The organism is Desulfosalsimonas propionicica, from assembly GCF_013761005.1.
Taxonomy (GTDB): Bacteria; Desulfobacterota; Desulfobacteria; order Desulfobacterales; family Desulfosalsimonadaceae; genus Desulfosalsimonas; species Desulfosalsimonas propionicica.
Window position 1 is genome coordinate 56,085 of the sequence record NZ_JACDUS010000006.1, and the last position, 57,671, is coordinate 113,755.

The 57,671-nt window shown below is 54.0% G+C and carries 47 protein-coding genes and 1 tRNA gene (1 of these 48 only partly in view); 15 read left to right on the top strand and 33 right to left on the bottom strand.

Annotated elements, in window-relative coordinates; translation table 11 throughout:
* A protein-coding gene (locus HNR65_RS11335; protein ID WP_181551622.1) for a DUF362 domain-containing protein crosses the window boundary here: on the bottom strand, positions 1 to 100 show its beginning. Its footprint begins 668 nt before the window's first position; the window shows 100 of its 768 coding nt (coding positions 1–100); it begins with the start codon at positions 98 to 100; its stop codon lies off the left edge, out of view.
* On the bottom strand, positions 100 to 3,021 hold the full coding sequence (locus HNR65_RS11340; RefSeq protein ID WP_181551623.1) for a M16 family metallopeptidase: 2,922 nt from the start codon (positions 3,019 to 3,021) through the stop codon (positions 100 to 102). Before HNR65_RS11340 ends, HNR65_RS11335 begins: the two co-directional genes overlap by 1 nt.
* 300 nt (positions 3,022 to 3,321) lie before the next feature.
* Here HNR65_RS11340 and HNR65_RS11345 point away from each other — a divergent pair, with 300 nt between their 5' ends.
* A complete protein-coding gene (locus HNR65_RS11345) occupies positions 3,322 to 4,545 on the top strand; it encodes an inorganic phosphate transporter (RefSeq protein WP_181551624.1) in 1,224 nt (407 codons plus the stop codon).
* A gap of 24 nt (positions 4,546 to 4,569) precedes the next feature.
* Positions 4,570 to 5,238, top strand: a complete 669-nt coding sequence (locus HNR65_RS11350) for a TIGR00153 family protein (protein ID WP_181551625.1) — start codon at positions 4,570 to 4,572, stop codon at positions 5,236 to 5,238.
* 65 nt (positions 5,239 to 5,303) lie between these two features.
* On the opposite strand, the gene HNR65_RS11355 is transcribed toward HNR65_RS11350, so the two are convergent.
* Together HNR65_RS11355 and HNR65_RS11360 are read right to left on the bottom strand one after the other, a co-directional pair.
* The gene (locus tag HNR65_RS11355; RefSeq protein ID WP_181551626.1) at positions 5,304 to 5,540 is read right to left on the bottom strand and encodes a hypothetical protein; all 237 of its coding nucleotides are present in this window, start codon (positions 5,538 to 5,540) and stop codon (positions 5,304 to 5,306) included.
* Positions 5,541 to 5,629: 89 nt separating this feature from the next.
* Positions 5,630 to 7,522, bottom strand: a complete 1,893-nt coding sequence (locus HNR65_RS11360; protein WP_181551627.1) for a peptidylprolyl isomerase — start codon at positions 7,520 to 7,522, stop codon at positions 5,630 to 5,632.
* A 476-nt stretch (positions 7,523 to 7,998) separates the two neighbouring features.
* Between HNR65_RS11360 and HNR65_RS11365 the strand changes: the two genes are divergently transcribed.
* Positions 7,999 to 9,933 carry a DUF294 nucleotidyltransferase-like domain-containing protein gene (locus HNR65_RS11365; protein WP_181551628.1) on the top strand — a complete coding sequence of 645 codons (1,935 nt, stop codon included), beginning with the start codon at positions 7,999 to 8,001 and terminating at the stop codon, positions 9,931 to 9,933.
* Positions 9,934 to 9,950: 17 nt separating this feature from the next.
* Here the strand turns inward: HNR65_RS11365 and HNR65_RS11370 are convergent, their stop codons facing one another.
* From HNR65_RS11370 to hypA, 14 genes are all read right to left on the bottom strand, one after another.
* Positions 9,951 to 11,630, bottom strand: a complete 1,680-nt coding sequence (locus HNR65_RS11370) for an HD domain-containing phosphohydrolase (RefSeq protein ID WP_181551629.1) — start codon at positions 11,628 to 11,630, stop codon at positions 9,951 to 9,953.
* Between the two features lie 3 nt (positions 11,631 to 11,633).
* Positions 11,634 to 12,191 carry a hypothetical protein gene (locus HNR65_RS11375; RefSeq protein ID WP_181551630.1) on the bottom strand — a complete coding sequence of 186 codons (558 nt, stop codon included), beginning with the start codon at positions 12,189 to 12,191 and terminating at the stop codon, positions 11,634 to 11,636.
* Between the two features lie 239 nt (positions 12,192 to 12,430).
* Positions 12,431 to 14,059, bottom strand: a complete 1,629-nt coding sequence (locus tag HNR65_RS11380) for a solute symporter family protein (protein WP_181551631.1) — start codon at positions 14,057 to 14,059, stop codon at positions 12,431 to 12,433.
* An 18-nt stretch (positions 14,060 to 14,077) separates the two neighbouring features.
* Complete coding sequence (locus HNR65_RS11385) at positions 14,078 to 14,359, bottom strand: hypothetical protein (RefSeq protein WP_181551632.1); 282 nt, start codon at positions 14,357 to 14,359, stop codon at positions 14,078 to 14,080.
* A 21-nt stretch (positions 14,360 to 14,380) separates the two neighbouring features.
* Complete coding sequence (locus HNR65_RS11390) at positions 14,381 to 16,150, bottom strand: AMP-binding protein (RefSeq protein WP_181551633.1); 1,770 nt, start codon at positions 16,148 to 16,150, stop codon at positions 14,381 to 14,383.
* 183 nt (positions 16,151 to 16,333) lie between these two features.
* Entirely contained in the window at positions 16,334 to 17,110 is a 777-nt protein-coding gene (locus tag HNR65_RS11395; protein WP_181551634.1) for an enoyl-CoA hydratase/isomerase family protein, read from the bottom strand.
* 62 nt (positions 17,111 to 17,172) lie between these two features.
* Positions 17,173 to 18,024 (bottom strand): 3-hydroxybutyryl-CoA dehydrogenase, encoded by an 852-nt coding sequence (locus tag HNR65_RS11400; protein WP_181551635.1) that lies wholly within the window; start codon positions 18,022 to 18,024, stop codon positions 17,173 to 17,175.
* A 70-nt stretch (positions 18,025 to 18,094) separates the two neighbouring features.
* Positions 18,095 to 21,373 carry a fused isobutyryl-CoA mutase/GTPase IcmF gene (gene icmF, locus HNR65_RS11405; protein ID WP_181551636.1) on the bottom strand — a complete coding sequence of 1,093 codons (3,279 nt, stop codon included), beginning with the start codon at positions 21,371 to 21,373 and terminating at the stop codon, positions 18,095 to 18,097.
* 460 nt (positions 21,374 to 21,833) lie between these two features.
* Positions 21,834 to 21,909: transfer RNA gene (locus HNR65_RS11410), tRNA-Ala, on the bottom strand.
* Positions 21,910 to 21,962: 53 nt separating this feature from the next.
* Positions 21,963 to 24,320 carry an Lcl C-terminal domain-containing protein gene (locus HNR65_RS11415; RefSeq protein WP_181551637.1) on the bottom strand — a complete coding sequence of 786 codons (2,358 nt, stop codon included), beginning with the start codon at positions 24,318 to 24,320 and terminating at the stop codon, positions 21,963 to 21,965.
* A gap of 60 nt (positions 24,321 to 24,380) precedes the next feature.
* Complete coding sequence (locus HNR65_RS11420) at positions 24,381 to 26,063, bottom strand: Hsp70 family protein (RefSeq protein ID WP_220128372.1); 1,683 nt, start codon at positions 26,061 to 26,063, stop codon at positions 24,381 to 24,383.
* The gene (gene grpE, locus HNR65_RS11425; RefSeq protein ID WP_181551638.1) at positions 26,060 to 26,728 is read right to left on the bottom strand and encodes a nucleotide exchange factor GrpE; all 669 of its coding nucleotides are present in this window, start codon (positions 26,726 to 26,728) and stop codon (positions 26,060 to 26,062) included. Before grpE ends, HNR65_RS11420 begins: the two co-directional genes overlap by 4 nt.
* A gap of 127 nt (positions 26,729 to 26,855) precedes the next feature.
* Positions 26,856 to 27,521 carry a hydrogenase nickel incorporation protein HypB gene (gene hypB / locus HNR65_RS11430; RefSeq protein WP_181551639.1) on the bottom strand — a complete coding sequence of 222 codons (666 nt, stop codon included), beginning with the start codon at positions 27,519 to 27,521 and terminating at the stop codon, positions 26,856 to 26,858.
* Positions 27,522 to 27,875, bottom strand: coding sequence for a hydrogenase maturation nickel metallochaperone HypA (hypA, locus tag HNR65_RS11435; RefSeq protein ID WP_181551640.1), 354 nt, complete (start codon positions 27,873 to 27,875; stop codon positions 27,522 to 27,524).
* Between the two features lie 352 nt (positions 27,876 to 28,227).
* On the opposite strand from hypA, the gene HNR65_RS11440 reads away from it, so the two are divergent.
* A complete protein-coding gene (locus HNR65_RS11440) occupies positions 28,228 to 28,668 on the top strand; it encodes a hypothetical protein (RefSeq protein WP_181551641.1) in 441 nt (146 codons plus the stop codon).
* Between the two features lie 98 nt (positions 28,669 to 28,766).
* Here HNR65_RS11440 and HNR65_RS11445 read toward each other — a convergent pair whose 3' ends face one another.
* Entirely contained in the window at positions 28,767 to 29,675 is a 909-nt protein-coding gene (locus HNR65_RS11445; RefSeq protein ID WP_181551642.1) for a substrate-binding domain-containing protein, read from the bottom strand.
* Between the two features lie 448 nt (positions 29,676 to 30,123).
* Here HNR65_RS11445 and HNR65_RS11450 point away from each other — a divergent pair, with 448 nt between their 5' ends.
* Positions 30,124 to 30,888 (top strand): response regulator, encoded by a 765-nt coding sequence (locus HNR65_RS11450; protein WP_181551643.1) that lies wholly within the window; start codon positions 30,124 to 30,126, stop codon positions 30,886 to 30,888.
* 187 nt (positions 30,889 to 31,075) lie between these two features.
* Positions 31,076 to 32,887, top strand: coding sequence for an SLC13 family permease (locus tag HNR65_RS11455; RefSeq protein ID WP_181551644.1), 1,812 nt, complete (start codon positions 31,076 to 31,078; stop codon positions 32,885 to 32,887).
* Positions 32,888 to 33,117: 230 nt separating this feature from the next.
* On the opposite strand, the gene HNR65_RS11460 is transcribed toward HNR65_RS11455, so the two are convergent.
* From HNR65_RS11460 to HNR65_RS11520, 13 genes are all read right to left on the bottom strand, one after another.
* Positions 33,118 to 33,561, bottom strand: a complete 444-nt coding sequence (locus HNR65_RS11460; RefSeq protein ID WP_181551645.1) for a sigma-54-dependent transcriptional regulator — start codon at positions 33,559 to 33,561, stop codon at positions 33,118 to 33,120.
* Between the two features lie 144 nt (positions 33,562 to 33,705).
* Entirely contained in the window at positions 33,706 to 34,155 is a 450-nt protein-coding gene (locus HNR65_RS11465) for a response regulator (RefSeq protein ID WP_181551646.1), read from the bottom strand.
* Positions 34,156 to 34,171: 16 nt separating this feature from the next.
* A complete protein-coding gene (locus HNR65_RS11470) occupies positions 34,172 to 34,834 on the bottom strand; it encodes a HAMP domain-containing histidine kinase (protein WP_181551647.1) in 663 nt (220 codons plus the stop codon).
* Between the two features lie 26 nt (positions 34,835 to 34,860).
* Positions 34,861 to 35,238: a response regulator gene (locus HNR65_RS11475; RefSeq protein ID WP_181551648.1), complete on the bottom strand. Its 378-nt coding sequence runs from the start codon at positions 35,236 to 35,238 to the stop codon at positions 34,861 to 34,863.
* The gene (locus HNR65_RS11480) at positions 35,231 to 36,964 is read right to left on the bottom strand and encodes a sensor histidine kinase (protein WP_220128373.1); all 1,734 of its coding nucleotides are present in this window, start codon (positions 36,962 to 36,964) and stop codon (positions 35,231 to 35,233) included. Before HNR65_RS11480 ends, HNR65_RS11475 begins: the two co-directional genes overlap by 8 nt.
* 4 nt (positions 36,965 to 36,968) lie before the next feature.
* Positions 36,969 to 37,313, bottom strand: a complete 345-nt coding sequence (locus HNR65_RS11485) for a NifB/NifX family molybdenum-iron cluster-binding protein (RefSeq protein WP_181551649.1) — start codon at positions 37,311 to 37,313, stop codon at positions 36,969 to 36,971.
* 107 nt (positions 37,314 to 37,420) lie between these two features.
* Positions 37,421 to 38,842 carry a sigma-54 interaction domain-containing protein gene (locus tag HNR65_RS11490; RefSeq protein WP_181551650.1) on the bottom strand — a complete coding sequence of 474 codons (1,422 nt, stop codon included), beginning with the start codon at positions 38,840 to 38,842 and terminating at the stop codon, positions 37,421 to 37,423.
* Positions 38,843 to 38,862: 20 nt separating this feature from the next.
* Positions 38,863 to 39,528, bottom strand: a complete 666-nt coding sequence (locus HNR65_RS11495; protein ID WP_181551651.1) for a class I SAM-dependent methyltransferase — start codon at positions 39,526 to 39,528, stop codon at positions 38,863 to 38,865.
* A 179-nt stretch (positions 39,529 to 39,707) separates the two neighbouring features.
* The gene (locus HNR65_RS11500) at positions 39,708 to 40,133 is read right to left on the bottom strand and encodes a hypothetical protein (RefSeq protein ID WP_181551652.1); all 426 of its coding nucleotides are present in this window, start codon (positions 40,131 to 40,133) and stop codon (positions 39,708 to 39,710) included.
* A gap of 40 nt (positions 40,134 to 40,173) precedes the next feature.
* Complete coding sequence (locus tag HNR65_RS11505; RefSeq protein WP_181551653.1) at positions 40,174 to 43,650, bottom strand: efflux RND transporter permease subunit; 3,477 nt, start codon at positions 43,648 to 43,650, stop codon at positions 40,174 to 40,176.
* Between the two features lie 12 nt (positions 43,651 to 43,662).
* A complete protein-coding gene (locus tag HNR65_RS11510) occupies positions 43,663 to 45,180 on the bottom strand; it encodes an efflux RND transporter periplasmic adaptor subunit (RefSeq protein WP_232364753.1) in 1,518 nt (505 codons plus the stop codon).
* Between the two features lie 33 nt (positions 45,181 to 45,213).
* Entirely contained in the window at positions 45,214 to 46,527 is a 1,314-nt protein-coding gene (locus tag HNR65_RS11515; protein WP_181551655.1) for a TolC family protein, read from the bottom strand.
* A 381-nt stretch (positions 46,528 to 46,908) separates the two neighbouring features.
* Positions 46,909 to 47,598, bottom strand: a complete 690-nt coding sequence (locus tag HNR65_RS11520; protein WP_181551656.1) for a Crp/Fnr family transcriptional regulator — start codon at positions 47,596 to 47,598, stop codon at positions 46,909 to 46,911.
* Between the two features lie 293 nt (positions 47,599 to 47,891).
* Between HNR65_RS11520 and HNR65_RS11525 the strand changes: the two genes are divergently transcribed.
* The 9 genes from HNR65_RS11525 to HNR65_RS11565 all read left to right on the top strand — a co-directional run bounded on the left by HNR65_RS11525 (position 47,892) and on the right by HNR65_RS11565 (position 56,681).
* The gene (locus HNR65_RS11525; protein WP_181551657.1) at positions 47,892 to 48,713 is read left to right on the top strand and encodes a 4Fe-4S dicluster domain-containing protein; all 822 of its coding nucleotides are present in this window, start codon (positions 47,892 to 47,894) and stop codon (positions 48,711 to 48,713) included.
* Between the two features lie 4 nt (positions 48,714 to 48,717).
* Positions 48,718 to 49,746, top strand: a complete 1,029-nt coding sequence (locus HNR65_RS11530; RefSeq protein ID WP_181551658.1) for a uroporphyrinogen decarboxylase/cobalamine-independent methonine synthase family protein — start codon at positions 48,718 to 48,720, stop codon at positions 49,744 to 49,746.
* A gap of 77 nt (positions 49,747 to 49,823) precedes the next feature.
* On the top strand, positions 49,824 to 50,600 hold the full coding sequence (locus HNR65_RS11535) for a LamB/YcsF family protein (RefSeq protein ID WP_181551659.1): 777 nt from the start codon (positions 49,824 to 49,826) through the stop codon (positions 50,598 to 50,600).
* 21 nt (positions 50,601 to 50,621) lie between these two features.
* Positions 50,622 to 51,338, top strand: coding sequence for a 5-oxoprolinase subunit PxpB (pxpB, locus tag HNR65_RS11540; protein ID WP_181551660.1), 717 nt, complete (start codon positions 50,622 to 50,624; stop codon positions 51,336 to 51,338).
* Positions 51,328 to 52,284 (top strand): 5-oxoprolinase subunit C family protein, encoded by a 957-nt coding sequence (locus tag HNR65_RS11545; protein ID WP_181551661.1) that lies wholly within the window; start codon positions 51,328 to 51,330, stop codon positions 52,282 to 52,284. Before pxpB ends, HNR65_RS11545 begins: the two co-directional genes overlap by 11 nt.
* A 144-nt stretch (positions 52,285 to 52,428) precedes the next feature.
* The gene (locus HNR65_RS11550) at positions 52,429 to 53,406 is read left to right on the top strand and encodes a TRAP transporter substrate-binding protein (RefSeq protein WP_181551662.1); all 978 of its coding nucleotides are present in this window, start codon (positions 52,429 to 52,431) and stop codon (positions 53,404 to 53,406) included.
* Between the two features lie 3 nt (positions 53,407 to 53,409).
* Entirely contained in the window at positions 53,410 to 53,889 is a 480-nt protein-coding gene (locus HNR65_RS11555) for a TRAP transporter small permease subunit (RefSeq protein ID WP_181551663.1), read from the top strand.
* Complete coding sequence (locus tag HNR65_RS11560) at positions 53,886 to 55,214, top strand: TRAP transporter large permease (RefSeq protein ID WP_181551664.1); 1,329 nt, start codon at positions 53,886 to 53,888, stop codon at positions 55,212 to 55,214. The genes HNR65_RS11555 and HNR65_RS11560 overlap by 4 nt, the downstream gene beginning before the upstream one ends.
* 207 nt (positions 55,215 to 55,421) lie before the next feature.
* Positions 55,422 to 56,681, top strand: a complete 1,260-nt coding sequence (locus HNR65_RS11565) for an MFS transporter (RefSeq protein WP_181551665.1) — start codon at positions 55,422 to 55,424, stop codon at positions 56,679 to 56,681.
* Between the two features lie 29 nt (positions 56,682 to 56,710).
* Here the strand turns inward: HNR65_RS11565 and HNR65_RS11570 are convergent, their stop codons facing one another.
* Positions 56,711 to 57,454 carry a methyltransferase family protein gene (locus tag HNR65_RS11570; RefSeq protein WP_181551666.1) on the bottom strand — a complete coding sequence of 248 codons (744 nt, stop codon included), beginning with the start codon at positions 57,452 to 57,454 and terminating at the stop codon, positions 56,711 to 56,713.
* Between the last annotated feature and the right edge of the window lie 217 nt (positions 57,455 to 57,671).

The following is a 57,671-nucleotide window of genomic DNA, read 5'->3' on the forward strand; positions in this document are numbered from 1 at the left end:
TCCGGTCCCGGCCGGCCAGTACAGGGTTTGCCCCAACCCGGGCAAGGGCTTCGGGCACGGATTTGTCATATGTGGTAAAATCCACAATTGCCGTTGTCATTATTGATCTTCCGGTTCGGGCGGCCCGTTGTCTGCATCCCCGGGTTCCGGAAGGATGCGGATATCGGCTGCATGCGCCGGTTTTAGCCATTTTCGGGCCGTCTGATTGATTTCCTCGACGGTGATACAGGTATAATCCTCCAGCAGGGTGCGGCTCCATTGAAGCTGCTCCGGATGGCGTCCTGCGCCCTTGAGTACCGTGTGCAGCCAGTACTCATTGGTTTTGACCTGTTCGCGGATCTGGGTGAAAGTCGGTTCCAGGGCACGCTTTAATTCATCTTTCGTGGCGCCGTTTGCCTGAAGCTCGGCGCCAATGTCGGCCATGGCCTTCTCAACGGCATTGATTTTATCCGGATCAATGACCGCATAGCCGGTGAGCAGTCCGTAATCCGTATATGCCCGGCTCGGGGAATGGCTGGCGCCCTGGGCATAAGAAGCCCCGAGGTTTTCCCGGATCCGTATCCGCATGCGGTCGGAAAAAATGTCAGCAAGAACAGATAGCCGCCGGGCCTGATGAATATCCCAGATATGGGTGGTGGGATAGGCCCTTACCAGCAGGCCTTTGGAAATGCGCGTGGGCACGGAAATTTCAATCTCCCGGTTTTTGGGGAAATCGGGGACGTTTACGGGCTCAGACTCCCGGAAATCCCTTCTTTGGGGCAGGGCGCCGAAAAAATTGCCTGCGGCATCAATGACAGCATCTTCGTCAATGTCGCCCACCACGGCGATCTCGAGGGGGCCCTGGCTCAGGGCAGGGGTGATCCAGTTGCGGATATCATTTATGCGCACCCGGGAAATGGCCTCCGGGCCCGGAAAGCCGAACCGGCCATCGCCGCCGGCCAGGAATTTTTGGCCTTTGATGGCCATGGCGCCCTGGACCGAATGAGACAAAGACCGGTATTTCTGCGTCAGCTGCCGGGCGCTCCGCCGCAGGGCCGTCTGACGATATCCCGGGTCCTGGATGTAATGATATAACAGTTGAAACATCAGCTCGGTTTCATTCGGCACCGATCTGGCGGAAAACACGAACTTGTCTTCTTCCACGTCAAAGGAAACCCGGGTGGTGGTGCCGGCAAGGACCCGGCTGAGTTCGTCATCTGAGAGTTTTCCCAGTCCGCCGGAATTGATGACCCGGTCGGTCATCTCCGAAAGCGCGGGCATGTTCTGTGGCTCCGAGGACTGGCCATGGCCGAAGCTCACGGCCGCCAGGACCTGGTTGGCGGTAAAATCGGTTTCTTTGACCAGCAGGGTCACCTTGTTTTCAAACCTGACACGGGTCACCCCGGTTTCATCCATTTTCGTCCGGTCCTCGATCACCGGTGATCCGGACGGTGCCGGCAGATAGGGAAAGGCAAGGGCGTCTTTCGCATCCGGTCCCTGTACTTCAGTCTGCCGGCTTTGCCGGTAGGCCGCAGCGATTTTCTTTTTCCCGGTTTCAGCCTCTTGTGCCAGATCCGCATTTCCGGTCACCAGCACCAGCCGGTGGGATGGGGCCCATTGGTTTTTAAACATTTCGTGCAGTTTTTCCGGCGTGGCGCTCTCGATCACCGGCTGGAGCAGGTTTCGGCGCTGAGTCGGGGACTGGAAAACACGTTTGGCATTCAAATGGTGAAGGAGTTGGCCGGCAATCTGCCCGTTTTCACGGGTGGGAGCGTTTTTGACCGCCTGTTGCAGGTCATTGGCAAATTCCTTTTTTGCACGGTTGACCTCGGCCTCTGTAAATCCGTGCTCCAGGGCCCGGCGCAGGGTTTGCTCGATCAGGGAAAGGCTTTCCTCCCAGTTTTCAGGATCGCATTTGGCACTGATTTCCGCGGCTTTGACAAATTTGAGATAATGGCCGGAGTATATGTCGGCCCGGGTAAACGGCGCGTCCTGCTCGTTGCGCAGCCGATCCAGGCGGTGGCCGACAATGCTGTCAGCCATTTCCGACAGCAGTTGTTTTTGCTGATACTCCCTGCTGTCCGCCGGTTGCGGGGTGCGGGTGAGGGTTTCAATGGCCACATTCGTGCGGCCGGCTTCGGGTTCGTGATGGTAAAAAGTCTTCAGGCCGTCATGATCAAAGTGGTCAAATTCCGGTTCCGGTTTTTCCGGAGCTTTCGCGGCAAGGCCGGAAAAGCGTTTTTCAATCAGGTTTTCCATGATCCCCGGGTCAAAATCGCCAACGGCAACCAATGTGAGCCGGCCCGGGCGGTACCAGGTATGGTAAAAGGTTTCCAGCATTTGCCGGTCGATGTTTTCAATGGTCTGGCGGGTACCGATGGGCATGCGCCCCGCAATTCGGGTTTCGGGCAGCTCAAATCGGAAGGTTTCTTTAAAGGTCCGGTAATCCGGGGTGTCCCGGGTCCGTTTTTCAGCCAGAATAACGGATCGCTCCTTTTCGATTTCCCCGGGTTCCAGCAGGGCTTCTGATGCGAAATCGCGCATGACCAAAAGCCCTTCATCGATATCTTTTTTATCGCCCCGGGGCAGGTCCAGATCATAGGTGGTGTTGTAAAAACCCGTGCGGCCGTTGACATCCGGGCCGAATTTCATGCCGATGCGCTGGAAGTACTTCACCAGCTCGCCGGATGGAAAGTTGCGGGTCCCGGCAAAAAGCATGTGTTCGAGAAAATGGGCGATCCCGCGCTCCTCCGGGGATTCGTGAAATGAGCCGGCATCCGCGTTCAAGTGCATTTTCACCCGGCCTTCGGGCTTTTGGTTTTCCATGAGCACATAGGAAAACCCGTTGTCCAGTTTTCCGAATATAAGCTCGGGATCAGGGGATAGATTGCTTTGTTCGTGAGCCCAGTGCCCGGTATGGTTCTGCTGGTTTTCGGGTTGCCCCGGGCCGGAAGGCAGGCCACGGCAGCCGGCGGCTGTCAGCATGGCGGCCAGTAAGCTGAAAAGAAGAATTTTCCACGCAGGTTTCATTGTTTTTTTCACGGCAGCTTTCCTGTATTGTGAATGGAGCAAAAATATGAACAACTAAATTAATACGCAGGGCCGCGCCCGTCAAGTCGATCCGTTCAGACCGGGCTGCCGGCTGCAAAAGAGAATGAAGCCCGGGCCATGAACGAAAACGGAACATCTGTTTGCCGACACGGGACGGAAATGATTTTTGCGGCTTGAACCCGGTGGCCGGGTGTGTTATGGGAGCACTACACAAAAAAACAGGATACCTCGATTTTTTGCGGTGCCATCAATTTTCCTGATAATAAAAATAGTTATAGGTAGAACAGGCCCATGGAATATGTCATTCTGGTTTTAGGGTTTACCATCGGTTTTTACATGGCCTGGAACATCGGGGCAAATGATGTGGCCAATTCCATGGCCTCGGCCGTGGGTGCAAAGGCGATTACCCTCCGGCAGGCCATTTTCATTGCCGGCATTTTGAATATTGTGGGTGCGGCTTTTATTGGGTCTCATGTAACCGATACCATCCGCAAGGGCATTGTTTCACCGGATGTGCTAAATGACCCGCATGTTGCCCTGGTTGGAGCCTTATCCGCCCTGCTGGCCGCAGCTCTCTGGGTGTCGTTTGCCACCTGGAAATCTTTGCCGGTTTCCACCACCCATTCCATCGTGGGGGCCATGGTGGGATTCGGCATTGTCACGGGCGGATTTTCCGTAATCAACTGGGCCGGTCTGGGCGCGGTGGTGGCCAGCTGGGTGATCTCGCCGGTGTTTAGCATGGTGATTGCCTTTGTGATGTTTAAGATTATTGTTCGGATTATTTTGTCCCGGCCCGATCCCGTGGGCACGGCGTTCCGGCTTTCGCCCCTTTTTATCGGCATGGCTGTTTTTGTGGTCATCATGTCCTTTGTGTTCAAGACCCCGTTGGGTAAAAACCTGGCTCTGAGCACGCCCGTGGCCTTTTCGACCGCACTGGTGTGTTCCGTTCTGCTCGGTTTTCTGGGAAAACGCCTGTTGCTTTGGTTCAGAAACGTACGCACCGGCGAAGAGGGTGCAGAGGGCGTTTTCCGGCGTATTCAGATCGGGACTTCCTGCTACGTTGCACTGGCCCAGGGCGCCAACGATGTGGCCAACGCCATCGGACCGCTGGCCCTGATTTACTTCCTGGTGACAACCGGGGAGGCCGGGCAGACAGTTCCGGTTCCATACGTGCTTTTGGTGTTTGGCGGCCTGGGTATTGCCGCAGGTATCGCCATGGGCGGCGCCCGTGTGATCCGCACAGTTGGCGAGCGGATCACCACCCTGAGCAATACCAGGGGGTTTTCCGTGGACTTTGCCGCTGCCACAACGGTTTTGCTGGCCTCCAAAATGGGGCTGCCGGTTTCAACCACGCATGCGGCCGTGGGCGGGGTCCTGGGTGTCGGTCTGGCCAGGGGGCTGGAAGCCGTGAATTTTGGCGTTATTTTTCGGATTATGCTATACTGGGTATTAACCGTGCCCATGGCCGCTTTCACCAGCATGGTGTTGTTTAAAATTCTTTCCATGATTTTGTAATCATCCTTCGAAGGAGGCGTTTTCATGCGTATTCCGTTTTTTTCCTTGTTTATTACATCCCCCTTTGACGCTTTGCAGGATCATGCTGAAAAGGTCAAAGAATGTGCCTGGGCTTTCCAGCAGGCCATGGAGTGTTATGCCTCCTCGAAATGCGAAGTGTTCGAGGATCACCGGCAGGAAGTCATTCGCATCGAACATGACGCCGATGCCATCAAGCGAAGAATTCGCGGGCACCTGCCAAAGGGCGTCATGCTTCCGGTGGAGAAGTTTCAGTTGTTCCAGTATCTGCGGGAGCAGGACAATGTTCTCGACAGTGTCCAGGAGGCTTTAAACTGGCTGTCCCACCGGATGGACAAGGGGATTCCGGAAGTTCTGGAACGCGATTTTTTCCTGCTGGTGGATGCTGCCATTGAACCTACCGAGGAGTTGAGCCGCATGGTGGGGGAGGCCCAGATCTACTTTAAAAATTTTTCCGAAAAACAGCGCAAAAAAGTCAAGGATATCATTTCCAATATCCGCCAGATGGAACATGACGCCGACCAGCGTGAATATGCCCTGATCCGGAAGGTGTTTCAAACCGAAACGGATCCCATCACCGTGTTTCACTTGGTGAGGCTGGCCGAAATTATCGGCAATATCGCAGATCACTCTGAAAACTCAGGGGATATGATGCGGGCTATGGTGGCCAAATAATATCGTTGTCCATGTTTTGCGAAAAGACCTGCAGCATGGGCGGCAGACCCCGGAAGGGGTTGCCGCTAAAAAAAAGCCCATTTGATATATAAGATCAGAGCCAGCCAGGAAAGAATACAGGTGATGTAAGAATACCAGTTGATCGGGCGTTTGGCCTTGCCGTGGCTGTCCACCTTGCCCACCCGGGCTTTGCAGGAAAAACAATGGGTGGCGTCAATCGGCAGGCTTGCAAAACATTCCGGGCAGCGTTTGATCAGATAGCTATCCGGATTGCCCTTTGTCTTTTTTTTTCGTATGCCCATGATCCCCCCTTTTGGTTGATCGGGCGCAGAATCGGCTTTTAAAACCGTATCTGACCTGATCTGCGGTTTTAAAGCCGTTTTTGTTCAAATTAGTCGGAGAACCGGTCAGATACTTCGATGTCACTGTTTTGCCGCAGTGCAGCAATCCATTTGTTCAATGCCTGCCGACGTTTCTGTTCCTTGAGTTGCGCTGCAGCGGTTTTTTGCTGTGATTCAAAATCCTTTTCTTCCGGAACCTTCTGTTCGCTCAGGTGAAGAACGTAAAAACGCCCGCTTTCCTTGATGACAGATTCGGAAACCGGGTTTTCCGGGCTCAGGGAAAATGCGGCCGCTGATACCGGCCGGCTGCTGCCAATATCAGGCACCGGTTGGCTGCGCTTGAAAAAATCCGTGGTCTGGATTTCAACGCCTGCTTCCCGGGCGGCAACATCAAAGCTGTCTGCGGAGCGGGCTTGTTCCAGAAACTTTTCTGCTGCCGATTCTGCGGCATCACGCTGCTTTTGCCGCACCAGGTCGTTTTCCACCCTGTCTTTAATGTCAGCGAGATCCGGGACTTCCGGTTCTTTTCGTTCAATGGGTTGGATCAGAAAATAGGCATCACCGATTTCCTTGACTTCGCTGATTTCCATCAGCGGAAGGCCAAAGGCGGTTTCAGCGAATTTTTCCGGGGCATCAATGCGTGCCGGCCCCTTTTCTCGGGTGAAAAAATCCGTGGTTTCAATATCCAGATTCAGGTCCCGGGCATTGTCAATCAGGTCATCGCCTTCAAATGATATTTCATAAAGCGACCAGGCCTTATCGTAAGCAATGGTCCTTGCCTGCTGCTCGGCGAGCCGGGTCCTGATTTTTTTATGGACTTTTTCCAGGGGCTCGACTTCGGCCTCCTGCCGCTGTTCCACCTTGATCACGTGCCAGCCGAACCGGGTGCGAACCGGTTTGCTGATATCGCCGGGCTTGAGGGAAAAGGCGGCTTCTGCAAAGGCTTCGACCATGTCGTCGCGTTTAAATGATCCCAGATATCCGCCGTCTTTTGCCGTTGGGCCGTCGGAATGCTTTTGCGCCAGTATGGCAAAATCTTCCCCGCTACGGGCTTGTTCCATGATTTCCAAGGCCCGGTCCCGGATTTCAGCATCCTGGTCTTTCCCTGCGTCCTCCGGGACCTGCAGCAGGATGTGGCGGGCGGTAACCGTTTCAGGGGTGCCGAATTCCTCCTGATGGGCCTGGTAGTAATCCCGGATTTCCGATTTCGGGATTTCTACTTCATCAATGAAGTCGGCTGGGTCAAAGCGCAAAAAGCGCGCTTGGACCAAGGGTCGCGTTCTGTATTTTTCCTTGTTGGCCGCAAAGTATTGCCGAATTTCTTCTTCAGAAACTTCAATATTTGAAAAGTTGCTGCCGATGAACTCCGCATAGTCAATTTTGATTTCTGTATTCTGCCAGTTGTACCATGCACGGGTTTCCGCCTCTGTAACCGGGACGGCACCCGATACCAGTTCCCGGATCATAACGGTCTGGAGGGTTTGCTTGTGCAGGTTTTCAAAGTCTTCCGGCGAAAGGCGGTTTTGTTCCAGCAACTGGCGGTAGCGCCGGGCATCGAACCGGCCGTTATTCTGGAAGGCGGGAATCTCTGCAATGGCGCTGGCAAGTGCCGCATCCGGGACTTGGAGATTGTTTTTTTCGGCAACCTGCAGCAGCAGATGTTTTTCGATCAGCTGGTTTATGGCCTGGCCCTGGATGTCGAGCATGTCCAGCAGGTCCTGATTGAGCTGATTGCCGAAGCGCTGCTCCAGGTTTTGCATGATGTTGTTATAGGTGCGCTGGTATTCATCAATGGTGATGGCCTCGCCGTTGACTTCCGCAACTGAGCTTTCCCGCTGGGAGTAAAAGGAGCCCGCGCCGGTGAAAACGAAAGCCAGCACGATGAGCCCCAAAAGGATCTTGATCATCCACGAACCAGCGCTTTTGCGCATTGAACTGAGCATCTGTACCTCTTGAGTATTCGGATATGAATTGCAAGATTGGCATCATACGGAGAAAACCGGATTTTGTCAAGCATATGCAGGGTATTGCCCGACACTGCAGCGGGTTTCAAATCCTTAAAAAAAGTTTTTGTCCAAAAAAGCTTGATGGCACCGTAAAAAGTTTGATTTCAGATGGTGCCGTAAACAGTTCAAGATCAAGGCTTTCCCAATTTCGAAGAATGCAGCGTACTTATCCGTACGTGAAATTCTGAGAAATTGCGCGTAACGCAGATATTGGACTTTTTACGGCACCATCAAGCTTCATCTCCAAAATTGAAAAATTTATGTTATAATAGCAGATATAGATTGTTTTTGCTGAAAACAATGCTTCCTTCCAGCAAAAACATTGTGCGATGAAAAAATTTTTTGTGCGGTCTTTGCCATTGAGGGGCCGTTGACCGGTCTGTTTTTCACAGGTAAAAAACAGGTGTGATGCCATGGAAAATTTTCCCCGCCAGGTCCAGCCCGTTGGTTTCGGGCAGCTCGGGGGCCGGCAGGCCTTTCTGCGTGCCGCAACCCCCTTTGACCTTCTGCCCGCAGCCGAGATCGAAACCGTTTCCGCCAATTTAACCGAGTTGAACCATCCCAAAAATCACATCCTGTTTGTGCAGGAGGAAACCATTCTTCCCCATGTGATCATTGTGCAGTCCGGCCGGCTCGAGCGCGTGATCGAGGAAAACGGCAAGCCGTCAGTCAAGGAGATTCTGGGGCCGCAGCGCATATACGGCGGCATCTCCCTGTTGTTTAACAACGGGATTTCCACCTCCACGGTTCGCTGTGCGGAAGACGTCACTGTCTATGCACTGGACCGGGAAAATTTTCTGCGCCTGTGCGTTAAGCACCCGGAGTTTGCCCGCTTTTTTTCCCGATCCATGGATGAGGGCAGAAAACGACTGTCTCCGGCCGGCGCGGCCGAAGACGCCCGGGTCCCGGAGCATGTTGCCGATGCGTTTATGTGGAAGCCGGTGGGCGATATCGCCCGGGGTTTTCCCTCCTGTCCAGCCCGCACCTCCATTCGCGAGGCGGCCGAACTGATCAGTGCCAGCGGCAGAAGCGCCATTGTTGTCCTTGATGAACAAAGCCGGCCTGCCGGCCTGATCACAGATGATGACCTGCGCAAAAAGGTCATCGTGGCCGGCATGTCCCCGCAGGATTCGGTGGAGACAATCATGTCCGGGCCTCTGATACAGATCAGCAGTCAGGTGCCGGTGTTTGAGGCCGTGCTGACCATGATGCGCCGCCGGATCAAGCATCTGCCGGTTTTTGCCGGAGAGCGCATCCAGGGAGTGATCACCGAGCGGGACCTGCTGCTGGAAGGCACCCAGTCCCCGGTGTTTCTGGTCCATGAGATTCAAAACGCCCGGGAAACCGTGCAGCTAGGGCAGGCCTACGCCAAGCTTCCGGAAGTGGTCACCCGTCTGCTGTCAAGCGGCCTGAGAGCCGGCCATGTCAACGGCATTATCACCGCCATCACCGATGCGGTGCTGGCTCGTGTCATGGAGATGACCCTGGCTGACATGGGATCCCCGCCGGCAGAATTCGCATTTCTGCTTTTTGGCAGTGAGGGCAGAAAGGAACAGACGCTTAAGACCGATCAGGACAATGCCATTGTTTTTGCAGACGTGGCCGAACAAGACAGGGAAGCGGTAAACCGCTATTTTCTCGAGCTTGGCACCCGTGTCTGTGACCAGCTGCATGAAATCGGCCAGCAGCACTGTGAATTCCATATCATGGCCAAAAATCCTGACTGGTGCCAGCCTTTGTCTGTGTGGAAAAAATATTACCGGAAATGGGTGATCAGTGATGATCCGGACCGGATTTTAAATGCCGGGATTTTTTTTGATTTCCGTCTTGGACACGGCAGCCCGGATCTTGTGGCGCAACTGCATTCAGCCCTGTTTGCCGAGCTGGCTGAATGGCCCGGCCTGCTGCGGCACATGGCCAGAAACTCCCTTCATTACCGCCCGCCCCTGGGATTTTTCGGAAATTTTGTGCTCCAGGAAAAGGGCCGGGGAAAAGGTGCCCTGGATATTAAAAGCGCCATGCGCCTGGTGGTGGATTTCGGCCGGATTTACGCCATGCAGACCCAAATGACCGAAACCAATACGGTCAAGCGCCTCCGGGCCCTGTATGATCAGCAGCGCCTTGACAAGGAAGCCTTTGATGATTTGGTCCATGCTTATGAATTTCTCATGCACCAGCGTCTCAGACATCAGAGCCGGGTCTTGGAAAGCGGCCGGGGCGAGGTCAACAATTATCTGAGGCCGGTTGATTTGACCACCATTGACCAGCAGGCATTAAAGGAGGCGTTTAAGCAGATCCGTGTGGCCCAGGCCAAACTGCGCGTGGATTTTTTTCTGTACCTGCCATAAGGGGCAAAAGTAGCCGGTTAAAAACCCGGCACGCATTTTTTCAGCATTCTGGCAAGCGGCGAGCCCTGTTTTTCCGACTTGGTACAGGTCCGGACATGCTGGCGCAGATAGTCCTCGGTGAGGGTAAAAGGCGCTACCGCCTCGGGATTTTTTTCAATGGCCCGCACAAAACCTCTGACCACTTCCGGATCAAACGTGGTGCCGGCCTGTTCCAGCAGCAGGGACATGGCTTTTTTTACACCAACGGTTTGTGTGCCGGGACGCTGGGAGGTCATGGCGTCAAAGCTGTCGGTTACCGCAATAATCCTTGCCCCCAGGGGGATGGCTTCTCCGGTCAAACCTTCGGGGTAGCCGGTGCCGTTGTAGCGTTCATGGTGACTGCGGATCAGGTCTGCTACGTTGGCCAGCGAGGATAAGGGGGCGATGATGCGGGCGCCGATGACCGGGTGCTTTTTTATGGTTTCCATGTCTCCGGGCATCAGGTTGCCCAGGTTGGCCAGGATTGTGTCATCCATGGCGATTTTGCCGATGTCATGGAGCAGCCCGGCATGATAGATGGTATCGGCCTCTTTTTCTCCCAGGTCCATTTCCAGGGCGGTCATATGGGCATAGTTGGCCACGTTTAACGAATGACCGTGGGTGCACATGTCCTTGGCCTCCAGGGCCAGAACCAGTCCCTCGATGGTTTCCCGAAAGGCCTTAAGCATTTTTTCATCATAGCGAAAGGCCTTGTGAAGGGCAATGGCGCCCTGTCTGCCCGAGGCGCGGACAAACTCGATTTCACTTTTCAAAAGCGGTCTGGGACGGCTGAAATAGACCGCCAGAATGCCTCTGTAGGGCTCTGCAATGGGAAAGGGAATGCCCAGGATGGATGTGACCATCTGTTTGCCCAGGGTGGTTGTGCTCGGAATTCTGGGATCGCCTCTTACATCCTCGAAATAGATATCTTTTTCATCGTGAAATTCAAACACTTCCTCCAGGGTTTCATAGCTGACCTGCGACAGATTCTCCATTTGAAATCCGGATGTGGCTTTCATGTGAATGGCACAGGAGTTGGTATCCACGATCCAGTAAATACACCCCCGGGCCTCCATGATTTCCTGGATGTTTTCCACGATGGTTTTCAGGATGTCGGCGGTCTGCTCCCCCTGATGAATGGCGGCGCTGATTTTGCGGAAGGTTTCCAGGTACCGGGTTTGCTGGATGGCATTTTTGACAGTGGCCGCGCTTTGGGTGCAAACGGCCCTTTGCAGCCGCGGATTGGTTTCTTCCCCGCTTAAGGCCCGGTCAAAGCAGAGCCACAGGACCATGGTCATGTCCTCGGCCACGGAAAAGGGCAGACCCATGACAGAGCAGATATTTTCTCCGGCGGCTGTCAGCAGGCCGGAAACCCGAATGTCTGCGGCGGCGTTTTCGATAAAGGCGGGCTGGTGCCGGCGCAGTTGGGGGATATCTGCAGTTTCGGGCATTTCAATGATTTTTTCGGCGCTTTTTTCAAGGCCTGCGGCAGCAAGGACCCGGGTTTCGGTTTTCAGCGGATCCAGCCGGCATATCATGCAGGCCTTTGCATCGAAAATATCGGCTACCGCGCTGACCAGATTTTGCAGGCTTTCCTGGAAATCGATGCTGTGGCCCAGGGGAGGGTCGGCATTTGCGGTGTGTTGCAGCAGCCGGTTGTATTCAAAGGATTCAGACATTTTTTATAACCATAAGTAAAGAAAACAGCCCACAAATACGATGGTAATGGCCATGGCTGTTGACATCCGGATCATGGAAAGCCCGGAGGCGTTCTTGGTGCCAAGCAGGATAACGGCCAGGGCGTAGATGGAAGCCAGAAACAGCAATAACAGCACGGCCGTCCCGTTGATCCCGGACTGTATGGCGGCCAGCACCGGCGCCAGGGGCCACAGACCAATAAACGAGATGCCAAGGTTGAAATAAACCGGAAAAAAGGATGTGTTGCCGCCAACACCCCGGGAAAATACCCACAAAAACATGGCAGCGCCCGCATGCATGAAAAAGGCCACAGCCACCCCCACCAGAATGATGGTCACCCTGGAGGCCGGTGGCAGGGGTTCAGCCGCCGGGCTGCCGGCCATCATGGAGCTGCTGAAATACAGGGAAAAAAGAGCGTGGAGAATTCCGAAAACCGATATGTTGACCACGCAGTACCACACTGTTCGGTTTTCCGCCATAATGGCTGGATATGCGCTTTCATCAAGCCTGAGCACGGCCTGCATGGCCGATGGGTAGTTCATCCTGACTCCTGGTAAGTATTTTTTGGGATTTGGGGTTTTTCATCTGTCATCACCAACCAATAAAAAAATAACTTTTTGATTTTACTTAATAGTTAAACATTTAAAACTTAACACTGCCTGTAAAAAAGACTTTTTACAGGCTCATCAAAGTTATAATAACCACAAAAACAGGCAGAAGAAAGGCATTTTTGCCCTTCTCCTGCCTGTTTGCGGTTAAGGTGTCAATTGGCTGATGTCGCCTACCAGGGCTGCATGCCCCAGTAGAATACAATTGCGCTTAGAATCACCAGTACAATGGGCATGGCAACGCCATTGTATCTGGCTTCGTCATAATCAATGCCCCAGCCGTGGATCCGGTCGATCATCTTCTTGTCCTCAAGGCTCGGGGCTGCCATCTGCAGCTTGTTAAAGATAAAAGACAGGATGATAAACGAAGCAAATGACAGGGGCACGGTGACCATGGCCCCGGACATCCCCAGTGCGGCCACCAGGCCTTTGCCAACGACAATATTGCCCAGCACATGCGGGGAGATGATGATATAGACGATGCCGCAGGCCGCCGAGGAAATGATCATGGCGACCTTGTTGGCCTGTTTCCACCAGACCCCCAGCAGAATACTCGGGCTCACTGCAGTGGCCAGAAGCCCGAATGCCCAGAGAATACTGGTGACCAGAAACGGCGGCGGGCTGAAAGCCAGCAGGATGGTGATGATGCCGGCAATACCCAGGGCCAGATAGCCCCAGCGCATTTTTTTGGCGCCCGGCATTTTCGGGGCCAGAATGCCCAGCAGGTCACCGCCGATGAGTCCGGCAATGGCCATGAGGTTGCCGTTGATTGTGGACATGCCGGCGGCCACCGCACCGCCCACCACAAACGCAGCCACAATGGCCGGGTTGTAGAACACGTTTAAGATCAAAATGGTCTGGTCCGGTTTGGCAATTTCATGACCGGTCAGGGCCGTAAAATAGTTTCCGGCAAACCCGGCCGTGTAGGCCCCGGAAAACAACAGCCCCAGAAACAGGATAAACCACACAACCGACCAGCGGGCGCTTTTGATGCTCGATGAGGTAAACACGCGCATGGCCAGATGGGGCAGGGCAATGGGGCCCATGGTAAAGGCCGGAATCAGTGCGAAATACCATCGGTAGTCGTATTTCATGTCAAAAAATTCCGGTATCTGCTTGAGCATTCCCGGCACCATGTCGCCGTAGGCCAGGGGCGGAAACCACCAGCCCGAAGACCCCATGGCCTTCATGATCGCGCTCATGGGAACCACCATGGCAATGATCATGACAACCATCTGGAAGGCCGCGTTATAAGAGGCTCCGTACATGCCGCCCATTGTGATAAACCCGATGGTGGCAATGCCCACGATGACCAGGGCATATTTGTAGGGCAGGCCAAAGAGCACTTCAAAGGCCATGCCCAGCCCGATCATCTGGCCCAGGGCGTACATGACCATGCTCAGACACATCCAGACGATGATCACAATGGCCGCCTCATTCCCGTAGCGCACCTTGATAAACGAGGCGGGCGTAAAGGCCTTCATTCTGCGCAGACATGTGCCGTAGAGCAATGTGAGCAGCGGAATGGACAAGGCCCACTGGATCCACAGGTACACAAAGGGCGCCTGGAGTTTGTAGATCAGGGCGATCACTCCCATAAACGTGGCCAGGCTGGCCCAGGTGGCCCCCATGGCCAGACCGTTGGCTACAGGGCCGATGGAGAATCCGGCGGCATACAGGTCTTCTTCACTGGTGGTTTTTTTGGCCGCCCACCAGCCCACATAGTAGAAGATGGCAAACAGGATGACCACAACAGCAATGCCCATCCACATGCTCGGCAATACAAATTCGGTTGCTTCCATGTATATTCCCCTCCTGATTTAGACAGTGTCACCGGAATTTTTGTCCTCAAGCGAGCTGGTATATGCATCCATCTCATCGTCGAACTTGTTGAGCACCACAGCCATAATAATGGCCAGGATGAGCAGGCCGAACCATCCCACCAGGATGGGAACAATGTAATGTACCGGAAATCCCCACATGGAGCCTCCCTGCAGGGACGGAAACAGTTTGAAAAATTGCGCAAAGTGCCCTAATGGCAACAAAATGAGCACGAACAGCACAGTGTTGCGGAGTTCCTTTTTGTACAGCTGTTCCTTCATACTTCCCCTCCTTTTTGTGGTTTAGTCTTTTTTCTTGGAGCTCAGCTCGGGAAACTCATGGTAATAATATTCGTTTTTGGCTTTTTCCTCTCCCTTGTTCTTTTTGATGATTTCGCCTTCCCGCAGCTCAATGCGCCGGATTTTGCCGCTGATGGTCTTGGGCACTTCCGTGGCAAATTCTATGATCCTGGGGATTTTGAACTTGGCCAGGATGCCGATGGTGTGCTGGAACAATTCCAGGGCCAGGTCCCGGGTGGGTTCATAGCCCGGGGAAAGAATCACAAAGGCCTTGACCAGTTGGTAGCGGTTGGGATCCGGGCTGCCCACCACGGCGGCCTCGGCCACGGCCGGATGTTCGATCAGGGCACTTTCCACCTCAAACGGGCCCACCCGGAAGTCAGAGGATTTGATCACATCATCGGCCCGGCCCACGAACCACCAGTAGCCGTCTTCGTCAAAATAGGCCCGGTCGCCGGTGTAATAGAAATTATTGACAAAAACCTCTTTCATTTTTTCCGGGTTACCAATGTATTCGGTAAACAGGCCAATGGCCCGCCACCGGTCAAGGCGAACAACAATGTGGCCGACTTCCTCGGGTTTGGTGATCTCGTTGCCCTCGTCATCGGCAAGGGTGATATCATGCATGAATGAAGGTTCTCCAAAGGAGCCAAGGCGCATCCGGCCTTCCATCCAGGGCGAGTTGCCGATCATGGCCGTGGATTCAGTCTGGCCGTAGAAATCCCGGATTTCCGTGCCCGTGTATTTTTTCCACTGCTGGATGACTTCCGGGTTCAGCGGTTCACCGGCACTCACCGAAGATCTCAGGTGGGAGAAGTCAAACTGGCCCAGATCAAGTCCCACAAAAGCCCGCCATGCCGTTGGCGGGGCGCAGAAGGTGCTGACCTTGAACTTGGATACATAATCGAGATAGGTCTTGGGATCCAGGGCGGTGAAATGAAAGCCCGCCACAATGGCGCCCACGTTGAGCGGGGCAAAAAAGCTGCTCCAGGCCCACTTGGCCCAGCCCGGGGCAGACAGGTTGTGGTGCACCTCTCCCGGACGGATGCCGATGAAAACGGCTGAGGACAGGTGCCCGATGGGATAAGACGTGGCGCTTTGCCCCACCTGCTTGGCCAGCCCAGTGGTGCCGGAGGTGAAAAAGCAGATCAGCACGTCGTCTTTTTTGATTTTGGCCCCTTCGGCGGAGCCTGATTCGTTGGCCAGCTCGCTGTAGCTGATCCAGCCGTCTCTTTTGCCCAAAACGATCTTGATCTTGGGTTGGGCGCCGGTTTCTGCAAGGGCCTCATCAATGGCCGCGGCAGCGGTTTCCTCTGCCACAATGCTGTCCGGGGCATAGTTTTCAAACCGGAACTGCAGTTCCCGCACGGTCATGGACGTGGCCGTGGGCACATTGATCAATCCGCCCTTGAGGCAGGCCAGGGTGGCAAACCAGGTTTCCGGCACAATGGGGATCATCATGTACATGTTCTGGCCTTGCTCAATGCCGTGCTTGCGCAGGAAATTCAGGCACCGGTTGCCTTCTTCGGCCAGCTGCCTGTAGGTGTAGGTGCGCTGTTCCCCGTTGGTTATGTCCGCCCATTGCAGGGCCGGCTGATCACCGCGTTCTTTTACATGCAGTCCTTCCAGGATTTCTTCTGCCCAGTTGAAATGGCTCGGCAGCTCCATGTGGTTGAGCTTTTCGAATAACGCCTTTGCTTTTTCCCGGCGTTTGGTCATGTCATCTGTGGTGTTGACTTCCATGACTTCCTTGTAGATGTTCTCCAGTGCCATTCGGGGTCTCCTCCTGTGTGTTCATGTTTTGTTTCGGGTGAACGGCTTGAAATCGTACAAGACGTTGCTTTGTTTTAAAAATTTCTGTTGCTGCTGCAAACAGTGTTTAAAAAAGTCAAAAAAAGCAGATCCTGCACGAGTCCGTATACAAACGACAAAATTACATGAAGTGCGAATTGGAAATCAGCGAAGCTTCCAGTCGGGTTTGCGTTTGTTTAAAAACGCGTCCACGCCCTCGTGGGCATCTTCTGTGCTGCAGAGCATGGCAAAATGATTGTTGGCCATTTCATAGGCCCTTGAATACTCAAGGTCTTCCATCTGATAAAAGGATCTTTTGCCCAGCTGTACGGCAAGGGGGCTTTTGCCGGCAATTTTGCGGGCCAGGGAAAGGGTTTCTTCTTCCAGTTGATCTTTGGGCACCACCTTGTTGACAAGACCGATGCGCCAGGCTTCCTCGCCTGTGATCATCTCTCCGGTGATCACCAGTTCCAGGGCTTTTTTGCGCCCCAGGTTGCGCGACAGGGCAACAGCCGGACCCATGCAGAAAAGCCCGACATTTACAGCCGTGGCGCCGAACCGGGCCCCTTCCGCGGCCACGGCCAGGTCGGCCGAAGCCACCACGCCGATGCCGTTTGCCACGGCCAGGTCCTGCACGCTTGCAATCACCGGGGTTCCCATGTCAGCGATGCGCAGGCTCATTTCCTCCATCTGTTTGACCCAGCGGTAGTAGTCCAGGTTCTGCTTGCCGGAAAGTTCGTTTACGTCAATGCCGGCACAAAAGGCCTTGCCCTGGCCGGTCACCACAATGACGCGGACTTCGGTGTCGTTTTCAAAGACTTCCAGGGCCTGGCTAAACTCCCGGGCCAAAGTGGAATTGAAGGTGTTTAAATGATCCGGGCGGTTGAACGTGATAAACCCGATGTTTTCGTTGACTTCGGTTTTAATGGTTTCATAGGCCATAATCGAAAACCTCCGTTAAAAAGGGTTTGGTGAAACAAACCGGTGTCGGATTGGATTGGCTGTTACCGATAGTCGTAAATGCCTTTTCCGGTTTTTCTGCCCAGCCACCCGGCGCTCACATAGGATTTCAAAAGCGGGCAGGGGCGATACCTGGGATCACCGTAGCCGTCCTGAAGCACTTCAAGAATGGCCAGAACCGTATCCAGCCCGATTAAGTCGGCCAGGGCCAGGGGGCCCATGGGATGGTTCATTCCCAGTTTCATGATGGTATCAATGCCTTCTGCCGTGGCCACGCCCTCGTAGAGCTCCCAGAGGGCTTCATTGAGCATGACCATCAGAACCCGGTTGGAGACAAATCCGGGCACATCCCGGCATTCCACAGGGGTTTTGCCCATGGCTTCGGCGCAGTCGCGCACGGTTTGTGTTACCTCCGGGTCGGTGGCCAGGCCGTTGATGATCTCCACAAGCTTCATCACCGGTACGGGGTTCATGAAATGCATGCCAATGACTTTTTCCGGCCGGCTGGTGTGGGCGGCAATGCCGGTGATCGGCAGCGATGACGTGTTGGAGGCCAAAATGGCGTGCTTGGGTGCCAGCCGGTCGAGCTCGGCAAAAATTTTGGCCTTGATTTCCATGGATTCCACGGCCGCTTCTACCATCAGGTCGCATTCAGCGGCCTTGTCAAGGCCCGTGACCGGGGTGATGCGCTCCAAAATAGCCGATTTGTCCGCATCTGAGATTTTATCCTTTTTCACCATTCGGTCAAGGCTGGCCGATATGGCGTCTGTGCCCTTTTTGACAAGTTCTTCCGAAATATCGTTTAGATAGACCGTAAATCCGGCGGCAGCGGCTGTCTGGGCAATGCCGCCGCCCATCTGCCCGGCACCCACCACCATGATGGTTTGAATTTCCATGTTATCTGTTTCCTTCCGTTTTTTTGATCAATTCCGCAACCGGATCCGGCTGCTTAACATCTAATCCCTCTTACATATTTCTGCGATATTTGCCCCCCACTTCGTAAAGCGCTTCGGTGATCTGGCCAATGGAGCAGACCCGCACCGTATCCATGAGCTCGGCAAAGATGTTGCCGCCGGAAAGCACCGTGTCTTTCAGACGCTGCAAAGCCTCGGGGCTGTATTCCCGGTTTTTTTCAATAAAGGCGTTTAAGCGTTCCAGCTGGGATTGTTTTTCCTCCTCTGTGGCCCGGGCCAGTTCCAGATCTCCCATGCCGTCGTCTTCCTCGCCCTCAGGGGGCAGAAAGGTGTTGACCCCGATGATGGGCATCTCCCCGGTGTGCTTGAGATGCTCGTAATACATGGATTCATCCTGGATCTTGCTTCTTTGGTAGCCGCGTTCCATGGCCCCCTGGACCCCGCCCCTGGAGGTGATCCGGTCAAATTCCGCCAGCACGGCCTCTTCCACCAGGTCGGTTAATGCCTCGATGATAAAGCTTCCCTGGTTCATGTTTTCGTTTTTGGTCAGGCCGTATTCCTGGTTTAAGATCAGCTGGATGGCAAGGGAGCGGCGCACGGCCTCGGCGGACGGCGTGGTGATGGCCTCGTCATAGGCGTTGGTGTGCAGGCTGTTGCAGTTGTCGTAGATGGCATACAGGGCCTGGAGAGTGGTGCGGATGTCGTTGAACTGGATTTCCTGGCTGTGCAGGGACCGGCCCGAGGTCTGGATATGATATTTGAGCATCTGAGAGCGCACGTCCGCTCCGTATTTCTCCTTCATGGCAACGGCCCAGATGCGCCTGGCCACGCGGCCGATCACGCTGTATTCCGGGTCCATTCCCGAGGAGAAAAAGTAGGAAAGGTTGGGGGCAAAGCTGTCAATGGGCATGCCCCGGGACAGATAGTATTCCACATAGGTAAAGCCGTTGGCCAGGGTAAAGGCCAGCTGGGAGATGGGGTTGGCCCCGGCTTCTGCAATATGGTAGCCGGATATGGAAACGGAATAGAAATTCTGTACGTTTTTCTCGATGAAATATTGCTGGATGTCGCCCATCATCTTCAGGGCGAAATCAATGGAGAAAATACAGGTGTTCTGGCCCTGGTCTTCTTTTAAGATATCGGCCTGGACCGTGCCCCGTATGCTGGAGATCACGCTGTCGCGGATTTCCGCGGCTTCCTTGTCATCAGGCTTTCGGCCCTGCTCTTTTTCAAATTTTTCCATCTGTTGGTCAATGGCGGTGTTAAAAAACATGGCCAGCATCATGGGGGCCGGGCCGTTGATGGTCATGGACACCGACGTGCTCGGGGCCGCCAGGTCAAAGCCGCTGTAGAGAATTTTGACATCCTCGATGTTGCAGACGCTCACGCCCGAAGTGCCCACCTTGCCGTAAATATCCGGCCGGGAGTCCGGGTCAAAACCGTAAAGGGTTACAGAGTCAAAGGCCGTGGACAGCCGTTTGGCCGGGGAGTGCTCCGAGAGCAGCCGGAATCGCCGGTTGGTGCGCTCCGGGTTGCCCTCGCCGGCAAACATCCGGGTGGGATCCTCGTCTTTTCGCTTCAGCGGATAAACCCCGGCGGTAAAAGGAAACCGGCCGGGCACGTTTTCCCGCCGCATCCAGGTGTAGATTTCCGCCGGGTCCTTGAATTTGGGCAGGGCGATTTTGGGGATGTTTAACCGGGACAGCGATTCGGTATACAGCGGCACCCGGATTTCCCGGCCCCGGACGTGGTAGACGTAATCTTCGCCGGAAAAATCCTGTTCAATCTGCTGCCATTCCTCTGTGAGTTTTTTGGTTTCCGGTTCGAGATGGTTTTTTGCAGCCTCGATTTCGTCCTTAAGCCTGTGGAGCAGCGTTTGGGTATCGCCGGAGAGTCCCCCTTGGTCAAGGGTTTCAGCGGTCTGTTCCAGGTGCCAGGCCCGGCGCAGGCTATCGGCCTGTTTGCGGGTTTGCTCGTGATACTTGTGCAGGGTATCGGAGATTTCAGACAGATACCGGTTGCGCTCGGGCGGCACCAGGATGGATTTGGAGGAAGATTGCTTGGTATCGGGTACGGGCAGGCTGGTGGTATAGGTGACTTGCGTTTTTTCCGCCACCACCTCCAGCAGGTAGCTATACATGGCCGTGACCCCGTCGTCGTTAAACCGTGCGGCGATGGTGCCGAACACCGGCATATCGTCAGGCTTTTGCGAGAATGCCTTGCGGTTTCGCTGCACCTGCTTGCGAATGTCGCGCACCGCATCCTCGCTTCCCTGCTTGTCAAATTTGTTGATGACCACAAGGTCTGCGTAATCGAGCATGTCGATTTTTTCCAGCTGGGTGGAGGCACCGTAATCGCTTGTCATCACATAGACCGACACATCGGTTAAATCAAAGATGTTCGATGACCCCTGGCCGATACCTGCGGTTTCAATGATGATCAGATCCGTGTTGGCGGCCTTTAAAATATCCACAGCATCAGGCAGCACCATGGGCAGTTCAAAGCTGGTACGGCGTACGGCCATGCTGCGCAGATAAACCCTTGGGGTATCAATGGCGTTCATCCGTATCCGGTCGCCCAGAAGCGCGCCGCCGGTTTTGCGCCGGGAGGGATCACAGCACAGCAGGCCGATGTGCAGGTCCGGGTTGTCGTAGAGCAGACGCAGCACCAGTTCATCTGTGAGAGAGGACTTGCCCGCCCCCCCGGTTCCGGTCAGTCCGATGATAGGGATTTTGCGGTCGGTGATTTTGCCTTTGATCTGCTTGCGCAGGGCCTCGATCTGCCCGTTGTTTTCGGCCAGGGCCAGTTCAGCGGCCGAAATGGCACTGGCGATGGCAAAGGGGTTTTCCCGGTCCGCGCCGGAAATGTCAACGCTGCCGGTATCCACAGTGGAAAAATCCATTTCCGACATCATGTGGTTGATCATTCCCTGCAGACCCATTTTGGAGCCGTCTGCCGGGGAATAGATTTTGGTGATTCCGTATTCTTCCAGCTCATGGATTTCATCGGGTACGATCACGCCGCCGCCGCCGCCGAAAATTTTGATGTGCCCGGCATTTTTTTCTATCAGCATGTCGCGCATGTATTTGAAGAATTCCATGTGGCCGCCCTGGTAGCTGGAAATGGCAATACCCTGGACGTCTTCTTCAATGGCGGCATTGACGATTTCGGCCACCGAGCGGTTATGGCCGAGGTGAATGACTTCTGCGCCGGTGTCCTGCAAAATTCGGCGCATGATGTTAATGGCCGCATCATGGCCGTCAAAAAGGGAGGTGGCGGTAACCACCCGGATGGGATGTTTGGCCTTGTAAGTTTCGATTTCTGTGTTCATGTTGTCTCCTTGGTTCTATGCGCGGTGCGGATACAAAAAGCTGATTCGGGCCGCAGGCAATGATTTTGCAGCAGCCTTTTTCCGGTTTTGTTCGTTGCTTATGAATGTCTTTATTTTCCGTTACCGTTAACTGGAAGTTTGCGCAGGCAACCCTGCCTTTGTCCATCTGCCGTTTACATGATGCGGACATTTCAATGTTAGGCGAAAATCACGGTTTTGGTGTTGTCCGTCAATGCTCAGACCGATTTTGGATATCGGTTTTTTATCCAGATAGCAATGCTTCCGGCGGACTTTTGCCGGATTGCCCGTTTTCTTTATCTATAGGATTTTAAAGTTACGTTTGTCAATAAAAACGATTAAAAAAATAATAAAGGGTATTTTTTTAAGTGAATCATGTTCAGCCTCCAGGGCAATAAAAAACCGACACGCCTTGCCGCGTGCCGGTTTGTTGTATACAAATTGGTGGAGCTGAGGGGATTCGAACCCCTGGCCTCATGACTGCCAGTCATGCGCTCTCCCAGCTGAGCTACAGCCCCTTTGAAATAAGCTCTGACCATAAAAAAAATCCCCGGGATTGTCAATAGGAAATTTATGGTTCCCGAACTGCCCGCACTGCACCGCATTGTTTCGAGTCCCGGCGCTCCACCCGCCAGTCAGAACCGGGCTGGTTGTCGATGGTGTCCACGATCCGGCGCCACCCATCTGAATAGCTCGAATAGCTGTCCGCTGTCCAGTACCATTTTTCTTCCATAACCGGGAAATAGGGCGGCTGTTTGTAAATGGCGGCAAGCTCCTCTGCCGTTGGCAGCCGCCAGTCCGTGTACCCGCCGGTTTCGGAATTTTCCACGTACTCGCCGGCCTCTTCGTAGGTCAGGCATTGACCCTTTCCGGCCATGGCGGAATCCAGAAGCTGCCACATCAGCCCGGTGCGTGAATCCGTGACCACGCCCTGCCTTTTTTCCGTGAACCGATCGCTGCTTTGCGCCAGCAGGCTGCGAAAATGCTGCCGGGTGCTTTGGGCTTTCCGGTCTTTTTTCATTTCCAGGAGACGGGAAATTTCGCTTTTCGCTTTTTCAGCCAGGGGGGAGTCCGGATAGGCATCGAGAAAATCCTTGTAAACATCAATGGCCTTGTCATAATCGGTGCCGTGCTGCCGGGCCTTTTTTTTCAGTGCGGCCAGCCTCCGGGTTTGCCTGATTTTTTCCCGGTATTCCGTCAGACGATCTTTTAATTGATCGGCATAGGAGTTGTCGTAACGGGCAAGGTAATCTCTGCAGAGATCAGCGCATGCCTTCCAGTCCTGATCGGATTCGCAGCGCTCCAGGGCATTATTGACATAAATGTAATACTCTCCGCTCATATCCGCTTCCATGTCCCGGACAGCCTCCCTGTGGGCGCCGTTCGGGTATTTCTTCAGATATCGGTCTATGGCCTGCATTTTTTCTTTGGCGCTGCCCGAAATCATCAGATCTTCAAGGGCCTGGAAATTCTTTTTTTCAATCTGGTTTTCCAGATCTGCGATTTTTTTTCTGGCTTTGTCAGCCAGTTTTTTCGGAGGATCGGATTGAAGATATTGATCCAGGCGTTCAATGGCCTGTTCGTATTTGCCCTGCTGTTCAAGGGGCTGAATCTTATCGACTGTTTCATCATACCGAAGCTGTGCCGCGCGCCCGGCGAGTTTGTCGATTCGTTTGCGCACCGCATCTGTGAACCGGGTATAATTTTCGTCGCCGGCATGGGACTGCAGAAACTTTTCCAGAAGATCAATTTTTTCCGAAGGCCCGGATTTGTCTTCCATCCGGCTGATCAGCCGGTCAAATTCGGCCTGCCGGGCCCGGTCCTGCTGAACGTTGTAAACAATCATCCCGGCGATGACCAGCAAAACGACCGCTGCCACGGCCGCACCTGCGGTCATGAGCATCCGGCGCCGTTTTTTGGGCGCCATTTCAATGCTCCATTTTTTCCTGCGGCAGTAATCCTGGATATACTGTTCGGCCTCGTGTTTTTCCATGCCGAACTCAATGGCTTTTTGAATCAGAATTTCGTAATATTCCGGGCGAATTTTGCCGTTGATACCCGCAATGTCAATGTCTGAGTCAAGTTCGGCCAGTTTTGCACGGGCCAGGCTTACATCATAGGCGTTTCGGGTTTCATTGGATTTAAAAAGGGTCATACAGTGGCCGGCCAGGGTGTTGTTGGCCGTGGCCACGGCGTCTTTTTTGCTGGCGCGGGCAACCTGCTTTTTTTTCTGGGATGCCGCCTCCTGGAGGGTTTGCAGATCGGCACTTTCCGGAAGATCCAGAAAATCGTAAAGCGAGGATTTGTTTAACAGCTTCAGGTTGTCCCGGATGGTTTTTTCCAGGGACCGGTCCAGCTGCCTGGGGGGAGTGATGTTTTTGTCCCCGCCGTTTTTTTTGATCGGGCACCGCACCCGTTTGCGCACCTCATCGACCTTGGTTGAATTGCGCTTGGCAATTTGCTCCACTTCCGATTCCGTGAGATAGCCCTTGGCCATCCGAAGGGTGATCTGCTGGTCAACGCGATTGTATTTCTGGTTTTTGCGTGCGGCAATCCGTCCCTGGATTTCGCCCTGGTCCAGGCCGTGGACCTTGGACAGCTTGTGGACCTCTTCCGGGGTGATATGCCCCTTGCCCATGAGGATATCGATATGGCGGTCGATTTCAGGGTACTTGTCCTGCTTGTCCCTGGCCGATATTTCCCGGGCGGCTTCGGCCTCTTTGGCCCGCAGCGCCTCGTCGGTCATCACCCGTCGGATTTCAGGAATCAGGTTGATGCATTTCTGAGCGTGCAGTCCCTTTGTTGGATGATTGCGAAGGCGGCTCCATTCGGACTGCTTTTTTGCAATGGCGTCTTCAATGACCTTTGCATCAGTTTCCGGGGGATCACAGGGAAGTTCGAGTAAAAGATAGAAATTTTCGCGTTCCATAGCCCTGTCAGATATGCCTTGGTGTTAGGATTGCCGGGAGATTGTCAGTGCCTGTGATTGTCAATGCACCACCAGGTTCTGTGATCGTTGCTTGGCCTTTTCAAATTCCTCACCGCCGATTACCGACGCCGTGTCCACTTCGACCTGGACTTTTCTGTACTCGCCGGTTTCCAGGGCCGTGATGTGAAGACGGCCCTCGTCGTTTAAGTCAAAGGTGATTTCAATGGGCAGGTCAGCCGGCAGATTCGGCGGCAGATGCAAAACCGCCGTCTTGATTTCTGTTGCGTGTTCCAGGGGGATTTCAATGCTGCTGGTCTCGCTTTCCATGGTCCGGATGAGAACGGTTTTTTGATTCTGCACGGCCGTGTAGAATTTTTTCACCACATTGACCGGAACCGTGGTGTTGCGCAGCACCAGGTTGAACACGATCTCCTCACCTGATGGGTTGTGAGCCACCACTCCGAAGCTTTTTGAAGTGACATTTTTAACCCGCAGCATGGCGTTTTCAACCGAGGGCAGGGCATAGCCGGTATCCTCGGCCAACTCCCGGGCGGCTTCCTGGAAATCCCGGGTGGTGATCTGACTGGTGTCCATCATTTCGGAAAGATTTCCGGAAGCGTCAAATGTTTTTTGGGTTTTTTCCGATATCCGCCGGATCAGGTCATCGTTTAACGCCAGCTTCCACCCGTAGATGGCCGCGCCCTTGGCCACGGCCTCGTCTGGATCGAAAACCTTGGGTGCCATGTCGAACTCCTTTTCGATCCGTTCGGATACCTGCGGCATCCGGGTGGCCCCGCCCACCAGGATGATTTCATCAAACCGGCTGTAGCCCTTCTGCAAGGCAGCATCGAGCATATCCCTGGTGAAATCCACGGTCCGCACCAGCAGATCCTCTGTGACTTCTTCGAATTTTTCCCGCTCCAGCATCAGCTTGACCCGTTTGCCCCCGTGGGTGATCGAAACCGGCGTCTTGGGACGCTGGCTGAGAATTTTTTTGGCTTTTTCCGCAGACAGCTGCAGATCCTGCCAGGTGTCCGGGTCATCGAGAATGTCTTCGGTAATGCCGGTTTCCTCCTGGAATTTTTCCACCAGGAAGGCAACGATCCGGTCGTCCCAGTCCTTGCCCCCAAGGTTGTGGTCCCCGCCCGTGCAGATGACCTCCACAGATTCCTTGCGGATATCGATCATGGTGACGTCAAAGGTGCCCCCGCCCAGATCGTATACCAGGACCACCCGGTTCTGGGTGGTGTCCAGGGACCCGTAGGCGATGGCTGCGGCGGTGGGTTCGTTGATGATCTGACGGACGTTAAACCCCGCGATTTCCCCGGCTTTTCGGGTGGCTTCCCTTTCGTTGATGCCGAAATAGGCCGGACATGTGATCACCACGTCGGAAATGGTTTCTCCCAGGTGCTGCTGGGCGTCCTGGGCCAGTTTTTTGAGGACATAGGCTGAAATTTCCTCCGGCCTGTAGCGTTCGCCGCCGTATTCAAATATAAAATTGGGCTCTCCCATCGACCGCTTGATAAAGCTGACCACTTCATTGGGATACAGCTTGGCGCTTTCCTTGGCCACTTCCCCGACCACCACGGTGTTTTCGTCAAAAAAAACAACCGAGGGCGTCACCCGTTCGTTTTCCGCATTGGGGATGATGACAGCCTTGCCGTATTCATCCACATAGGCAATGGAGGAGTAAGTGGTTCCCAGATCAATGCCGAAGATCCGTTTGATCTTTTTTTCTGTCAAAGCCTGTCCCCTTTCCCGCTATGATCGTATACGTAAACCGTGACCAGTTCGGGCCGCAGAATCTTGCCGTCCCACTCATAGCCCGGACGCATGCTTTCAGCTATGATTTTGTCCATGGTCGGATCGCTTGTTTCAACCTTTTTGACGACACGCTGGCGGGTATTGTCAAAATGTGTCACACCGCAGGTAAAGGCAGTAATGCCCTGCCAGGTAAAAAGGTCTTCCAGGTCGCCGGCGATTTCTTCCAGGAACTCCAGCAGCCGGGCGGCGGTTTGCTCGGTAATCGGCCCGGGTTCATAATACGCCTTGAATTTACGGATGTCATCAATGATTTTAATGACATCGGTTACCATGGAGTGGATGTATTTTTTGACCAGGCCGTCCCGGTATTCCTGAAGTTCCCGGTGCAGCTCATCTATGACCTTGTTTTTGTGGGCATCGTATTTGAGTTTGGTTTCAAAAGCCTCGGACAATTGGGCAATCCGCCGGTTTACAGCCTCCAGGGCGGCATTTTCCGGCTCTGGCTGCCGATTGTCGTCGTTGCCGGCATCCTCTGCAGGCCAGTCCGTTTCGTCGTCAAAGCGGATTTCCAGCTCAAAGTCGGTTTCCGTTTGCCTTGCGTCGGGCTCCTGCTTGTCATTGCTGTTGTCATTGTCATGCATCATGGTATGGCCGCTTCGGTGAATGGTGTTGCATCTGGGCCCGGATTTTTCTGTTCAGGCCGGTGGTTTCTCAGAAAAACGATTAATTACAGATTATTACTATATTCTAAAGAGGTTTGTCAAAACTTTGTCAAGAAAAATTCTCAATGGCCCGGCGTATCCAGTCCACCCATTGATCCATGCCAGCGCCGGTTTTGGCCGAGACTTCCAGAATGTCCATCTCCGGGTGCAGTTTGTGCACGCGCTTGCGCAAAATCGCCGTGTCAAAGTCGCTTAAGGCCATCATGTCGGTTTTATTGACCAGAAGTACGTCTGAAACAGTAAACATCAAAGGGTATTTCAGGGGCTTGTCATCGCCTTCGGGCACGCTGAGAATCATGGCGCTTTTCATGGCCCCGGTGTCAAATTCCGCCGGGCAGACCAGATTGCCCACGTTTTCAATAAAGATCAGGTCGAAATCCTTTGAACCGATGCCGTCAAGTCCGGTTTTCACCATGGCCGCATCCAGGTGGCAAAAGCCGCCCGTGCGCAGCTGCACGGCAGCCGCCCCGGACTCTCTGATTTTTTCCGCATCCACCACTGAATCGATATCCGCCTCGATGACACCGATACGCAGTTCGTTTTTCAGGCGCTCTATGGTTTGCAGCAGCAGGCTCGTTTTTCCGGCCCCCGGCGAAGACATGAGGTTGATGACAAAAGTTTTTTCATCCGCCAGTTTCTGCCGCAGCTGCCGGGCGGCCTCGTCATTGTCCGACAGAATGTTTTCTTTGATTTCGATGAGCTTGATTTCTTCCATTCAGACGGCCTCCATTTCCTTTATGTGATACTGCCGGCCGGAAACAAGGGAGACATCGCCGGCGGTTCCGCATTGCGGGCAATCCGTTAAACCCAGTTCATCTTTTTGGATCCGGAATTCATGGCCGCATTTCCGGCATTTGAGCACTATGGGGGCTCTTTGGATTTTGAGTTCCGCGCCTGCGGCCAGGGTGTCTTTGCTCAGATAATCAAAATAATGCTGCAGCCACTCATTTTCCAGGTCGCTCAGTTCCCCGACCTCCAGGGTTATGGAAACCACACGGCTGACCTGGTTTTGTTTTGCGTGTTTGACAACGATTTCCAGAATGCTTTCAGTGACGGGCAGTTCGTGCATGGCAACAATCCTGTATTTGTGTTTGCCGCCAAGGTAGCACATCATGGCGGCAAACGTCACATGCAAATTTTTTCTATGCAATTTTTTATAAATTTGCAGAAGGTTTGATTCGTGTCTAATGTTAAATAAACCACATGGAATAGGAGAATAATATATTCCAACTTGACCAATTAGATCTAATCCTATAGCGTATATAAAAGTAAAGTTGTGACGATCAAGCTGTCAAAAAGCCCTCGGGAAGGGGTTTTAACCTATCTATAAAAAGATTTACCCTGAAAATGATCAATGTTCAACTAACCGAACTTGTTTATAATAAATATCGCGGGCAACACATACGGAAAAGAGAATCAACATGGGACAACTGGGAAGATATACAGACAGCAAGAGCCGGCAGCGAATCGACCTGATTTTTGAAATGCGCCGCAAAGGGCATGTGTGGGCGGAGATCGGTGAGGCCTGCCAGATGGGGATTGCCAATGTACAGCAGGCATATTACCGGGAATGCCGGTTCCGGAAAACAGCCTTTGAGTATCCGTTCGTGGAATACATTGGTACCCATACCTGCAATGTCATTCGCAAATGCCTGGGCGAGCAGGCGCTGGCCGATCCCCGGAAATTAAGCGGACAGGAAAACATCAAGGCCATATTGTGCTGGCCGGGCGTGGGCACCAAGACAATCCGGGATCTCTCCGAAGGCCTGCAGGAAGCGGGCTACGAAAGTTTTGACCCGGATGAGGTCTACAATCGCATTTTTCAGTCACGGAGCCGCCGCCGCCGCAGTCCAAGCGGTTGAAATTTTTTGCCGCCACGGACCGGCGGGACAGGCGGAAAAATCAATTGCAGGCAAGGCCCCGGCCTGCAGTACAGGCAGCTGACGGATTGCCAGGGGTTTTATTGCCCGGGAAATATCATTTTGCCGCTTAGACTGATATCATAGCCTTGCCAGCCGGCGGCCATGCGTTGAAAGCCGGGATCATGGAAAACAGCCAGAAAATCCTGCACCGGCCGGTCAAAAAAATGGTCCTTGCTGATCAGCATGTCATAACGTTCCCAGCGCAAAGAAATGAAATCCAGCCCGAGCATGCCGGCCACGGCCCGGATGCCCGGGCCGGCGTCGGCTCTGCCGGCAAGGATTTCAATGCCCACATCAATGTGGCGGCTGACTTCGTTTTCATATCCGGCAAGGCTTTGGGGATCAATGCCGGCCTGCTCCAGCATCCGGTCAAAAAGCAGGCGGGTGCCGGTTTCCGGTCCCCGGTTGACCACGCGGATTTCGGCCTGATGGAGGTCGGCCACGGATCGGAGCTGTCCGGGGTTGCCTTTTGCCACCAAAAGGCCCTGCTCCCTGCGGCAGAAATTGACCACAGCCGGCATTTGCCCCACCTCCCGGCCGGCATGGGAAAAATTGTATTCAGATCCGTTTTCTTCCATGAGATGGCTGCCGGCCATGTGGCAGCATTCCCGGCGCAGGGCCCTGAGTCCGCCCATACTGCCCGTGTTGCCAAACACGGCGATATGGTCCGGAAACTGCCTGTTAAACCATGAAATGGTTTGATCCAAAAGCGGGTCGTTGCTGCCCACAATGATCAGCAACCCGGTCTCGGGAAGCCGCTTTGCCGGGGAATCCGGGTAATTGATGGTGCTGGCCTCGATCCACTGGTCCACCAGATGCCGGGGAAACAGCCATTTGCCGGTGATTTTTGACGCCGGCAAGCCCTTTTCAGCCACCAGTGAATAAACCATCTTTTCATTGACACCGATATAGGCGGCCACTTGCTTTGTGGTCAGCAGGGTTACCATTTGCCGTCTCCTTTCGCAAAGCATCCTTTGATAGCGCCGTAAAAGTCCAATATCTGCGTTACCCGCAATTTATCAGAACTTCACGTACGGATAAGCACTTTGCATTCTTCGAAATTGCGCAAGCCTTGATCTTGAACTGTTTACCGCACCATCTAAAAGTAGACTTTTTACGGTGCCAACATCCTTTGGTTGGCATGAAAACGCAGAATATCAGAACCGGAGTTTTAATCAAAGCCCAATATGTCCTGCACATGTGGATTGGGGATCGGTTCCGCGCCATGCCAGCGTATTTTTCTGTCATCTGGCAGGGTTGTTTTAGTTTGTTTTAGTCTCTTGACACGTCACTTGCAGTGGGGTAAACTACCCGATCTAATTAAAAAAATAAAGGCTGCCGGATGAAACACAAAGATTCAGATTGAGACAAAACGATTCAGTAAAGGAGAGATTCATGGAAGATGATAAGGGCACCGGCAAAATCCGGATACTTCTTGTTGATGACGAGAAAGACTTTGTCGACACCCTTTCCCAGCGCATGCAGATGCGGGATCTGAGCGCGGATATCGCCTTAAACGGGGAAGAGGCCCTCGAACAGCTCAACAGGCAATCTCCGGATGTCATGGTCCTTGATCTGCGTATGCCCGGCGTTGATGGAATGGATGTGCTGCGCCGGGTCAAAAAGGAACATCCCAACGTGCAGGTTATTATGCTCACCGGGCAGGGATCGGAGAAAGACGAAATCGAGGCAAGGCGGCTGGGGGCGTTTGATTACCTGGAAAAGCCGGTCAACATTGATACCCTGGTTTCCCGGATTCGCTCAGGCGTCTTGCTTGTGGTGGGAAACGAGGATCGGTTCTCTGATCGTCTCATTGATTATGCCCTGGAAATGGCCGAGCGGATGTCTTACCGGCTCGTGGCCTTAAGTCCGGCGCCGTTTCCGGAGTCCATCCTAAACCGGGACCCCATGCCTGAACGGGTCAGCGAATTTGAGCAAAGCGCCCGGCAAAACGCGGAAAAGTTTGCAAAGGCGGCCAAGGAAAAAGGCATTCCCTTTGAACACGTGATTCGCTACGGACAGCCTGATGCCGTGGCCGAGCAGGTGGCAAAGGAATACGGCAATGTCGAATTTGTGGTATCCGAGCCTACGGATCAGCAACTGGCGGATCAGGCCCCGGACAGTCCCGGTAAACAGCTTTATGTCTACAGTGTGGCCTGAAATCTTTTTCTAAATCCCCGGAGCGAACCCGAACCAGAGGGAAAAGGAGAAACCATGGAGTTCCATTTTATCAGAGGAGTGGTGCTGGTCCTGTTTGCGGCAGTGCTGTGTTTCATCTTTCGGCACGAGAATAAAAAGGGATAGCCCGTATACCGGCTCAACCAGATAAAGAAAGGATCGGTTTTCAATGACGCCTGAAATGCTGCTGACCATGATTGTTTTGGTATTCGTAATTGTCCTTTTTGTTTTTGAATGGGTCCGGGTGGATGTCGTGGGTATCCTCATGATGGTCCTGCTGCCGCTTCTGGGGCTTATCTCCCCAAAAGATGCTTTTGTGGGTCTGAGCAGTAATGCGGTGGTATCCATTATTGCCGTGATCATCATGGGCGCCGGTCTTGACAAGACCGGCGTGATGAACCAGGTGGCCAGCCCGATCATAAAGATTGCCGGCAAAAGCGAAAGCCGCATTATTACCTTTATCGGTGGCACGGTTGGACTCATTTCGGCCCTGATGCAGAACATCGGCGCTGCTGCCCTGTTTCTGCCGGCCGCCCAGCGCATTGCAAAGCGCATCGGCCTTCCGGTTTCCCGAATTCTGATGCCCATGGGATTTTGCGCCATTATCGGCGGCACTCTGACCCTGGTGGGTGCCAGCCCCACGATTTTGTTAAACGACCTGATGACCATCGGCGGGGAAAAGCTTGAGCCCTTTGGGCTGTTTACACAGACCCCCATTGGTATCTGCCTGCTGATTTCTGCCATCGTTTATTTCATTGTTTTCGGCCGGTTTATTCTGCCGGCCAGCAAGGGTGAGAGCGACGAAGGCGTCACCAACGCCCTGATGCAGGCTTACCGGGCCTTTGAAACCATTTATGAGATTCATATTCCCGAAGACGCCAAAACCACGGGTACCCTGGCTGATCTTGGGGTGCAGACCCGATACCTGGTCACGGCGGTGGCCGTGGGGCACGCCGCTGAAAAAGACAAAAATTTCGTGCCCAGAAGTTCAGAGGAACTCCGGCCCGGAGATGATCTTGCGGTCGTGGGCCGGCGCAAAAACGTCATGAAAATGGCCGACGAAATGGGCTGGGAAGTAAAAGACACCCTGGAGTCTTTTGCCGAAACCCTTTCCAGAACCAGTGCGGGCATGGCCGAAACCATTGTTTCCCCCAGATCCGAGCTCATCGGCAAGACCATGAGCGAAGTGGATTTCAAAACGATTTACGGAGTCACGCCCCTGGCCCTTTTCAAGGGCAACCGGATTTACTATTCCGGCTTGACGCATATCACGCTAAACATGGGCGACACGCTTCTGCTGTTTGGCCCATGGGAGCGGTTTCACATCCTGAAAAATCATCCCCAGCCCAGATCCCTGACCTTTTCCACGCCCCTTGAGGGTGAAATCCTCCGGCCGGAAAAAGCCAAGCTGGCCCTGGTATGGCTCGGGGTGGCCCTGCTGCAGGTGATTTTTTTGAAAATGCAGCTCTCCGTGGCGTTGATGTCCGGAGCCCTGGGTATGATCATTACCGGGGTGTTGAAAATTGATGAGGCCTACAGGGCCGTTGACTGGATGACCGTTTTTCTGCTGGCGGGCCTGATCCCCCTGGGCATGGCTTTTGAGCAGACAGGCACGGCGGCTTATATTGCCGAAGGTGTGCTCGGGGTGCTCGGCGAGCCTGCCCCCATTGTGCTTTTGGGCGTCATCGGCCTGATGACCTCGTTTTTTACACTGGTGATCTCCAATGTCGGGGCAACGGTGCTGCTGGTGCCCCTGTGCATGAACATGGCCATGATGGCCGGGGGTGATCCGCGGATGGCAGCCCTGGTTGTGGGACTGTCTGCCTCCAATACCTTTGTGCTGCCCACCCACCAGGTCAATGCGCTGGTCATGCGGCCGGGCAGTTACCGAACAGTGGATTATGCAAAGGCCGGAGCCGGCATGACGGTTCTGTTTCTTGCAGTGGAACTTGCGGTGCTATATTTCTTCTACGGCATTTAAAAAAAACTAAATCTGCGTTACGCGCGATTTCTCAGAATTTCACGTACGGCTAACTACGCTGCATTCTTCGAAATCGCGCAAGCCTTGATCTTGAACTTTTTACGGCGCCATCTGAAAATCGACTTTTTACAGGCGCATCAAAGTTAAAAAACCCGGCCCTGAATCAGAGGGCCGGGTTTTTTGCGCATAAAGCTGAAAAAGCTTTGTGTACGTGTATCCAGCCTGTGGTCTTACTTGTCTTCCAGCGCCGACCACGGCGAAGTGCTGTAACGCTCGGTTTTGGCTGCCCGGATCCGCTCTTCCTGCTCGGCTTTTCGCTGATAGGCGTTGTGGATTTTTTTTACCAGCTCTTCGGTGTCACAGGGTTTCATCAGGTAGTCAAACGCGCCCTGTTTCATCCCGTCAATTGCTGATTCCACAGTGGCGTGTCCGGTTAACATGATGACCTCGGTCAGGGGGCGATGCTGCTTGATTCGCTTTAGCACCTCGTTTCCATCCATTCCGGGCATTGCCACATCCAGGATGACAACATCATAGAGATACTGCCGGATGTTTTCCACCGCCTCCTCGCCGCTGAAGCAGACGCTGACATCATAGTCCCGGATTTTCAAGCGTTCCGAGAGCTGTTCAACAAACTGCTGCTCATCATCAACAAGCAGTACCCTTGTTTTCATGGAATTCCTCCTGTGCACTTAAAGATGTATCGGGTCATGTTTGATGGCGCCATCTGAAAATCGACTTTTTACAAAGCCATCATGTTTTATTTTTGTATGATTATAATCCTACATTAATTTGTCTTTTTCCCCTTGTCTATAATTTTAATATCTCTTTTGGGGGCTTTGGCTTTCGTCAAAAGGTTCAGCCGCATATGCGGATTCGATTTTTTGCTGGTATGCTTTTTGGATGCTTTTCACCAGGGTGTCCACATCAACGGGTTTCTGCAGATAATCAAATGCCCCGAGGCGCCTGGCTTGTTCCTCGTCCTTATATGATCCGTGACCGGTCAGGATGATCACCTGGGCCTCCGGGTTTGTCTTTTTTACGCGTTCCAGGACCTCCATGCCGTCTATTCCGGGCATGCGCAGATCAAGCACCATGACATCGGGCACTCGGGTTTTTAGGGTTTCCATCGCTTTTTGGCCGTCAAAAGCAACAGATGCATCAAAACCGCGCATCTCCATCCGCTCCGAGAGGGTTGTGACAAACTCCTCTTCATCATCGACCAGAAGGATCCTTATGGCTGTTTCGCCGTTTACTTCTCCGGCCATTACAAGGTTTCCTCCTTTATTTCAAAATCAGGTAAAAACAAAGATCATCAGTATTGCACTTCAGCTCTGCATTCAATTGTTCTGCCGTGTTTTCCAGGTCGCCCCATGCATTGCTTTGCCGCAGTCCGGTAAAAAATTGTTCAGGGGAAGGCGCCTGCTTACCGGCGCAGGCGATTTCCACAGCGGTCTTTTCATCCTTTTTGACCGAAATCAGGCGGATTTCGCATTGGGCCGGAAGAACCGAAAGACAGGCGTCCAGGCTGTAGAACAAAACCATGTAGAGCAGCAGGGGATTGGTGGTGATTTTGATTTCCTGATCATTTTGCCTGTCTGCCTGCAGAGTGATGTGTTTGAGCCGGGCAAAGCGCTCTGTGAGCGTGCAGAAATGAACCATTGTTTCGCCCAGTTCCAGTTCCGCGCTGTTGTGATCCGGCGCGTGCGCAAAGCGGTTGAAACGGGAGGCCATCTCCATTCCCCGCTGGAGCTGGTTTTTAATGGTGTTCATGGAATTGTTGAATCTTTCCTGGTACTTGTCCTTGGCCAGGGGTGAAATGGCCATGATGTCTTCCATGAGCCCGGCCGATTCCTGTATGATGGCCAGAATATTTTTAAACTCATGGGTCAGGTTGGCTGTCATTCTGCCGAAAAAGGCCAGTGTTTTCTCAGTTTCCTGGTTCATTGGGTCCCCTTTTCTGCTTGGCGGGGTTATGCTGAGGTTTTTCCAAGCGCTTCATGAATTTGTGAAATCAGTTCTTCGATATCCAGGGGCTTCATCAGGAAATCAAAAGCCCCCTGGTTCATTCCCTCCATACCCTCCTTTGTTGAGCCCTGACCGGTGAGCAGGATAATGGGCATATCCGGATTGGCTGATTTGATTTGTTTCATCACCTCCAGGCCCCCGATGCCGGGCATCATCAGGTCCAGCACAATGAGGTCAAAGGCTTTGTCCTGAACCATGGAAAGGGCCTGGTCTCCGGATGTGGCAATGCTGGGGTCAAATCCCCGCATTTCCAGTCTTTCGGCCAGTGTGGTGACAAATTCTTCCTCGTCGTCGACCAGCAGCACCTTGATTGAATCAGTCATCTTCCATTTCTCCGGGGGGCGTTTTGGGCAGAAAGATGGTAAAGGTGGTTCCCTGTTCTATTTTGCTGTCCACCTTGATTTCTCCGCCCAGTTTTTTAATGATACCGTAGGTGATCGACAGGCCAAGGCCTGTGCCATATCCTTTTTTGGTGGTAAAAAACGGTTCAAAAATCTGCCGCATGGTTTCTTCGGTCATGCCGTGACCGTTGTCCCGGATGGCAAGGGCCACGGTCTGCTCATCTTTTTTCCAGGTGGACAAAACAATTTCTCCGCCGTCTTTGACCGCGGCAAATGCATTGGTCAGCATATTAAGGATGACTTGCTGGAGCTGGCCCCGGTCAGAGGAGATTTTCGGGATTTGTTCGTCAAACTTAAACTCGATGTTTAGGTTGCGGTGGTGGGCTTCCTTTTCAAGAAACCCCAGGGTATCCCGGAGAACCTCGTTGATATCGAGCAGTTCATACTGCACCCCGATGCGCCTGGCAAATCCGAGCAGACGGTGGGTGATATTGCGGCACCGGTCCACGGACTGCAGGATCTGGGAGACGCCCCGCATGAGCTTTTCCTTGTCATGATGCTTGTCATGGTCCACCAGATCCTTTAAAAGCCCGGCTTTTTCATTGATAATGGCCAACGGGTTGTTGATCTCGTGGGCCACGCCCGCGGCAAGCCGGCCAATGGAGGACAGCTTCTGGGTGTATTCAAGCTCCCGGAAGGCAATGACGCGCTTTTCATCGGCTTCCCGGATTCGTTTGACCAGCAGGTGCGTGGAGCCGAAGATCACCAGAAAGATGGCAATGACGCTTGCCACAAACATATACGACATTTCCTGCTTCAGCGTGTGCCAGGGCTGGAAAACATTGGCCTGGGGCAGGATCATGACCAGTGTGAAGTCGTATTTGATCAGCCGGGAGTATACCATGACGATTTCCCGGCCGTCCGGGTCGGTCAGTTCCCTGACATGAGTGCCGGAATCCCCTGAGGGGATTTCCATGGGAAATTGGTCCAATACCTTTCCGTAGTTCCGGGAATCGGACTGGAGAACGCCCTTGCTGTTGACGATAAATGCGTCCGTGATGGGGTCCATTCCCATGGGACTGATCAGGTCCTCGAATTTTTTGGTATCCATGGTGGCCCGCAGGATCCAGGACTCGCCCTGGTCGTTTAAATTCTGAACGGCCATGGCGATATGCGGCAGGTCCCGGTAACCCATGAAGACATCACTGATGTAAACCCCCCGCACCCGGGCCTCATTGAACCATTGCTGGTTGGAATAATTTTTGTTCAGCAGGTCATAGGGGCCGGTGTAGGCGATTTTGGTGCCGTCGTTGTTGATAATCCCAAGATCCACGTATCCGCCGTATTCTTCCCGCAGAATGCGGAAAATCCGGTGCAGCGTGGCCTGGCCGGACAGGATCTCATATGAATAACTCGATGAGATGAAATGGATGGCAGAAAGCCGCTCTTCGAGAAACAGCTCAAAGGAATGGGCCGCCTTTCCGGCAATGGCGCGTATGGGTTTGATGCGTTCGGATTTGATGTTTTTCTGGTACTGCATGGCGTTGGTAGCCGCCATAATCGCCAGCGGAATCAGGGTCACGGCCAGCATCAAAAAAATGATATTGCGGCGAAGGCGCCGGTAGCGCCTGGGCATTTCTTTTTTTTCTTCGTCCCTTTCAAATATCTGCCGGCACAGGTCCCACCATTTTTTCATTTTATCGGCCATCGGATCAGTTCTCCCCTTGCTGGCCGACAATGGCGCCCGGGTAAAGTTTGTTTTTCAGCAATTGCTCCACTCCTTGCTTCCACGAGCCGATAACGGAATCATAGACACGGATGCGCTTCCAGTTCAGGTATTGATAATACTGATCTTCAATGCCGCCGCAGATCACCGTGTCCACGTCTTTTGTTAAAATCATGTGGCACAGTTTCTCTGCGGAGACCTGGGCCAGGACCACGATTTTTTTTTCCCACGTCCCGTCATGATCTGCTGAAACAATGGCGGCTTCCGATGCCAGGTCAAAACGGGGCGCCACTTCGTGTCCGTACAGGGGTATGAGGATTTTCCGGGACATGGAGTTTGTCCTGATATTGGATATTAAAATGGTATTGCATTTTATAAAAATAGCACAAGCGCAGGGCAGGTGTCCAATAATTTCCCCGCCTGCGGGCCTGTTTCATCCTACTGGATCTGATATTGCTTGATTTTTCTCCACAGAGTACTTCTGCCCCATCCCAGCAGGGCTGCGGCCTTGTTGCGGCGGCCGCCGGTTCGTACAAGGGCTTCGATGATCATCTGCTTTTCGGTTTCAGCCCATGTGGCTGCGCCTTCGGCTGTGGGCTGAAAAGAGGCGGAAACAGTGCCGGGCGGTTCCTGCCGGGTTCGGGTGTCATGCTCCATTCGGCCGGCTGCCGGCTCAATGTTGCTGCTGAGATAGGCGGGGAGATCCCGGGGTTCAATTTGATGCTGCCGGCAGATGTTGACCGCGTATTTGATGATGTTTCGCAATTCCCGGACATTGCCCGGATATGTGTAGGTCTTGAGCAAATCCAGGGCCTCAGGGGACGGTTCCCGGATGTCTTTGCCAAAGGCGGTGCTGAATTGCTGCAGAAAATGATCCGTGAGCAGACCGATGTCATCTCCCCGCTGCCGCAGCGGGGGCAGGTGGAGGCGCACCATGTTGAGCCGGAACAGAAGGTCTTTGCGAAATATGCCTTGTTCCGCCATCTGCTCCAGATTTCGGTGATCGCCTGCGATAACACGCACATCCACCTGAAAGCCCCGGGATCCGCCCATGGGATAGACAGTGTTGTTGTCCAGAAGGTTTAACAGCCTTGCCTGCAGGGTCAGGGGCATATCCCCGATCTCAGCAAGGTACAGGGTGCCGTTGTGCGCCAGCCGGAACCGGCCCTGCCGGTTTTCGGTGGCACCGGGAAATGCGCCTTTGCAGTGTCCGAACAATTCGGATTCAAGAAGGGTTTCAGGCAGGGCGCCGCAGTTGATTTTGACAAACGGTCCCCTGGACCGGCCGGAATTTTCGTGGATGGCCATGGCGGCCAGGTTTTTTCCCGTGCCGGTCTCTCCGGTAATCAGCACCGGGGAGTCATTTCCGGCGATCAGGGGCAGGGTGCGGAAGATGTGTTCCATATCCGGGCTTTTGCCGATCATTCCGGCAAAGCCAAATGCCGGATGCATTTGCGCTTGTGGCTGAGCCGTGCCCCGCAGGTCCTCTATGGCATCCACGTAGCCCAGGCACCTTCCGGCGGGATCAAAAAGCCCGATCATGGTAATGCGAACGTCAATGCGCAATTTTTCCCGGTTGATCAGATCGCTTTGCACGCACACCGGTCCGCTGTCCGGTGCGATTTTTGAAACCGGGCTGTCTTTGAGATATGCCCGGGTTCGCACAATATTGTGACAGGCAATGTTTTTTGCTTCTTGCGGACCATAGCCGGTCAGGGCGGAAGCCGCCCGGTTCATGTACCGGATTCGCCGCCGGGCATCGAGCAGGATCAGAGCCGTGGGAATCTCTTCCAGAATGGCTTCAGCAGCGACCGGATGGTCAAACAGCCCGGAAATCAGATGTGGGAAATGATCATCCAAAAATTAATGCTCCCGGTGCCCTATGCTTTATGTTTCAGGGTATGGATGACGATCTGTTTTTTTTCTCCCATGCCGGTAAAGGCCATGCCCTTGTGGGAAAGATCAAATTCCTTTTCCGCTTCCATCAGAAATTCCATCATGGACATCCGGGCGATATCATGGGCAAGGTAAGCCTTGCCGCCCGATTTGAGCTTTTTTTTGAGAATTTCGATGACCGGATCCACATCGGATTTGCGGTAGATCAGTTCCGAGCCGCAGATGATATCCCAGGTCTCATCCGTATTCGGCTTGTGCCAGTCCAGGTCCGAGACCCGCACGGTTTCAATTTTGTTGTGGGCCGCGTTTTTCTCCATCAGCGCCAGGGCATCGGCATGGTTGTCCGTAAGTGTGACCCGGTGGCCGAAGGCGCCGAGAAACAGTCCGGTAATGCCCATACCCGCACCGATTTCCAGGATTTCCTGGTTGTTATCCAGCCCCGTGTGCACCAGCCAGTCCGTGAGCACGATGCTGGCCTCCCAGATTTTCACCCAGAAGGGAAAATGCGCGATTTCCTGCCGGCCCTCTGCTTCGAGTTCGGAAATCAGGGGTTCAAGATTTTTAACGCACAGGATCTCCAGGCGCCGGCCTCCGATGGCAAGGGCCTTTGGCTCCAGTTCAATATTGGGGCGAAGCAGCAGTTGCGTCATAACAGTCTTTTTGTTTGTTTTGGCAGAAAACGGGCTTTGCGCGACCCATGGCCGCGGCCTGTGCCGCGTGAAATCATAAGCGTTGCTGATAAACTAATAATTCTAATCTAAAAAGTCGGCAGCGGTCAAGCACATTCCGAATGGCCCGGATCCGGACTGGTTGACAGGATTGTGCCGGTTCATTGAAAAACGTGATCAAATGAATGGATCAGAGATTTGTCCCCGGCCACGGCTTTTGTCCTGATGGTGTATGCTCCCGGCGGGTCAAGGGAGACATCAGCACCGTAGCCCTCTGCCATAGCCATGGCCATGACCTTTTGCTGTTTACCGTCAGGGCCCTGGATCAGAAACCCGGCTTTGGCGCCGGTGACCGCATCGCCGTTCTGGTCCCGGATAAAGACCATCAGGTGGTGGGTCGCCTTGCTGTCGCTGCCGTGCTCCTTTAAGGCCTCGCGCATGTCAATGAGTTTATAAGTCAGCTCATGGTTATCCACGGCTGCCTGGTGGATTGTTTCTCCATCGCTGCCGTGCTGGGCGGCCGCAGGCGCGATGACTAGACAGATCAGTATCATTGGCGTGATCATAAAATGCATCAGTTGTTTCATAACGTTTCTCCTTGTTGGGTTGCCGGATTGACTTCTTGGTTTATTGTTTTTCCTTGAGCTCATGGCGTTTCCAGATATCATAGACCGCCGGGATGATAATCAGGGTTAAAATGGTCGAGGAGATCAGCCCGCCCACCATGGGCGCGGCGATTCTCTTCATGACCCGGACCCCGGTTTCGGTGCCGATCATAATGGGCATCAGGCCGATTAAGGTGGTGGCCACGGTCATGAGCTTGGGCCGCACGCGTTCCACCGCCCCTTCGATGATCGCACCCTTGAGATGCTCTGTGGTTTGCATTTCTCCCCGGTGCGCCCATCTTTTGTGGGCCTCGTCAAGATAGACCAGCATCACCACACCGGTTTCCGCAGCCAGACCGGCAAGGGCGATAAAGCCCACCACCACGGCCACTGAAACGTTATAGTCAAGCAGATAAAGCAGCCACACCCCGCCGACCAGGGCAAACGGCAGCGATGCCATGACCACCATGGCCTCTGTGATGTTTTTGAAATGAATGTAGAGAAGTATGAAAATCAGCAGAATTGTTATGGGAACAATCAGGTTCAGGGTTTGTCTGGCCTTTTGCATGTATTCAAACTGCCCGGACCAGACCTTGGAATAGCCTGCCGGCATGTCAATGTTTTCGTCCACGATTTGGCGCGCCCGCTCCACATAGGAGCCCAGATCTACACCCGCTATGTCCACGTATATCCATGCGGTTCTTCTGGCGTTTTCACTTTTGATCATGGGCGGCCCCTTGCGGATCTCAAGATCGGCGAGCTGGGCAAGGGGCACCTGGGCCCCGGTTGGCGTGGCCACCAGCACCCGCCTGAGCTGCTGCATATCGTCTCTTAACTCCCGTTTGTACCGCAGATTCACGGGATAGCGCTCCAGACCCTCCACGGTGTAGGTTATGTTCATGCCCCCCACTGCGGTCATGATCACTTCCTGGACATCATCGACAGTCAGGCCGTAGCGGGCGATTTCATGGCGCCTGATGTCAAAATCCAGATAATTGCCGCCGGTTGTGCGCTCGGAATAGGCCGACAGGGTACCGGGAATATCGCGCACCACCTTTTCAATACGGGAGCCCAGCTCGGACAACACCTCCAGGTCCGGGCCCATGAGCTTGATGCCCACAGGTGTCTTGATTCCGGTGGACAGCATGTCAATGCGGGTTTTAATGGGCATGGTCCAGGCATCGGTGAGCCCCGGAAACCGAATGGCGTTGTTTAAGTCCGCTTTTAGCTCTTCGATGGTCATGTGCCGCTGTTCCGGCCAGATCCAGGCAAGCGGGGCTTTGAGCCAACCCGGCCAGGAAGAGAAAAATCGCTCAATTTTCTTTTTGCGCCATTGATGTACGATTTCGCCCTTTTTTTTCTCCGGCCAGATCAGGCTCAGGGGCCCCTTTGCCCAGTCTGGCCAGGATGAGAAAAGGCGCTGGACTTCCAGGGTTTCATATTCCACTTTGGGCCGCAGCATGATGGTGGTTTCAATCATGCTCAGCGGTGCCGGATCCGTGGCCGTATCGGCCCGGCCGATTTTGCCGTGCACGCTTTGGACTTCCGGGAAGCGTTTGATGATCTTGTCGGTCTGCTGGAGCAGTTCCCGGGCCTTGGTAACGGAGATGCCCGGCAGGGTGGTTGGCATGTAGAGCAGATCGCCTTCGTTTAAGGGGGGCATGAATTCACTGCCCAGTTGTTTGGCCGGATAATAGGTTACCGCAGTGATCAGCACGGCAATCAGAATCGTTGTCTTACGCCAGTTGATGACCATGGCGATCACCGGCCGGTAGACGCGGATAAAAACACGGCTCAGGGGATTTCTGTGTTCCGGCAGAATTTTCTGGGGTACAAGGCAGATCACGGCAAAAACGGAAACCGCGATGGCTGCAATCAGGCTCCAGCCGGGAAGGTTTGCCCCTGCTAGGCCGGCGGCAACAACGATCACCGGCGGGCTTGCTGTGGCGGCAATCCAGATTTGGCGCCGGCGTTTTTTGGAAGTCTGCGGGTCAATGGGCTGTTCGGTGATAAAAAAGGTCATGAGCACCGGGATGATGGTGATGGCCAAAAGCGAGGATGCGGCCATGGCAAAGGTTTTGGTGTAGGCCAAAGGTTTGAACATCCGGCCCGACTGCTCCTGTAAGGCAAATACCGGGATAAAGGATACCGTGATAATCAGCAGGCTGTAAAACAGGGCCGGGCCCACCTCTTTGGAGGCCTCCAGGATGATCTGGTGAAAGGGCTTTTTGTCCCGGTCCCGCTCCAGGTGCTTGTGGGCGTTTTCCACCATGACCACCGAAGCGTCCACCATCACGCCGATGGCAATGGCAATGCCGCCCAGGCTCATGATATTGGCGTTTATGCCCAGGGGATACATCACCAGAAACGACATCAGCACCCCCACGGGCAGGGTGAACAGGGCCACAAACGCGGATCTGAAGTGCAGGAGAAACAGCACACAGATAATGGCCACCACCGTGATTTCTTCCACGAGCTTTTTCTGGAGTGCATGCACGGCCCGCTGGATCAACCCGGAGCGGTCGTATCCCATTTCAATGGTCACGCCCTTGGGAAGGGATTTTTCCAGTTCCGTAAGCCTGGTTTTTACCCTGTTGATGGTATCTAAGGCGTTTTCCCCGTAGCGCATCACCACGATGCCCCCGGCGGTCTCGCCCTCGCCGTTCCATTCCAGCACCCCCCGCCGCAGTTCAGGGCCCCGATGGATATCAGCGATGTTTTTCAAAAGAATCGGGGTGCCCCGGTCATCGACGCCAATAGCGATTTCTTCCATGTCCGCAATGGATTGGATATAGCCCTTGCCCCGCACCATGAATTCGGTCTCGGCCATTTCCATAAGCCTGCCGCCCACATCGCTGTTGGAGCGCTGGATGGCGCGTCTGACCCTGGAAAGGGGAAGGTCGTAGGCCAGCAGCTTGTTGGGATCCACCTCCACCTGATACTGGTTGACATATCCGCCGATGCCGGCCACTTCTGCCACTCCCTGCACGGACATGAGCTCGTATCGCAAAAACCAGTCCTGGATGCTTCTGAGCTCGGCCAGGTTGTGTTTTCCGGTATGGTCCTTGAGCACATATTCATATACCCAGCCCACGCCCGAGGCGTCCGGGCCCAGCTCCGGGGTTACGCCTTCGGGCAGGTCGGATGCCGCGCCGTTTAAATATTCAAGCACCCGGGACCGGGCCCAGTAAAGGTCAGTGCCGTCCTCGAAAATCACATAGACAAAAGACAGGCCGAAAAATGAATATCCCCGGACATTTTTGGCGTAGGGCACGCTGAGCATGGTGGAGGTCAGCGGGTAGGTGACCTGGTCTTCGACCACCTCCGGGCCCTGGCCCGGATATTCTGTCATCACGATGACCTGCACGTCAGACAGATCCGGTATGGCATCCAGGGGGATGGACCGCACGGCCAGAATGCCGCCGGCAATCACGAAAAGGGTTGCCAGCACCACCATGAACTTGTTGTTGATGGACCATTCAATGATTTTTCCGATCACTTGGGCGCCCCTTTATTCCAGATCCTCAAAAAATGCATCCCCGTTCCGGCCGTTGCTGTTTTCCAGATCATCAAAAAAGCCTTCGTCTTCGGCGCTGTTTTGCCCGGAATTATCGTCTTTTTCCCCGCGATCTTCGCCTTCGGTCATTTTCCGGGAGGCCTCCCGGAGCTTGGATTCGGAATCGAGCATGAATTGCCCGGAAACCACTACCTGCTCGCCCGGTGCCAGGCCCTCAAGGATTTCAATCCGGTCGTTGTCCAGGGGAATTCCGAGTTTTACCTCCCGGGGGGTGAATTTGCCGGCACTGCGCCGAACAAACACGATATCGCGCTGCCCGGAGCGGAGCACCGCGGATCTGGGCACGTGCAGTCCGGTTTCATCGCTGCTGGTGGCGATTTTCACATCTCCGTACATATCGGGTTTCAAAAACATATCCGGGTTGTCAAATTCCAGCAGCACAACCACGTCCCGGGTTTTGCGCTGGAGATAGGGATAGATGTAGGCCACCTGTCCCTCATATTTTTTCCCGGGGAGGTAGGGCAGGGTCATTTCCGCTTTCAGGCCCTTTTGGACCCGTGCCAGCTCATATTCGTAAATATGGGCCTCCACCCACACACTCGACAGGTCCGCGATTTGATAAATCGTGGCCCCGGATTGGACGTAATCGCCCTGCAGCGCGTTTTTTTCCGTCACCACGCCCGTGTACGGAGAACAGATGGTCAGGGCGTGCCTGACCGCCCCCTGCCCGATGACCTGCTCGATTTCCGATTCGGCGATACCGTAGTAGGCAAGCCGGTTTTTTACCGATTCCAGCATTTTTCTGTTGGTTTCATCGGGCCGGCGGCTATAGTTGCGCCGGGCTTCCAGCAGATCCTGCTGGGCGGTGATCAGTTCCGGTGAATAAAAATCAAACAGTGGATCACCTTTTTCTACCCGGGCGCCGGTGAAATCCACGTGCAGTTTTTCGATCCATCCGCTGAATTTCAGGTTGAGCCGGGCAATGTTGGTTTCATTGTAGGTCACGTGGCCGTAGGTCCGGATGGTGTGGGGAAGCGGTCCCTTTTTTACGGCTGTGGTGCGGATGCCCATGTTTTGCTCTGTGACCGGATCAATGGAAATGTTGACGCCCCCCACCAGTTCGTCTTCATACACCGGCTCCAGATCCATGCCCATGGCGCTTTTTCCGGGCTCGTCATAGATTTCCTCAGGGTTCATGGGCGCGCGCCAGTATGCAATTTCGCGTTCGCTGTCATCTTTATCATCATTTTCATCCACCTTGTCCTTTGGCACAAGCTCCATGCCGCAGATGGGACAATCCCCGGGTTCATCTGTGACCACCTGGGGGTGCATGCTGCAGGTGTACTGGATGTCGCTGTCCTGCTGCATTTCCCTGTGCTGGTGGTCCGCAAAGGATAGCAGACCTGAATACCAGGCTGCGCCTGTTGCGGCCGCCAGGGTCAGCACAGCGGTGAGAAAAATGGCAAGAACCGGAATGCGTCCTGATTGCGCCCGGGTTTTATCTCTGGTCATGGGATTGTCCTTTGAATGCATGGGAATGGTCCTTCAATGTTTCGCCTCTGCGGTGCCGCCGACCCAGGCTTCGAGTTCGGCGCGTTTCTGATATATGTCATAAAAAAGCCGGGTGGCTTCCCGCCGGTATTTCAAAACCCGTATACGGGCGTCGATCATTGTATCAAATGCCACCCTGTCCACTTCGTAGGCTTCCTGTGCCGATCTGGCCCATTGGCCCGCCTGGGGTATGAGTTCTTCGGTATAAAGACGGTATCTGCGCCGTGTGTCATTTATTTCCGCGGCCAGGGATTTGATCCGGTAGGGCAGCCGGGTTCGCAGATCCCGGTACTGGTTCTGCGCGGAAAACTGATTGCCCGAGGCCGCGGCAACAGCGTTTGACTGTTTGCGTTTGTGCCAAAGCGGTATGTCCATTGCCACCGCGGCTGAGAAAAAATCCGGCAGATCCCTTCCTGTGCGGTCTTCTTCGCGTTGACCGTAGGTGAGCCGGATATTGAAGTCAGGATAATAATCCTTTTGTGCAAGCTGTTTTTGGGCCCTGGCGGTTTGGATCCGCGCCTGCATGCCTTTTAAATCCGGGTTTTTTTCCAGTGCTTGTGCGGCCAGTTTGTCGGCTGAAAGCACAACCCCGGGCTCGGGCAGATTTGCGGGCGCATCAATGGATGCGTGCTCGCACCTGTTGGTCAGTTCATGCAGGCGGTCTTCAATGGTGGTTCTGCGGTTTTCAAGCCTCACCGCCTCGTCTTTGAGACGGGACAATTCCACCCCGGCCTGGTAAATGTTCTGCTGCAGGCCCCTTCCAACGCCATAGCGGGTTTGCGCGTCCCTGCGGATGCGCCCCATGAGTTCAGTCAGCTCGTCATTGATCTGCTGGCTTTCAGCCACATACCCGAGTTCATACCAGGCCAAAGCCACGTCCCGGACCAGTTCCAGCCTGGCAGCCTCCAACTCGGCCTGTTTCTCCCTGGCATCTGCTGCCGCCGCCTCGGAGCGCAGGTCCAGCTTGGACAGCCAGGGCACGGTCTGCTCTACAAAGATCTGTTTCTGGGTCATGGGCTCCTGGTCAAATGCAAAGCTATCTGTGGGAATGCTCTGGAGCGCAAATCCGATTTTCGGATCCGGAAGGGCGCCTGCGGCCGGAATGCGCTTTTCAAAGGCTTTTGCCAGATCTGCCTTGCTTTGCAGCAAGCGGTTGTTTTCCAGGGCCTCGGTGATGAGCTGCTGCAGTGCGGGCGGGGCCCATACGGCCTCTTTGGCAAAACCTGCGCATGAAAGGCCAGCGGTTAAAAACAAGAACATCGCAGCGGGTAAAAGGCTTTTCCGGATTGCCGGCAATGCTTTTGTCATGATTTTGATCCCGGTCAATGACGGTTTTTGGGTTTGTCTGCCGGGTGCGCCCTGGTCTTAAACGCACCCCGGACGGACAGGGTTTGTTTTAAAATGGTAATTCCTTGATGGAATAACGCAAAATTGATGGCGCCGTAAAAAGCTTTTTACCGCGTCCGCTGTTGTTGCATGAAGGAAGCCCAATATCTGCGTTACGCGCAATTTCTCAGAATTTCACGTACGGATAAGTACGCTGCATTCTTCGAAATTGCGCAAGCCTTGATCTTGAACTGTTTACGACGCCATCTGAAATCAGACTTTTTACGGTGCCATCAAAATTCGGGGCCGGGTATAACCGGAAAGGCGGGGCGCAAAGAAATTCAGGAGGGTTTTGGGGCGGTGTCAGGTTTCCATTTTTCCAAATTCAGCCAGATCTTCCAGGCCCGGTCTGTCTGTTAGGCGGATGGTCCGGCCCTGGACCTCAACAAGGCCCTGCTCGCTCATTTTGCGCAGCATCCGGGAAAGGGTCTCGGGGATGGTGCCCAGAAAGCTGGCCAGCTGCCCCTTGGAAATATTGAGGGTGATGGTATCCGGATTTTTTTGCTCTTCTGCCTGGAGCAGGAAATATCCGGCCAGTCTGGCCGGCACTTCCTTTAAGGACAAGTTTTCCACCTGGATTGTAAAATTTCTGAGCCTGCGGGAGAGCACGGCCAGCATGTTCATGGCAACAGAGGGATTGGTGGTAATCAGGTCGCGAAAGGCTTTTCTCGGAAAAAACAGCACCCGGCTTTTTTTCACCCCTTCTGCGCTGGCAGGAAAGGCTTTTCCGGAAAACACCGGCACTTCGCCAAAGGGTTCGCCCGGGCCGAACATGTGCAGGATCTGCTCTTTGCCCTCTGTGGACAGCTTGTAGACCTTGATCATGCCTTCAAGGGTTACATAGAATCCATCGCCCGGATCTCCCTCGGAAAAAATCAACTCGCCCGGGGCCACGGGTTTTTCCACGGCAATGGCCGTCAGTGCCGCAATGTCTTGCTCCGGAAGCCCGGAAAAGAGTATGGATTGGGATAACACTTCTTTGGACCGGCTCATTGACCCTCCTGATTTTTCACCGGAAATATAATAGTTTTTGACATAAATCAAGGAAAGATGGCGCCGTAACAGTTCAATATCTGCGTTACACGCAATTTCTCAGAATTTCACGTACGGATAACGTACGCTGCATTCTTCGAAATTGCACAAGCCTTGATCTTGAACTGTTACGGCCCCATCTGAAAGTCATCTGAAATCAGACTTTTAAGGTTCCATCAAGGAAACAGTTCGTTGCAAGTTGCAGGGTAAACGTTATAAGATCCAGGTTGGAGGGAGAAAGCAAGGAGAAGGATATGGAATGGAGCAGCGAGGCCGGGGCTGTGATGAGAAAGGTGCCGTTTTTTGTGAAAAAGCGGGTCCGCAAAAAAGTCGAGGCATATGTGGCACAACAGGGGCGCGGCACAGTGACCGTGGATGACGTGTATGCAGTGAAAAAGGGGTATATGGAAAACATGGAAAAGGAGGTGGCCGGCTTTCGGGTGGAAAACTGTTTCGGCCCCGGCGGCTGTCCGAACCGCGCCGGGCCGGATGAGGATCTGGCCGGCCGCATTGAATCGCTTCTGGCCGGGTCGGACCTGCGGGGTTTTTTGAAAAAAACCGTTAACGGCCCCTTAAAATTTCACCACGAGTTTACCGTCACTCTGGCTGATTGCCCCAATGCCTGCTCCCGGCCCCAGATCCGGGATATCGGCATTATCGGCGCAGCCGTGCCCGGGCTCACAGATAACCCGTGCTCCATGTGCGGCCAGTGCGTGGAGATTTGCAGGGAAGACGCCGTTACCCTGGATGAAAACCGGCAGATGCCGCAAATCGATGTATCCAGGTGCCTGGATTGCGGCCAGTGCGCCGGGGTGTGTCCCACACAGACCATCCAAACCATACAAAGATGTTACAAGGTTTTGCTCGGGGGCAAACTGGGCCGCCATCCCCGGCTGGCCCGGCCCCTGCCGGGCTGCTATGACGCAGACCAAGTGCTTGACATTGTCGGGCGCTGTGTTGATTTTTACAAACAGCACAGCACCGGGGGAAAACGCTTTGCCCAACTGGCGGCTGAAAACGGTCCGGAATTGATGGCCGCCCTGGAGGATCTGATCCATTATCAAAAGAAAGGATAAGAAGATGCCCATTCCAGGAAACCTGCTGACAACCGCCATGGCGGTGATGCCCCACACGGATGCGGACAGGGCCCTGGAGGCGGCTCTTTCCCTGGACATCCCCTTCTGGCCCCAGCTTCCCCGGCTCAATTACTACGAGGACATGTATGTCCAGGCAGCCGAGCACTTCCCGGGCATTGTACTGGATGTCAAAAACCGTAAACTGTCTTTTTCAAGCGAAAAATTTGCAGAAGAACTCGGCGATGTCATGGACCGGTTTGATGACCCGGAAGTCTTTGATGTCAGCCCGGATTATTCCGTGGTGTATCACAAGTTCCTGGAGATGGATTTATCAGACCGCCCGGCTATCCGCGGCCAGCTGGAGGGGCCGGTGAGTTTCGGTTTTAACGTGGCTGATGAAAACGACCGGCCCATATTGTTTGACGACTCGGTGCGCCCGTTTATGTTCGAATTCATGGCCCGGCGGGTCAATGTGCAGTTAAACCGGCTCAAGGGAAAAAACCCAAACGCCTTCATGTATGTAGACGAACCCGGCCTGCAGTTTTTGTTTTCGGCCTTGTCCGGCTACGGCGATGTCCAGGCCAAACAGGACATGGAGATGTTTTTCTCCCTTATTGACCGGCCCCGGGGGGTTCACTTGTGCGGCAACCCGGACTGGGATTTTCTGCTCAACCTCGATATTGATATCCTGTCCCTGGATGTCTATACCAACGGCGAGGTGTTTTCCTCGTATGCCAAATCCGTCAAGCGCTTCCTGGACCGGGGCGGGGTGCTCTGCTGGGGCCTTGTGCCCACCAATGTGGAGCCTTTTGAAAAGGAATCAGTGGACAGCCTGGAAAGCATGCTCGAAAACCTCTGGCAAAGCCTTTATGCCAGGGGTATTGACCGGGACCAATTGCTGGCCCAGAGCCTGCTTTCCCCGGCCACCTGCTGCCTGATCAATCCCGATATCGAAAAAACCGTGGAAAAGGGCTTTGCCGCAGTAAAGCACTTGTCTGAAAAACTGAGGGGCAAATACGGGCTCACGGGTTGACTTGCCGGCACAAGCGTGCCATTTCTTTAAGATACGACAGGGTAGTGCTTCAAGAAGGGCCACTCAAGGAGGATGATTTGCAGATAGACCTTAATTGCGATCTTGGCGAAGGATTCGGGATATACACTGCGGGTTTCGACGGCGAGGTAATGCCTCATATCACTTCGGCCAACGTGGCCTGCGGCTGGCACGCAGGTGATCCGGTGGTCATGCAGGCCACGGTGGAGATGGCCTTGAATTTCAACATTATGGTTGGCGCTCATCCGGGATATCCGGATCTGATGGGCTTTGGCAGGCGTGAAATGAACTGCAGCCCAAAAGAGCTGGAGAGCTATATCCTGTATCAGGTAGGCGCCCTGCAGGCGTTCTGCCGCAGCCGGAACCTGAAAATGCAGCACGTAAAACCCCACGGAGCCCTGTACCATGCGGTCCTGGCAGACCCCGAACTGGGCGGGGCTCTTGCCCGTGCGGTGCAAAAGGCTGATCCCGAACTCATTCTGCTCACGCTTTCCGGCCCTAAAGGAAACGTGATGGCCGAAATTTGCGGGGACCTGGGTCTGCGGGTGGCCAGAGAAGCTTTTCCTGACAGGGCCTACAACCCCGACGGCACCCTGGTGTCGAGAAACCTGCCCGGAGCCGTACTCGAAGATCCGCAAGAAGTCGCTGTAAGGGCGCTTTCCATGGCCAGGGACAAAATAGCACTGACGCCTGAAGGTGAAAGTGTCCGCATAGAAGCCCATACCCTTTGCGTACATGGCGACAGTCCCGCCGCGGTGGCATCCGCGCGCGCGATCCGTCGTATACTGGAGGAAAACAATATTCGCCTGGTTTCTTTGCAGCAATTGCTGAACTGATGTCTCAAGGAACTTTTTTCTATGTCTTTGAAAATCAACAATCCGCGGATCAGCCATTGTGCGGACTGGGGGCTTCTGGTGGAATTCGGCGAGCGTATCAATCCGGAGTTAAACGCCTGGACCAGACTGGTGGCCGACCGCCTGCGGCAATGTCTCACAGACGGCATCCTCGAGGTGGTTACGGCTTATTCGTCTTTTCTGGTGATCTACGATCCGGCACTGCTGGATACCGAAGCGCTCAGAAAGACCGTTTTTGCCTGCTGCAGTGAAAAAAAAGAAGACAAAGCCTTTCAGTTGTCCTCCACGGCGGAAATACCGGTTTGCTACGAGGCGCAATACGCACCTGACATTGAAGATGTGGCCCGGTTCAACAACCTGACTGTGGAGGAGGTCATCGATATCCATTCCGGCACCGAGTATCTTATCTACATGCTTGGATTTGCTCCGGGATTTCCCTATCTCGGGGGGCTGGACCAGCGCCTCCACACGCCCAGGCTCGACACCCCGCGCAAACTTTTGCCGGCCGGAGCAGTCGGCATAGCCGGCTCCCAGACGGGAATCTATCCCCTGGCCAGCCCCGGGGGATGGCGTATCATCGGCAGAACGCCTTTGCAGCTGTTTGATGCCGGTAAAAACCCGCCTGTACCTTACTACGCACCGGGAGACAAGCTGAAATTCAAAAGAATAAGCTGCCGGGAATTTCAACAAATGGCCGGGGAACAAAATCATGGCAAATGATACCTTTTTGGTCATAGATCCCGGGGCTTTCACCACGATACAGGATTTGGGGCGTTTCGGCTACCAGACGCTGGGCGTTCCCATTTCAGGCGCCATGGATACCTACTCCGCAAGGGCGGCAAACATGCTTGCCGGTAACAGGCCGACATCTGCGGTTCTGGAGATGACAATACAGGGCTGCACCCTGGCTGTAATGCGCAATGCCCGGGTGGCATTGACCGGCGCCAGGGCCGAAATCAGGCACAACAGCATCCAAAGACCTTCCTGGAGCGCCTTTGAAGTGGAACCGGGCGATCTTTTGCGTATCAGCCAGGTCAGCCTTGGCTGCCGCATCTACATGGCTGTTGGCGGTGGATTTGAAGTCCCGCTGATCATGGGAAGCCGATCGACCTGCACCCAGGCCGCACTCGGCGGGCTCAAAGGCCGGGCCCTGCAAAAGGGCGATTTTCTGCCTGCGGGACATGCGGAAAAATTTCCCGGACAAAACGCAGTCCGCGGGGAATTCATCCCGGAAATGGGGCAGGACACCAAATTGCACTGTGTGCCCGGCCCCCAGGAACATATGTTCCAAGACAAGGGTCGGGACCTTTTCACTTATCCGTTCACTGTGTCCCAGAGAGCTGACAGGCGTGGCATACGCCTGGAAGGCCCGCAAATTCAGCACTCGCACCAGTCGCCCGGCGCAATCGTGTCCGAGCCGATTTTGCCGGGTAATATCCAGGTTCCGGCAGACGGACAGCCCATCATTCTTCTGCGGGAGCAGACAACAGGCGGGTATCCCAAGATCGCAACCGTGGTTTCAACGGATTTATCCAAACTGGGCCAGGTCATACCGGGCGACAGCATAACTTTTGTCTCGGTTACGGCTCAACACGCCAGGGACATGAATCTGGAAGAACAGGAGAGGTTTAAATCACTGCAAAACATGCTTTGGCAGGAAACATGAGACACATTTAAACCGCAGGCCATATCAGAACTTTACAAAAAAAACGATTTTGGCTAAATTCAGATTTATGTTAACAAAGATCTGATTATAATACGCTGTTTGGAGGTGTTCAACTCCATTAACCCGAACACGAAGGAGTGCGCCATGTACAGGAAATTTTTTATATTAACGATTCTTCTCGGTTTCTTTTTGGCCCCGCAGGCAATCGCCCAAAACATGAAAATGAATCTCAACGCAGTTTATCCCGCCTCCAATTTCCATACTCAGGGTGCAGCGCAATTCGGCGAACTGGTGGAACAATACACAGACGGCGAAATAAAGATTACTGTGCATTCCGGCGGCAGTTTGGGATTTAAGGGAGAGGAACTGCTCAAGGCCGTCGGTGACGCATCGGTTCCCATGTCAGACATCCTGATGGGCGTGGTTTCGGGCAGCGAGGAGATATTCGGCCTGAGCACTTATCCGCGCATTGTAACTTCCTATGAAGAGGCAAGAGAGCTTTATGAAGCAGCCCTGCCCTATTACCAGGAAGCCTGCCGGAGATGGAACCAGAAACTTCTGTATGCGGCTCCCTGGCCGCCCAGCGGACTGTTCACAAAGGACCGGGTGGATTCCATAGAAGACATCGACGGACTGAAAACCAGGACCTACGACAAAAACGGGGCCAAATTTCTCAGAAAGGCCGGCGGCAGCCCCCAGTCCATGCCCTGGGGCGAAGTCTACTCCGCTCTGAACACCGGTCTTATCGATTCTGTGCTCACTTCGGCAACTTCGGGCAAGGACGGCAAATTCTGGGAGGTTCTCGACCATTTCACAAAAATTAATTTCGCCTATCCCTTAAACATGGTCACAATAAACCTGGACTACTGGAATTCCATGAGTGAAGATCAGCAGGAAGCAATGCTGCGGGCCGCCCGGGAAACAGAAAAGGCCCAATGGGAAGCCTCCAGGCAGAGCAACCGGGACTCCCTTAAAGCCATAGAGGAAAACGGCATCCGGATCACAGAGGTCAACGAGGATTTTGGTGAGCAGCTCGACAGGATATCCGAAGAAATCTTTAAGGAATTCAAGGCCGAGGCCGGCGAGGAAACCAAAAAAGCCTTGGAATCCATAGGAATGTAGACATTGTCCAGAATCAGCGCATTCATCGAAGGCCTCTGCAGGGCAGGGGCCTTTCTTTCTGCAATCTGCATGGCCGCCATCGTGATTCTGATTGTGCTGGAGATATTGCTGCGCACGTTTTTCGGCTTCTCCACCATGGTCAGCAGTGAGTTCAGCGGGTATCTGCTGGTGGGCATGGTGGCAATGAGCCTGGGCTATACGCTCCAGCACGAGGCGCATATCCGCATAACCCTGATCTGGGGCGTTTTGCCGTTGAAATGGAAAAACAGGGTGGATATTGCGGTGGCGGCCGTTTCAGTGGCTGTAACCGGTTTTGCTCTTTACCATTCAGTTCTGCTGGTCCAACAGACATACAGCCGGGGCATGACGGCCGACTCCATTTCTGAAACCCCCCTATGGATACCGCAGACCGCAATACCCGTCGGCCTGTTTTTGTTTCTGCTCCAACTGGTAAACTTCATCCTCCGGAGGGTCAGGCAATGATCAGCAGCCCCCTGACACTGGCACTGGTGCTTTTGCTGGTAATGTTCGGCTTTCTTCTTTCCAGTAAATGGATAGGGTTTTCCCTGATCAGCACCGGTATCATCGGGCTTGTGCTGTATGACGCCAATTTGCCGCCTGTTTTGTCCATCTGGGACAAAGCAGGCACACTGCTTGCCAACTCCATATGGAACAGCCTGAATTCCTGGGCGCTGAGCGCCCTGCCGCTTTTTATACTCATGGGAGAGATCCTGTACCGGACCGCCATCTCCACCAAATTGCTAAACGGCCTGGTGCCATGGCTGACCAGAGTTCCGGGAAAACTCTACCATATCAATATTCTTGCTTGTTCCTTGTTTGCGGCCGTATCGGGTTCCAGCGCGGCCACCACTGCAACCGTGGGAAACATCACTTTAAGCGAACTCAAAGAGCGCGGCTATGACAAGAAACTGGCCCTGGGCTCCCTTGCAGGGGCCGGGACCATGGGGTTTCTGATCCCTCCCAGCCTTATCATGATTATTTACGGAGTCCTTTCAGACACCTCAATCGGCAAGCTTTTTATCGGCGGCATTATTCCCGGGCTGATGCTGGCTTTTTTCTATTCCGCCTACATCGCCCTGCAATGCCTGCTTCATCCGGAATATGTCCCCGTTAAACGGGACAATTACACCTGGGGCCAGAAGCTGAGGGCTTTAAAGGAAATTCTGCCGGTTTTTGCCCTTATATTCGTGGTGCTGGGCGGAATATACCTTGGCATGACAACTCCCACGGAGGCAGCCGCAATAGGCGTTGTCGGCTCCCTGGTTCTGGCATGGGGCTTTCGCAATCTGACCCTGAAAAATCTCATGGAATCGTTCATGGCTGCAGTCCGGACCACTGCCATGATCTGCTTTATTATCGCCGGAGCGGCTTTTCTGTCCCAGATGGTCGGATTCGTTGGTATTGCCAATGCACTGAGCCGCTATATCGTAAGCCTGGAACTTTCGCCCTACGTGTTGATCCTGGTGGTTGGATTCATGTATATTCTGCTGGGCATGATACTCGACGGCATCTCCATTGTGGTCATGACCCTGCCCATTGTTCTTCCCATAGTTGTCAATGCGGGCTTTGACCCCCTGTGGTTCGGCATCTACCTGGTATTCATGGTGGAGCTGTCCCAGATTACGCCCCCGGTCGGGTTCAGCCTCTTTGTGATCAATCACATCTCCAGGGAAAACATGTACACCATACTCAGGGCCACCTTTCCTTTTTTTCTGATCATGATCCTCATGGTGGTTTTGGTCACCATGTTTCCGCAAATCGTGTTCTTTCTCACAGACAAAGTATAACCCAAACTGAGCGATTTCCAATTTTGACACATTCGTAAAAGGTCGGTTTTCAGATGGCGCTGTAAAAAGTTCAAGATCAAGGCTTGCGCGATTTTGAAGAATGCAGCGTAGTTATCCGTACGTGAAATTCTGAGAAATCGCGCGTAACGCAGATATTGGACTTTTTACGGTGCCATCAATTTTGCCGCATCTACTGTGAAATAAACCATGCCTGATGCCAAAATATTTTACGGCTGGTACATTGTCGGTGCTTGTTTTCTGCTCTGTTTTCTGTTTGCCGGGGCGGGGTTTTATTCCTTTAGCATTTTTATCGAGCCCATTGAAAAACAATTCGGCTGGAATAGGGCGGCCATATCCCTGACCATGTCCATTTATCTGGTCACCGGCGGCCTGATGGGCCCGGTCCACGGCCGGCTGATCGGCCGCTTCGGGCCCCGTCGGGTCATGCTGGTCTGCGCTGTGGGGGCCGGGGCATGCTTTGTTCTGGTGAGCCTGACCCGGTGGCTGTGGTATTTTTACCTGGTTTACGCCCTGCTGGCGGCAACCGTGTGCGGCATGGGCGTGGTGCCGGTCTCCAGTCTGCTTTCCAACTGGTTTGACCGCCGCCGGGGCACGGCCACCGGAATCGCCCTGGTGGGGATATCGGCCGGCGGCCTGCTGCTGGCGCCCATGGTGGGGCTGGTGACCGCAGTCTGGGGCTGGCAGACATCTTTTGTGATTATCGGGCTTATGGTATGGTGTATTGCCCTGCCAGTGGTTTTTTTCGTGATCCGGGACCGGCCCGATCAGTTGGGGCTTGTGCCTGAAGGAGGTGGCAGGTCGGTTTATGGTCAGGCCGAAGCCGGCGGGCAAACCGATTTTCAGGCCCTGGGCCGGCCGGCCGGAGAGGTCCTGCGCACCCGGGCCTTCTGGTGTATCTTTTTGTCCTTTTTTCTGGCCCCCATGGCCCAGATGGGGGTGCTCCAGCACCAGGTGCCCCTGATTATGGACACAGGCATGTCCCATGCCTATGCCTCTGTGGCCCTGGGGGTGACCGCCGGTGTGGGCGGGCTGGGCAAGCTAAGCTTTGGAAAAATGGCCGATATCTGGCCGTTTCAATACGTGATTCTGCTTTGCTTCGGGCTTCAGATCCTGTCTGTCCTGTTTCTGCTCACCACCCAAACCCCGGCCGGGGTCTGGGTCTATGCGGTCTGCTTCGGCTTCTCCATGGGGGGAGTGATCGTGCTGCTGCCCCTGGTGGTGGGACATTTCTGGGGTCTGCTCTCCTACGGGGTGCTGCTGGGGGTTCTCTGGGTGGCCAATGCCTTCGGCGGGGCTACGGGCACTTTTGTTTCCGGTCTGGTATATGACTGGACGGGCTCTTATAACAATGCCCTGTACCTGTTTGCCGCCGCCTATCTGGTGGCCATTGCTGCTTTTTTTGCCGCAGGCCGGCCCGGGCGCGCTTCCGGGCCGGCTTCTTTTTGATCACCAGATGATATCTGCCATGTCATGGATTATTGGTATTTCCCCTTCCATATTTTCCACGGAATCAGCATGGGGACGGTTTTCTGGTATTCACGGTATGGCCGGCCGAGATCGCGTACCAGATCCTTTTCCTCCAGCCATGCCCCGATGACAATCCATCCGCTCCAGAGCACGTTGAAAATAAGCCTGTCTGCTGTGATATCCGGACAGGACCAGATCATCAGCAATGTAAAAAAATACAAGGGGTGCCGGACGAATTTGTAGGGGCCCCGGGTTGCCAGCCCATCTGTCTCTGGCTGGGGATTTCCGGCCCCCAGCAGAAGCCAATGGTTGCCAAAACCGTCAACTGAGCGCAGTGCGCGCCCACCCCATGCAAAACCGGCAACCGAGGCTGCAAAAACCATCCGGAATGCCAGGCGGCCCACACCTTCGGCTGAAAACAGCAAACAGGAACTTTTTTGCCATGCAGTCAGCACAATTAAAAGGGCTGCCGCTGATGACAGGGAAAACAAAATCCCATGGTAAGGTTCCTGAATATATTTGCGGGCCCGGTCCTGAAACCATTTTCTGACCATTATGCTGTGCTGGAGGAAAAATGCAAGGCTAAGGCCGGCATTCAACAATAACGCCCAATAAAAACCCAGGCCGAGGTCCAGGACAGAAAAAGAGCCTGCATAAAGAAAGACCGCAAACCAGAGCAATGACCCGGCGCTCAGAACCGGAGATATCAGGGCCACGGCTTTGGCAATGGTATGATTTTCAGATTTTGCCATGTTGGGAAAGATAACACAGAAAGTTTTTTCTGCGAACCGGCTTTCCCTGCAGTGGATTTGAACTGCCCGGCCCTGCGCCAATCCGTGGCGGACAGTTCAAACCCATTTGCACTTCACCGGGACCGACAGGAACTAAAAATCCGTGAAATCGTCATCGTCCAGCGGGATGGCCCGCTCGGCATTTTCAGAATTAAAGTTTTTCTGCTCCCTTTTGGTT

Bases quoted from the DNA above. Each gene is read 5' to 3' on its own strand.
- HNR65_RS11440 (WP_181551641.1), top strand. From the start codon at position 28,228: ATGGGACAACTGGGAAGATATACAGACAGCAAGAGCCGGCAGCGAATC.
- HNR65_RS11400 (WP_181551635.1), bottom strand. From the start codon at position 18,024: ATGGAAATTCAAACCATCATGGTGGTGGGTGCCGGGCAGATGGGCGGC.
- HNR65_RS11470 (WP_181551647.1), bottom strand. From the start codon at position 34,834: ATGAACCAGGAAACTGAGAAAACACTGGCCTTTTTCGGCAGAATGACA.
- HNR65_RS11560 (WP_181551664.1), top strand. From the start codon at position 53,886: ATGATCAGCAGCCCCCTGACACTGGCACTGGTGCTTTTGCTGGTAATG.
- HNR65_RS11455 (WP_181551644.1), top strand. From the start codon at position 31,076: ATGACGCCTGAAATGCTGCTGACCATGATTGTTTTGGTATTCGTAATT.
- HNR65_RS11350 (WP_181551625.1), top strand. From the start codon at position 4,570: ATGCGTATTCCGTTTTTTTCCTTGTTTATTACATCCCCCTTTGACGCT.
- HNR65_RS11385 (WP_181551632.1), bottom strand. From the start codon at position 14,359: ATGAAGGAACAGCTGTACAAAAAGGAACTCCGCAACACTGTGCTGTTC.
- HNR65_RS11500 (WP_181551652.1), bottom strand. From the start codon at position 40,133: ATGAAACAACTGATGCATTTTATGATCACGCCAATGATACTGATCTGT.
- HNR65_RS11485 (WP_181551649.1), bottom strand. From the start codon at position 37,313: ATGTCCCGGAAAATCCTCATACCCCTGTACGGACACGAAGTGGCGCCC.
- HNR65_RS11565 (WP_181551665.1), top strand. From the start codon at position 55,422: ATGCCTGATGCCAAAATATTTTACGGCTGGTACATTGTCGGTGCTTGT.
- HNR65_RS11550 (WP_181551662.1), top strand. From the start codon at position 52,429: ATGTACAGGAAATTTTTTATATTAACGATTCTTCTCGGTTTCTTTTTG.
- HNR65_RS11450 (WP_181551643.1), top strand. From the start codon at position 30,124: ATGGAAGATGATAAGGGCACCGGCAAAATCCGGATACTTCTTGTTGAT.
- HNR65_RS11360 (WP_181551627.1), bottom strand. From the start codon at position 7,522: ATGCTCAGTTCAATGCGCAAAAGCGCTGGTTCGTGGATGATCAAGATC.
- icmF (WP_181551636.1), bottom strand. From the start codon at position 21,373: ATGAACACAGAAATCGAAACTTACAAGGCCAAACATCCCATCCGGGTG.
- HNR65_RS11445 (WP_181551642.1), bottom strand. From the start codon at position 29,675: ATGGTAACCCTGCTGACCACAAAGCAAGTGGCCGCCTATATCGGTGTC.
- HNR65_RS11570 (WP_181551666.1), bottom strand. From the start codon at position 57,454: ATGGCAAAATCTGAAAATCATACCATTGCCAAAGCCGTGGCCCTGATA.
- HNR65_RS11545 (WP_181551661.1), top strand. From the start codon at position 51,328: ATGGCAAATGATACCTTTTTGGTCATAGATCCCGGGGCTTTCACCACG.
- HNR65_RS11380 (WP_181551631.1), bottom strand. From the start codon at position 14,059: ATGGAAGCAACCGAATTTGTATTGCCGAGCATGTGGATGGGCATTGCT.
- HNR65_RS11520 (WP_181551656.1), bottom strand. From the start codon at position 47,598: ATGAGCCGGTCCAAAGAAGTGTTATCCCAATCCATACTCTTTTCCGGG.
- HNR65_RS11530 (WP_181551658.1), top strand. From the start codon at position 48,718: ATGCCCATTCCAGGAAACCTGCTGACAACCGCCATGGCGGTGATGCCC.
- grpE (WP_181551638.1), bottom strand. From the start codon at position 26,728: ATGATGCATGACAATGACAACAGCAATGACAAGCAGGAGCCCGACGCA.
- HNR65_RS11460 (WP_181551645.1), bottom strand. From the start codon at position 33,561: ATGAAAACAAGGGTACTGCTTGTTGATGATGAGCAGCAGTTTGTTGAA.
- pxpB (WP_181551660.1), top strand. From the start codon at position 50,622: ATGTCTTTGAAAATCAACAATCCGCGGATCAGCCATTGTGCGGACTGG.
- HNR65_RS11395 (WP_181551634.1), bottom strand. From the start codon at position 17,110: ATGGCCTATGAAACCATTAAAACCGAAGTCAACGAAAACATCGGGTTT.
- hypA (WP_181551640.1), bottom strand. From the start codon at position 27,875: ATGCACGAACTGCCCGTCACTGAAAGCATTCTGGAAATCGTTGTCAAA.
- HNR65_RS11345 (WP_181551624.1), top strand. From the start codon at position 3,322: ATGGAATATGTCATTCTGGTTTTAGGGTTTACCATCGGTTTTTACATG.
- HNR65_RS11465 (WP_181551646.1), bottom strand. From the start codon at position 34,155: ATGGCCGGAGAAGTAAACGGCGAAACAGCCATAAGGATCCTTCTGGTC.
- HNR65_RS11525 (WP_181551657.1), top strand. From the start codon at position 47,892: ATGGAATGGAGCAGCGAGGCCGGGGCTGTGATGAGAAAGGTGCCGTTT.
- HNR65_RS11355 (WP_181551626.1), bottom strand. From the start codon at position 5,540: ATGGGCATACGAAAAAAAAAGACAAAGGGCAATCCGGATAGCTATCTG.
- HNR65_RS11475 (WP_181551648.1), bottom strand. From the start codon at position 35,238: ATGACTGATTCAATCAAGGTGCTGCTGGTCGACGACGAGGAAGAATTT.
- HNR65_RS11375 (WP_181551630.1), bottom strand. From the start codon at position 12,191: ATGAACTACCCATCGGCCATGCAGGCCGTGCTCAGGCTTGATGAAAGC.
- HNR65_RS11510 (WP_232364753.1), bottom strand. From the start codon at position 45,180: ATGACCAGAGATAAAACCCGGGCGCAATCAGGACGCATTCCGGTTCTT.
- HNR65_RS11365 (WP_181551628.1), top strand. From the start codon at position 7,999: ATGGAAAATTTTCCCCGCCAGGTCCAGCCCGTTGGTTTCGGGCAGCTC.
- HNR65_RS11480 (WP_220128373.1), bottom strand. From the start codon at position 36,964: ATGGCCGATAAAATGAAAAAATGGTGGGACCTGTGCCGGCAGATATTT.
- hypB (WP_181551639.1), bottom strand. From the start codon at position 27,521: ATGGAAGAAATCAAGCTCATCGAAATCAAAGAAAACATTCTGTCGGAC.
- HNR65_RS11390 (WP_181551633.1), bottom strand. From the start codon at position 16,150: ATGGCACTGGAGAACATCTACAAGGAAGTCATGGAAGTCAACACCACA.
- HNR65_RS11515 (WP_181551655.1), bottom strand. From the start codon at position 46,527: ATGACAAAAGCATTGCCGGCAATCCGGAAAAGCCTTTTACCCGCTGCG.
- HNR65_RS11415 (WP_181551637.1), bottom strand. From the start codon at position 24,320: ATGGAACGCGAAAATTTCTATCTTTTACTCGAACTTCCCTGTGATCCC.
- HNR65_RS11495 (WP_181551651.1), bottom strand. From the start codon at position 39,528: ATGACGCAACTGCTGCTTCGCCCCAATATTGAACTGGAGCCAAAGGCC.
- HNR65_RS11370 (WP_181551629.1), bottom strand. From the start codon at position 11,630: ATGTCTGAATCCTTTGAATACAACCGGCTGCTGCAACACACCGCAAAT.